The organism is Cryobacterium sp. TMT2-42-4 (genome assembly GCF_004402645.1).
In the GTDB taxonomy this organism is placed as follows: domain Bacteria; phylum Actinomycetota; class Actinomycetes; order Actinomycetales; family Microbacteriaceae; genus Cryobacterium; species Cryobacterium sandaracinum.
The window spans coordinates 284,262-341,323 of the sequence record NZ_SOFT01000011.1 but is presented as its reverse complement, the minus strand read 5'-3'; the positions used below and the strand labels follow the sequence as shown (position 1 = coordinate 341,323).

Annotated in this window: 47 protein-coding genes (2 of these 47 cut by a window edge); 24 read left to right on the top strand and 23 right to left on the bottom strand. The window is 68.5% G+C overall.

Annotated features, from left to right (window positions below):
* A protein-coding gene (locus E3O18_RS16425; protein WP_347232328.1) for an HNH endonuclease family protein crosses the window boundary here: on the bottom strand, positions 1 to 309 show its 5' portion. Its footprint begins 66 nt before the window's first position; the window shows 309 of its 375 coding nt (coding positions 1–309); it begins with the start codon at positions 307 to 309; its stop codon lies beyond the left edge, outside the window.
* A 267-nt stretch (positions 310 to 576) separates the two neighbouring features.
* Between E3O18_RS16425 and E3O18_RS03855 the strand changes: the two genes are divergently transcribed.
* Positions 577 to 939, top strand: coding sequence for a DUF2834 domain-containing protein (locus E3O18_RS03855; protein WP_134396477.1), 363 nt, complete (start codon positions 577 to 579; stop codon positions 937 to 939).
* 131 nt (positions 940 to 1,070) lie between these two features.
* Here the strand turns inward: E3O18_RS03855 and E3O18_RS03850 are convergent, their stop codons facing one another.
* On the bottom strand, positions 1,071 to 1,622 hold the full coding sequence (locus E3O18_RS03850; RefSeq protein ID WP_134396475.1) for a cupin domain-containing protein: 552 nt from the start codon (positions 1,620 to 1,622) through the stop codon (positions 1,071 to 1,073).
* Positions 1,623 to 1,854: 232 nt separating this feature from the next.
* Between E3O18_RS03850 and E3O18_RS03845 the strand changes: the two genes are divergently transcribed.
* Positions 1,855 to 2,946, top strand: coding sequence for a TerC family protein (locus E3O18_RS03845; RefSeq protein WP_134396473.1), 1,092 nt, complete (start codon positions 1,855 to 1,857; stop codon positions 2,944 to 2,946).
* On the top strand, positions 2,943 to 3,299 hold the full coding sequence (locus E3O18_RS03840) for a winged helix-turn-helix domain-containing protein (protein WP_134396471.1): 357 nt from the start codon (positions 2,943 to 2,945) through the stop codon (positions 3,297 to 3,299). Before E3O18_RS03845 ends, E3O18_RS03840 begins: the two co-directional genes overlap by 4 nt.
* 13 nt (positions 3,300 to 3,312) lie before the next feature.
* Here the strand turns inward: E3O18_RS03840 and E3O18_RS03835 are convergent, their stop codons facing one another.
* Positions 3,313 to 4,005 (bottom strand): Pr6Pr family membrane protein, encoded by a 693-nt coding sequence (locus tag E3O18_RS03835; RefSeq protein ID WP_134396469.1) that lies wholly within the window; start codon positions 4,003 to 4,005, stop codon positions 3,313 to 3,315.
* Between the two features lie 168 nt (positions 4,006 to 4,173).
* Between E3O18_RS03835 and E3O18_RS03830 the strand changes: the two genes are divergently transcribed.
* The gene (locus E3O18_RS03830) at positions 4,174 to 5,202 is read left to right on the top strand and encodes a TerC/Alx family metal homeostasis membrane protein (protein ID WP_134396468.1); all 1,029 of its coding nucleotides are present in this window, start codon (positions 4,174 to 4,176) and stop codon (positions 5,200 to 5,202) included.
* A gap of 60 nt (positions 5,203 to 5,262) precedes the next feature.
* On the opposite strand, the gene E3O18_RS03825 is transcribed toward E3O18_RS03830, so the two are convergent.
* The 3 genes from E3O18_RS03825 to E3O18_RS03815 are packed head-to-tail and all read right to left on the bottom strand — an operon-like array spanning position 5,263 to position 7,558.
* Positions 5,263 to 6,078: an amino acid ABC transporter ATP-binding protein gene (locus E3O18_RS03825; protein ID WP_134396466.1), complete on the bottom strand. Its 816-nt coding sequence runs from the start codon at positions 6,076 to 6,078 to the stop codon at positions 5,263 to 5,265.
* Positions 6,065 to 6,733 carry an amino acid ABC transporter permease gene (locus E3O18_RS03820; RefSeq protein ID WP_134396464.1) on the bottom strand — a complete coding sequence of 223 codons (669 nt, stop codon included), beginning with the start codon at positions 6,731 to 6,733 and terminating at the stop codon, positions 6,065 to 6,067. The genes E3O18_RS03825 and E3O18_RS03820 overlap by 14 nt, the downstream gene beginning before the upstream one ends.
* 12 nt (positions 6,734 to 6,745) lie before the next feature.
* A complete protein-coding gene (locus tag E3O18_RS03815) occupies positions 6,746 to 7,558 on the bottom strand; it encodes an amino acid ABC transporter substrate-binding protein (protein ID WP_134396462.1) in 813 nt (270 codons plus the stop codon).
* A 259-nt stretch (positions 7,559 to 7,817) separates the two neighbouring features.
* Here E3O18_RS03815 and E3O18_RS03810 point away from each other — a divergent pair, with 259 nt between their 5' ends.
* Positions 7,818 to 8,828 carry an ADP-ribosylglycohydrolase family protein gene (locus E3O18_RS03810; protein ID WP_134417496.1) on the top strand — a complete coding sequence of 337 codons (1,011 nt, stop codon included), beginning with the start codon at positions 7,818 to 7,820 and terminating at the stop codon, positions 8,826 to 8,828.
* A gap of 32 nt (positions 8,829 to 8,860) precedes the next feature.
* Here E3O18_RS03810 and E3O18_RS03805 read toward each other — a convergent pair whose 3' ends face one another.
* On the bottom strand, positions 8,861 to 11,008 hold the full coding sequence (locus E3O18_RS03805) for a RecQ family ATP-dependent DNA helicase (RefSeq protein ID WP_134396458.1): 2,148 nt from the start codon (positions 11,006 to 11,008) through the stop codon (positions 8,861 to 8,863).
* Between the two features lie 66 nt (positions 11,009 to 11,074).
* Positions 11,075 to 11,554, bottom strand: a complete 480-nt coding sequence (locus tag E3O18_RS03800) for a PPOX class F420-dependent oxidoreductase (protein ID WP_134396456.1) — start codon at positions 11,552 to 11,554, stop codon at positions 11,075 to 11,077.
* 81 nt (positions 11,555 to 11,635) lie between these two features.
* On the opposite strand from E3O18_RS03800, the gene E3O18_RS03795 reads away from it, so the two are divergent.
* A complete protein-coding gene (locus E3O18_RS03795) occupies positions 11,636 to 12,358 on the top strand; it encodes a hypothetical protein (protein WP_134417494.1) in 723 nt (240 codons plus the stop codon).
* A gap of 60 nt (positions 12,359 to 12,418) precedes the next feature.
* On the opposite strand, the gene E3O18_RS03790 is transcribed toward E3O18_RS03795, so the two are convergent.
* From E3O18_RS03790 to E3O18_RS03775, 4 genes are read right to left on the bottom strand one after another with little or no spacing between them, the layout of a single operon-like run.
* Positions 12,419 to 13,210 (bottom strand): DUF6671 family protein, encoded by a 792-nt coding sequence (locus E3O18_RS03790; protein ID WP_134396454.1) that lies wholly within the window; start codon positions 13,208 to 13,210, stop codon positions 12,419 to 12,421.
* A 47-nt stretch (positions 13,211 to 13,257) separates the two neighbouring features.
* Positions 13,258 to 13,575: a DUF190 domain-containing protein gene (locus E3O18_RS03785; protein ID WP_104099654.1), complete on the bottom strand. Its 318-nt coding sequence runs from the start codon at positions 13,573 to 13,575 to the stop codon at positions 13,258 to 13,260.
* The gene (locus tag E3O18_RS03780; RefSeq protein ID WP_134417492.1) at positions 13,572 to 16,055 is read right to left on the bottom strand and encodes a DUF2309 domain-containing protein; all 2,484 of its coding nucleotides are present in this window, start codon (positions 16,053 to 16,055) and stop codon (positions 13,572 to 13,574) included. Before E3O18_RS03780 ends, E3O18_RS03785 begins: the two co-directional genes overlap by 4 nt.
* The gene (locus tag E3O18_RS03775) at positions 16,052 to 17,578 is read right to left on the bottom strand and encodes a proton-conducting transporter membrane subunit (protein ID WP_134417490.1); all 1,527 of its coding nucleotides are present in this window, start codon (positions 17,576 to 17,578) and stop codon (positions 16,052 to 16,054) included. The genes E3O18_RS03780 and E3O18_RS03775 overlap by 4 nt, the downstream gene beginning before the upstream one ends.
* 106 nt (positions 17,579 to 17,684) lie before the next feature.
* Between E3O18_RS03775 and E3O18_RS03770 the strand changes: the two genes are divergently transcribed.
* A complete protein-coding gene (locus tag E3O18_RS03770; protein ID WP_134417488.1) occupies positions 17,685 to 17,993 on the top strand; it encodes a winged helix-turn-helix domain-containing protein in 309 nt (102 codons plus the stop codon).
* A 28-nt stretch (positions 17,994 to 18,021) separates the two neighbouring features.
* On the opposite strand, the gene E3O18_RS03765 is transcribed toward E3O18_RS03770, so the two are convergent.
* Complete coding sequence (locus E3O18_RS03765) at positions 18,022 to 21,210, bottom strand: beta-phosphoglucomutase family hydrolase (protein ID WP_134417486.1); 3,189 nt, start codon at positions 21,208 to 21,210, stop codon at positions 18,022 to 18,024.
* An 86-nt stretch (positions 21,211 to 21,296) separates the two neighbouring features.
* On the opposite strand from E3O18_RS03765, the gene E3O18_RS03760 reads away from it, so the two are divergent.
* Positions 21,297 to 22,571, top strand: a complete 1,275-nt coding sequence (locus tag E3O18_RS03760; RefSeq protein ID WP_134396446.1) for a M18 family aminopeptidase — start codon at positions 21,297 to 21,299, stop codon at positions 22,569 to 22,571.
* 123 nt (positions 22,572 to 22,694) lie between these two features.
* Here the strand turns inward: E3O18_RS03760 and E3O18_RS03755 are convergent, their stop codons facing one another.
* From E3O18_RS03755 to E3O18_RS03745, 3 genes are all read right to left on the bottom strand, one after another.
* On the bottom strand, positions 22,695 to 22,898 hold the full coding sequence (locus tag E3O18_RS03755; protein WP_134396444.1) for a hypothetical protein: 204 nt from the start codon (positions 22,896 to 22,898) through the stop codon (positions 22,695 to 22,697).
* A 71-nt stretch (positions 22,899 to 22,969) separates the two neighbouring features.
* Positions 22,970 to 23,701 carry an SGNH/GDSL hydrolase family protein gene (locus E3O18_RS03750; protein ID WP_134396442.1) on the bottom strand — a complete coding sequence of 244 codons (732 nt, stop codon included), beginning with the start codon at positions 23,699 to 23,701 and terminating at the stop codon, positions 22,970 to 22,972.
* A 9-nt stretch (positions 23,702 to 23,710) separates the two neighbouring features.
* On the bottom strand, positions 23,711 to 24,613 hold the full coding sequence (locus E3O18_RS03745) for an oxygenase MpaB family protein (protein ID WP_134396440.1): 903 nt from the start codon (positions 24,611 to 24,613) through the stop codon (positions 23,711 to 23,713).
* A gap of 75 nt (positions 24,614 to 24,688) precedes the next feature.
* Between E3O18_RS03745 and E3O18_RS03740 the strand changes: the two genes are divergently transcribed.
* Entirely contained in the window at positions 24,689 to 26,152 is a 1,464-nt protein-coding gene (locus E3O18_RS03740; protein WP_134396438.1) for a cryptochrome/photolyase family protein, read from the top strand.
* Positions 26,153 to 26,496: 344 nt separating this feature from the next.
* Here E3O18_RS03740 and E3O18_RS03735 read toward each other — a convergent pair whose 3' ends face one another.
* Positions 26,497 to 26,787 carry a hypothetical protein gene (locus tag E3O18_RS03735; RefSeq protein ID WP_134396437.1) on the bottom strand — a complete coding sequence of 97 codons (291 nt, stop codon included), beginning with the start codon at positions 26,785 to 26,787 and terminating at the stop codon, positions 26,497 to 26,499.
* A gap of 121 nt (positions 26,788 to 26,908) precedes the next feature.
* Between E3O18_RS03735 and E3O18_RS03730 the strand changes: the two genes are divergently transcribed.
* Together E3O18_RS03730 and E3O18_RS03725 are read left to right on the top strand one after the other, a co-directional pair.
* On the top strand, positions 26,909 to 27,931 hold the full coding sequence (locus tag E3O18_RS03730; RefSeq protein ID WP_166784671.1) for a Pvc16 family protein: 1,023 nt from the start codon (positions 26,909 to 26,911) through the stop codon (positions 27,929 to 27,931).
* Positions 27,932 to 28,142: 211 nt separating this feature from the next.
* On the top strand, positions 28,143 to 28,433 hold the full coding sequence (locus E3O18_RS03725) for a hypothetical protein (RefSeq protein ID WP_134396434.1): 291 nt from the start codon (positions 28,143 to 28,145) through the stop codon (positions 28,431 to 28,433).
* Here the strand turns inward: E3O18_RS03725 and E3O18_RS03720 are convergent.
* On the bottom strand, positions 28,405 to 29,268 hold the full coding sequence (locus tag E3O18_RS03720) for a DUF429 domain-containing protein (protein WP_134396432.1): 864 nt from the start codon (positions 29,266 to 29,268) through the stop codon (positions 28,405 to 28,407). The genes E3O18_RS03725 and E3O18_RS03720 overlap by 29 nt on opposite strands.
* Before the next feature lie 107 nt (positions 29,269 to 29,375).
* On the opposite strand from E3O18_RS03720, the gene E3O18_RS03715 reads away from it, so the two are divergent.
* Positions 29,376 to 30,863 (top strand): sugar porter family MFS transporter, encoded by a 1,488-nt coding sequence (locus tag E3O18_RS03715; RefSeq protein WP_134396497.1) that lies wholly within the window; start codon positions 29,376 to 29,378, stop codon positions 30,861 to 30,863.
* Here E3O18_RS03715 and E3O18_RS16830 read toward each other — a convergent pair.
* Together E3O18_RS16830 and E3O18_RS03705 are read right to left on the bottom strand one after the other, a co-directional pair.
* Positions 30,829 to 31,539 carry an RNase H family protein gene (locus E3O18_RS16830; RefSeq protein WP_134396430.1) on the bottom strand — a complete coding sequence of 237 codons (711 nt, stop codon included), beginning with the start codon at positions 31,537 to 31,539 and terminating at the stop codon, positions 30,829 to 30,831. The two genes, E3O18_RS03715 and E3O18_RS16830, sit on opposite strands and share 35 nt — an antisense overlap.
* 331 nt (positions 31,540 to 31,870) lie before the next feature.
* Complete coding sequence (locus E3O18_RS03705; RefSeq protein WP_134396428.1) at positions 31,871 to 33,052, bottom strand: MarP family serine protease; 1,182 nt, start codon at positions 33,050 to 33,052, stop codon at positions 31,871 to 31,873.
* Between the two features lie 162 nt (positions 33,053 to 33,214).
* On the opposite strand from E3O18_RS03705, the gene E3O18_RS03700 reads away from it, so the two are divergent.
* Positions 33,215 to 34,411, top strand: coding sequence for a DUF4192 domain-containing protein (locus tag E3O18_RS03700; protein WP_134396427.1), 1,197 nt, complete (start codon positions 33,215 to 33,217; stop codon positions 34,409 to 34,411).
* Positions 34,412 to 34,479: 68 nt separating this feature from the next.
* Here the strand turns inward: E3O18_RS03700 and E3O18_RS03695 are convergent, their stop codons facing one another.
* Together E3O18_RS03695 and E3O18_RS03690 are read right to left on the bottom strand one after the other, a co-directional pair.
* The gene (locus E3O18_RS03695; RefSeq protein WP_134396425.1) at positions 34,480 to 35,985 is read right to left on the bottom strand and encodes an aspartate aminotransferase family protein; all 1,506 of its coding nucleotides are present in this window, start codon (positions 35,983 to 35,985) and stop codon (positions 34,480 to 34,482) included.
* Positions 35,986 to 35,989: 4 nt separating this feature from the next.
* Positions 35,990 to 36,469 (bottom strand): Lrp/AsnC family transcriptional regulator, encoded by a 480-nt coding sequence (locus E3O18_RS03690; protein WP_134396423.1) that lies wholly within the window; start codon positions 36,467 to 36,469, stop codon positions 35,990 to 35,992.
* Between the two features lie 526 nt (positions 36,470 to 36,995).
* Between E3O18_RS03690 and E3O18_RS03685 the strand changes: the two genes are divergently transcribed.
* The 10 genes from E3O18_RS03685 (at position 36,996) to E3O18_RS03640 (ending at position 55,348) form a co-directional block, all read left to right on the top strand.
* Complete coding sequence (locus E3O18_RS03685) at positions 36,996 to 38,090, top strand: FHA domain-containing protein (protein ID WP_166784874.1); 1,095 nt, start codon at positions 36,996 to 36,998, stop codon at positions 38,088 to 38,090.
* Between the two features lie 37 nt (positions 38,091 to 38,127).
* Positions 38,128 to 38,925 (top strand): protein phosphatase 2C domain-containing protein, encoded by a 798-nt coding sequence (locus tag E3O18_RS03680; RefSeq protein WP_241976683.1) that lies wholly within the window; start codon positions 38,128 to 38,130, stop codon positions 38,923 to 38,925.
* Positions 38,926 to 39,043: 118 nt separating this feature from the next.
* Positions 39,044 to 40,498 carry a serine/threonine-protein kinase gene (locus E3O18_RS03675; protein ID WP_134396417.1) on the top strand — a complete coding sequence of 485 codons (1,455 nt, stop codon included), beginning with the start codon at positions 39,044 to 39,046 and terminating at the stop codon, positions 40,496 to 40,498.
* Positions 40,495 to 46,425 (top strand): Ig-like domain-containing protein, encoded by a 5,931-nt coding sequence (locus E3O18_RS16030; RefSeq protein ID WP_166784673.1) that lies wholly within the window; start codon positions 40,495 to 40,497, stop codon positions 46,423 to 46,425. The genes E3O18_RS03675 and E3O18_RS16030 overlap by 4 nt, the downstream gene beginning before the upstream one ends.
* Before the next feature lie 21 nt (positions 46,426 to 46,446).
* Complete coding sequence (locus E3O18_RS03665) at positions 46,447 to 47,418, top strand: MoxR family ATPase (protein ID WP_134396416.1); 972 nt, start codon at positions 46,447 to 46,449, stop codon at positions 47,416 to 47,418.
* Positions 47,415 to 48,788 carry a DUF58 domain-containing protein gene (locus tag E3O18_RS03660; protein ID WP_241976680.1) on the top strand — a complete coding sequence of 458 codons (1,374 nt, stop codon included), beginning with the start codon at positions 47,415 to 47,417 and terminating at the stop codon, positions 48,786 to 48,788. The genes E3O18_RS03665 and E3O18_RS03660 overlap by 4 nt, the downstream gene beginning before the upstream one ends.
* The gene (locus tag E3O18_RS03655; protein ID WP_241978109.1) at positions 48,785 to 51,181 is read left to right on the top strand and encodes a transglutaminase domain-containing protein; all 2,397 of its coding nucleotides are present in this window, start codon (positions 48,785 to 48,787) and stop codon (positions 51,179 to 51,181) included. Before E3O18_RS03660 ends, E3O18_RS03655 begins: the two co-directional genes overlap by 4 nt.
* Positions 51,178 to 51,882 (top strand): FHA domain-containing protein, encoded by a 705-nt coding sequence (locus tag E3O18_RS03650; RefSeq protein WP_134396414.1) that lies wholly within the window; start codon positions 51,178 to 51,180, stop codon positions 51,880 to 51,882. Before E3O18_RS03655 ends, E3O18_RS03650 begins: the two co-directional genes overlap by 4 nt.
* A gap of 98 nt (positions 51,883 to 51,980) precedes the next feature.
* Positions 51,981 to 52,178 carry a hypothetical protein gene (locus tag E3O18_RS03645; RefSeq protein ID WP_134417482.1) on the top strand — a complete coding sequence of 66 codons (198 nt, stop codon included), beginning with the start codon at positions 51,981 to 51,983 and terminating at the stop codon, positions 52,176 to 52,178.
* Between the two features lie 122 nt (positions 52,179 to 52,300).
* Positions 52,301 to 55,348 (top strand): FtsK/SpoIIIE domain-containing protein, encoded by a 3,048-nt coding sequence (locus E3O18_RS03640; RefSeq protein WP_134417480.1) that lies wholly within the window; start codon positions 52,301 to 52,303, stop codon positions 55,346 to 55,348.
* A gap of 95 nt (positions 55,349 to 55,443) precedes the next feature.
* On the opposite strand, the gene ald is transcribed toward E3O18_RS03640, so the two are convergent.
* Complete coding sequence (gene ald / locus E3O18_RS03635; protein ID WP_134398758.1) at positions 55,444 to 56,559, bottom strand: alanine dehydrogenase; 1,116 nt, start codon at positions 56,557 to 56,559, stop codon at positions 55,444 to 55,446.
* A gap of 345 nt (positions 56,560 to 56,904) precedes the next feature.
* Here ald and E3O18_RS03630 point away from each other — a divergent pair, with 345 nt between their 5' ends.
* On the top strand, positions 56,905 to 57,062 hold the 5' end (the start) of the coding sequence (locus E3O18_RS03630) for a spermidine/putrescine ABC transporter substrate-binding protein (RefSeq protein WP_134396407.1). The gene runs 1,054 nt beyond the window's last position; 158 of the gene's 1,212 nt are visible here — the first part of the coding sequence; its start codon is at positions 56,905 to 56,907; its stop codon lies off the right edge, out of view.

Here is a 57,062-nt window from a genome sequence, read left to right as displayed (position 1 = left end):
GTCCCCGTCGCCCTTCTGCGAGTTGGAGACACCGTCGGAGGCCCGCAGGTTCAGCGGGTCGTTGGCCAGGGCTATCCGCTCCTCCCGGGTCAGTTGCGCGGCGCCGGTTTGCCAGGCGTTCGACAAAGCGACCAGGTGGTCGATCTGCACGAGCATCGAGGTGGTCTCGCCGCGCTCGAACGACACCGATTCGCCCGTGTACGGCGCCAGCAGCTCGCCGCTCAAGACCCGGCAGGACACCTCGGTCACGATCGCGGTCAGGTCACGGGCCAGGATATCGTTGCGGGTGTCGCAGCCGTTGTCGTCCACGTCGCGCCAGGCGGAGCCGAATTCGCCGGGGCCGGGGCCGCGGCCGCGGATCCGACCGAGAAGGGGACGGATGTCTCGCCCGGCGTGACGCCGGGCACGCCGACCACGATCGCCCAGATCAGAGCCAGGAGCGGCAGGACCACCATCAGGGCGGTGACGGGCCGTCGTCTGGAACGCCGGCTGCGGGTTGACGCAGGCGTGCGAGATGCGTGTGGCATGGTGCTCCCAGGGTCGGCTTTCGACCCTACCGGGCGGCAATAATGACGTATGACCAAAAACTGGACCCCGCTCGCCGCCGTCTACCTGGCGCTCAGCCTCGGCGGCCTCGGGGGCACCTGGACCTTCAACCTGCTGGCGATCGTGCAGCTACGCGACTTCGTCGGCGACTGGGTCAACAGCGGTCCGGCGGTGTCGTCACTGACCGTTGACCTGCTGGTGGTGGCGGTGGCCGGCAGCATCCTGATCATCGTCGAGGCCAGGCGGATCGGGATGAAGCGGGGCTGGCTCTACGTGGTGCTCTCGGGTCTGACAGCGTTCGCCTTCACCTTCCCGCTCTTCCTCGCGATGCGGGAACGCACCCTGCAGGCGCAGCGGGTGCGGGCGGCGAACGCCGGAGCCCGGACCCGCTAGGCGCCAGCCAGGCGGACCAGCCCGGCGGTCTCGAACCAATACGACGGAGATTTTGCTCACAACCGACCCCGAACATCCATTTCAGCCCGAAACGCTTAAAATCTCCCTCGCATTCGTTAGGCCGCACTCGGCTAGTTGGTGTCGGCGGACCGCGCCCTCGTCGAGGGGCGCTTCTTCGCCGGCTTGCGTGGTTTCTTCGCGGCGGGCTTGGCGGCCGTCTTCGACGTCGGCTTTGCCGTAGCCTGCGCGGCGGCCGGCTTCACCTGGCGTGATTTCTGCTTCTGCTTCGGCTCCGTGACGGTGCCGTCGAAGTGTTCCGCTGACGCCTGGGCGTCCGCCTTGGTCAGGTGCACGACGGCGTCCTGATGCTCCGGCGGCGCGTAGATCGTGGCGAGCCGCAGCACCTTGCCGCCCGTGTTGAGCACATTGTGCCGAGCGCCGGCCGGCACGACCATGGCCGAGTTCTTCCTGATCTTCGTCTTGGTGCCGTCGATCCAGATCTCGCCCTTGCCCTTCTCCACCCGAAAGTACTGGTCTCGATCCGGGTGCACCTCTTCTCCGATGTCCTCGCCCGGCTCCAGCGCCATCACGACCAGCTGCAGCCCCCGGGCGGTGTAAAGCACTTGGCGGAAATTCGAGTTGCGGATGGCCGCGTCCTCGATGTTGTCGACAAAACCCTTCATGGGATCCTCCATTGTTCCAGTGCACGGTAGTCGCGGCGGCGGAAGTGCTCAACCGCCTCAGTCAACCCCGCGGTTTGCCCCAAAGGGTGAAGTATGCTTCACTTGTTTTCGGAGGGGAGTAATCCCCAGCGTGTGGTCGTCATTACGGTTCCGTCATCGGAGCCCGGCCGCAGGAACCCGATCCGGGTTGGACCAGACCTCCAGTCGCAGCACTGACTGGAAGGCATCATCCATGAACGTTCCCCTCTACGCCTGGCTGGCGGTGTTCGGTGTGATCGCCGTCATGCTGGCTGTCGACCTGTTCGCTCACCGCAAGGCCCATGTGATCGGGGTACGCGAGGCCGCGATCTGGTCCGTGGTCTGGGTGGTGATCGGCATCGCCTTCGGCGTCGTGATCTGGATCACGGCCGGCGCCGAGTTCGGGCAGCAGTACTACGCCGGCTACCTGATCGAGAAGTCGCTCGCGGTCGACAACGTCTTCGTCTGGGCGATTATCTTCGCCGCCTTCGCCGTGCCGCGCCAGTACCAGCACCGGGTGCTGTTCCTCGGTGTGCTTGGCGCGCTCGTGCTGCGCGGTATCTTCATCGCCGCGGGCGCCGTGCTGATCGAGAACTTCTCCTGGATCCTCTACGTCTTCGCCGCGTTTCTGATCTTCACCGGCTACCGCATGATCCGCACCCGCAACGAACACGCGCACCCCGAGAAATCCCAAGTGCTGCGCCTCTTCCGCCGCTTCATCCCGATGACCGAGACGTTCCACGGCCAGCGCTTACTCGTGCGCAAGAACGGCATTCTGCTCGCCACACCGCTGCTGGCGGTTCTCGTGCTCGTCGAGGTGACGGATGTCGTGTTCGCCGTGGACTCCATCCCGGCCATCTTCGCGGTCACCAGTGAACCGTTCATCGTCTTCACCGCCAACGCCTTTGCAATCCTCGGCCTCCGGGCGATGTACTTCCTGCTCGCCGACCTCATGCACCGATTCGTCTACCTGAAGATCGGTCTCTCGCTGGTGCTGATCTGGGTGGGCGTCAAGATGCTGCTGCTCGACGTCTTCTACATCCCGACGACCCTTTCCCTCTCTGTGATCGCGCTGATCATCGCGGTGTCGGTCATGCTCAGCCTCCGGGCCACGCGGGGCCAGGGGCGGCGCGAGTTCGAGGCCGCTCCCGTCGGCTCGTTCCGCGAGGCCACCCCTGAGGAACTCGCCCAGATGGAGCCGGTCTGGCGCCGATCGGCCCGCACGCCCGAGCAGAAGGCACAGAAAGCCGTGCAGAAGGCCGAACAGAAGGCCGAGCAGAAGAAGGTGAACGAGACCCTCCGATGACCGAGATGCTGCCCGAACCGCTGCCCGTTCCGCCGCCTGGACCGACGGATGCCCCCGGCAAGCCGTGGACGTTCCTCACCCACCACGCGCACCTGCTCCTGGCCATCGCGGGGAACCCCGATGCGCGGGTGCAGGAGCTCGCCGACACGGTGGGGGTGTCGTCCCGGGCGGCGCTGAGCATCATGGCGGACCTGGTCAAGGCCGGCTACATCCGGCGCGAACGGGTGGGGCGGCGCAATCACTACAGCATCGAGCGGAACCGGCCGTTCCGGCATCCGTCGACCGCGGCGCACAGCGTCGACGAGATGATCGCCGCGTTCAGCACATTCGCGCCGCCGCCGCGATCGGTCTGACCGCGAGAGCGGATCAGGCCACGGGTTCGGTCGTCAGAACCTGTGGCCGGAGGCGGCTCGCGGCGATTGCGGCCGCGGCGAGACCGGTGATGAAGGTCGCGATGCCGAGCACGTAGAAGATCACGGTCACGTAGCCGCCCGGCTGGGCAGGTTCGAGGAAGGGATAGGTGTAGAAGCCGGTCAGGGTGCCCCGCACCACGGCGTATGCCACCCAAGCCAGCGGGTAGATCAGGGCCACACCGAGGCGCTTCCAGGCCAGGGCCGGGCGCCCCGGCGAGAGGATCCAGTCCAGCGCGATGAAGATCGGCGCCCAGACGTGCAAGACCTCGTTGGGCCAGCCGACACCGATGAAGCCATCGGAGACGACGTTGCGCAGCAGCGCGTTGTAGACGACCCCGGTGACGACCGCGTAGGTGAGTACCGACATTCGCACCCCGGTGAGGAGCTGGGAATCCGTGCCTCGGCGCAGGGCGAGGGAACCTCCCACGAGCAACACGACCACGTTCATCAGGCTCGACTGGATGGTGAAGTAGCCGAAGTACTCGGTCGCCACGAAGGCGTCGTTCCAGAGCTGGTCGGTGATCTGCGTAATGATGCTCGCGAAGAGCAGCAGTCCTATGCCGATCCGCAGCAGACCGGAAAGACGCCGGAAGGTGGAGGGCGATGCTGAGTCGGAGGCCACCGGAGAAATCGCTGTTGAAGTCACTGGAAAAGAATAGTGCTGACGAGCTGGGGATTCAGCAGGGCAGGCCGCTTGCCCGGAAGGGGGTCAGCAGCAGAGGCAGGATACTGTTGACGTTCATGCTTATTTGGTTCCTCTTATGAGTAGGCTTACGCTGAAATTCTCGCTGAGGACACGACAGGAAGGTCACAGTTGCTGGAAGTAACTGCGCTCCGCTGGACGCTCACCATCGCCGTCATTCTGGGTCTGCTCGCGTTGGACCTGGGGTTGGCCATCGCTCGGCCGCACGTCGTTAAGTTTCGGGAGGCCGCACTCTCGTCGGTGCTGTACATCGCGGTCGCGATCCTGTTCGGCCTCGTTTTCGCGGCGCAGGTGGGCTGGGGGTTCGGCGCGGAATACTTCGCCGGGTACATCGTTGAGAAGAGCCTGTCCATCGACAACCTCTTCGTTTTCGTGATCATCATGTCGACCTTCGCGGTCCCGGAGAAATACCAGCAGAAAGTTCTCATCTTCGGGATCCTGCTGGCACTCATTCTGCGGGCGATCTTCATTGCACTGGGTTCCGCCCTGCTTTCGCTGTTCTCCTTCATGTTCCTGATCTTCGGTCTGGTGCTGATCTTCACAGCCGTACAGCTCTTCCGGCACCGTAACGTCGACCCTGACGTGCAAGACAACGTACTGGTTCGGGTGGCCCGTCGGGGCCTGACCGTTACCGACGACTATGTCGACGGTCGAATGTTCACGCGGAGCGCCGGCCGCCGCGCGGTGACACCGCTGTTTATCGTTCTGATTGCGATCGGCAGCACCGATCTTCTGTTCGCACTCGATTCGATCCCGGCGATCTTCGGAATCACCGATGAGGCGTACATCGTCTTCACCGCCAACGCCTTCGCACTGCTCGGGCTCCGGGCGCTCTTCTTCCTCGTCAAGGGGCTCCTCGACCGGCTGGTCTACCTGTCGACCGGCCTGTCCCTCATCCTGGCCTTCATCGGTGTGAAACTCGTTCTGCATTGGGCGCACGGCCTTGATGGCCGAGTGCCGGAGATCAGCACGAATCTCAGCCTGATCGTCATCGGTGTGGTCTTGACCGTGACCACGGTTGCCAGCCTGATCAAGACACGCCAGGATCCCACGGTGCGAGCTCATGCCGGCTCACTCCGGGCAGCGGATCATTCCGAGACTGAACCAGCGGATCAGCCCGACTCCGGGCGCAAGAGTTGACGGGCGGGTGAGGGGCTGAGCCGCTGCCCGGCGAGGTCGGCCCCACGCCTGGAGGTGCACCTAGAAGGGGAACAGCAGCCGGTGCAGGAACTGCCGGGTGCGTTCCTCCTTTGGGTGGCGCAGCATTTGATTCGGGTCGCCGTGCTCGACGATCCGGCCACCGTCGACGAAGGCCACCTCGGTGGCTACCTCGCGCGCGAATTCGAGTTCGTGGGTCACGATCACCATGCTCCAGCCCTCCACCGCCAGTTCCTTGATCAGGCGCAGAACATCGCCCACGAGTTCCGGGTCGAGGGACGACGTGGGCTCGTCGAAGAGCAGCAGCTGCGGGCGCAGGGCAAGCGCGCGCACGATGCCCACACGCTGCTGCTGGCCGCCGGAGAGCTCGAACGGGTAGCTGTCCTTCTTGGCGCTGAGGCCCACGCGGTCGAGCAACGCGAGCGCCTCCGCTTCGACCTCCGCCTTCGGGCGGCGCTGCACCACCACGGGCCCCTCCAGCACGTTCTCCAGTACGGTCTTGTGCGGGAACAGGTTGTAGTGCTGGAAGACCATGGCCGACCGGTCGCGCAGAGCCGCACGCTGATTCTTCCCCGGTATGGCTGCGAAGTCGACCGACAGTTCGTCGTTCACGTCGATCGTTCCGCCGTCGGCCAGTTCCAGGCCGTTCAGGCAGCGCAGGATGGTGGTCTTGCCGGAACCGGAGGGTCCGATCAGGGCGAGCACGTGGCCGCGATTCACCGTCAGGTCGATGGATTGCAACACCTGGTTGGCGCCGAAACTCTTCTGGAGCCCGCGCACGCGGAGCAGGGCGTCGGAGGTCGCCGCGGCATTCGGGGCCGTCGGTTCGGTCGGATCAATCGGATCAGTGGGGGACATAGCGGTCCAATCGCTTCTCGAGAACGCTCTGCACCGAGGACAGGCCCAGGCAGATCACCCAGTAGACCAGGGCGGCCTCGAGGTAGAGCAGCATGAATTCCTGGCTGAAGGCGGCCACCTGCTGTGCTTCGCGGAACAGCTCCGTGACCAGGATCAGCGAGGCAAGGGAGGTGTCCTTGACCAGGCTGATGAAAGTGTTCGACAGGGGCGGGACCGAGACACGGGCGGCCTGCGGCAGGATGATCCGGGTCAGCGCGCGACGGTGCGACATGCCGATCATGTAGGCCGCCTCCCATTGCCCCTTGGGCACCGAGAGGATGGCCGCCCGAATCACTTCGGCGGCGTAGCCGCCGACGTTGAGTGAGAACGCCACCACGGCGCTCGGCCACGGATCGATCAGGATGCCCAGCGACGGCAGGCCGTAGAAGATCACGAACAACTGGACCAACAGTGGGGTACCGCGCACGATCGAGATGTAGACCCGGGCGAAGCCGGACACCCACCGGCGCCGGGAGAGGCGCATCAACGCCAGCCCGAGCGCGAGCGCCAGACCGATCGTGAACGAGGCGAGCGCCAGCGGAATGGTGCCGAGGATCGCCCCCTGCACGATGGGACCGAGCGAGGTCCAGAACAGGTCCCAGGCGGATTGGTTCATGGCTGGACGGGGTTACTGGGAAACGTCGGACCCGAAGTACTTCTCCGAGATCGACGTCAGGGTGCCGGCGGCCGCGAGCTTTTCGAGGGCCGCGTCGACGGCATCCGTCAGCTCCGTGCTGCCCTTGACGAAGGCGAACGAGGTCGCGGACTCCTCGTCGGTGTTCGCGGCGACCTTGAGCCCGGTGGCGCCGGTCTGCTTCTGGTAGTCGAGGAAGGTGAGATTGTCGTTCACGGTCGCGTCGACGCGGCCCTGTTCGACCAGGGCGACCGACTGAGCCCAGCCCTCGACGGCCTGCACACGTGCGCCGCTCTCGGTGGCGAGGGTGTTCCAGTTGCTGGTGAGCGACTGGGCCGTGGTCTTGCCGGCCAGGGTCTCGAAGGAGGTGATCGAGGTGTTGTCGCTCTTGACCACGATCACGCCGGTCGAGAACGTGTAGGGGGTCGAAAAGTTGTACTTGGCAACGCGTTCCGGGGTGGCCGTGACCTGGTTGGCGATGACGTCGAAGCGGCCGGCCTCGAGGCCGGCGAAGATGCCGTCCCACTGGGTTTCCTCGAACTTGGCCTTGACTCCGAGCTCGGCTGCGACGGCCTCGATGATCTCGACGTCGTAACCGGTCAGTGCGCCGGAGCCACCCTCGTGGAAGGTGAACGGGCGGTACGTGCCCTCGGTGCCGATGGTGAGCACGCCCGCGTCTGTGACGGAGGACAGCGAGGTGTCGGCGCCGGTGGTGGCTGAATCGTCGGTGTCGGTGCTCGCGGAGCAGCCGGCCAGCGACACGGTGAGCGCTGTGAGTAATACCGCCGACAGGATCTTGAGCTTCATTTTTTCTGACCTAACCGAGGTTGCAGGTGCGCATTCATCGCCGAAAAGCGACGTCCGAAGACTAACAAGGAGTGCGCCCCGGTAAGTATTCCCGTGACGCGCCGCGTCACACACCGGTTAGGCCCCGGTCAATGGCCTTGCCGGGGATTTTCGGCCGGAATAGGCTACGTTCGCCCCGCACATCCGGCGTTCATTCTCGGATGTGCAGGTACTCCGGTCCTTACCCGACCCGAATCGGCCCGACCCGAAGGAGCCTGCAATGAAGCTGACTGCCGACCAACACGACCGATCAGCAGCGGTGCTGCTGGGCATGGCCTGCGGGGACGCGCTCGGGGCCGGCTACGAGTTCGCCGGGCCGCTACCGAAAACCACCCCGGTCAGCATGCGCGGCGGCGGCGGCTTCCACTGGGCACCCGGCGAGTGGACCGACTACACGGCCATGGCGGTGCCGCTCGCGATGGCCGCGGCGGAGGGCGGGGATCTCAGAGACGACTCGGTCCTCGACATCGTCGTGGCCCATTGGGCGGCCTGGGCGAAATCGGCACCGTACGCGGGTGTGCAGCTGGGGGCGGTGCTCTCGGGCAGCGAGCCGAACGCCGAGTCCGTTCGTCGCGGGGCGAGGGAGCAGCATGACCGCAGCGGGCGCAGCGCCGGCAACGGATCGCTCCTGAGAACCGCGCCGGTGGCGCTGGCGTTCCTCGGCGATCCGGTCGCCCTGGCCGAGGCCGCGCGCCTGGTCAGCGAGCTGACGCACCGTGAAACCGAGGCAGGCGATGCCTGCGTGCTGTTCGGGCTCGCTTTGCGGCACGCCGTGCTCGAGGGCGAACTCGACATTCGGGTGGGCCTGTCCGCCCTGCCGAGCGAGCGCCGCGCGGACTGGTCGGCCCGGTTTGACGATGCCGAGCGTGAACGGTCCGCGGATTTTCCGGGTAACGGCTGGGTCGTGCAGACCCTGCAGGCCGCCTGGTCGGCGATCACGTACGCCCGGGGAACGGATGCCGGCCAGGTGCGTCGCGCCATCGAAGTCGCTGCGCGCGGCGGCGGCGACACCGACGCCGTAGCAGGTCTCGCTGGCGCGCTGACCGCCGCCCGCTGGGGGCTGGGAGCTGTGCCAACAACCTGGCGCCACCTGGTGCAGGGTTGGCCCGGGTTGCGCGGCGTTGACCTGGTGCGCCTGTCCATGCAGTCAGCCCACTGCGGAGCGGTCGGGGGAGTCCAGGCCGACGAGGTCGACTTGCAGCGCACGGTCAAGCTGCGCGCGCTGCGTTGACGTCAGGGCGAAAGCTTCAGTTCTCCGGCAGCTCAGGACTTCAACGCCAACGCGAACGGCAGCACGGCCGCCACCCCCTGGCGACGCAGTAGGCGGCCCGCGACCGTGAGCGTCCAGCGGCTGTCGGCGAGGTCGTCGACGAGCAGGATCGGTCGGCCCTGCACCGTGTCGAGGGCCGCGGCCAGCTTCGGTCCCACCGCGAAACGGTCCCAGACGTTGGAGAGCCGGTAGGCGCTGTTGCCGCCCGCCGTGCCGGTGGGGCCGCCGTTCACGAGGTCGAGCGAGCCGAGCCAGGGCAGGCGGCCGGCCTCGGCGAACGCCTGAGCCACCGATCCGACCAGCAAGGGATGCCGCCGCGAGGGCACGCTCACCACCGCAGCCGGCCGTTCGTCCCAGCCCCACTCCGCCAGCACGCGGATGCAGGCCTGGATCAGGGCCGGGCTCGCCGGGGCATCCGTGGACGGCGCGTCGGAGGACTGGTTGGCGAACAGGTCGCGTAGCGGGCCGCCCCAGCCCAGATCGGTGAGGCGGGCGAGGGCGCGGCCGGGCAGCATCCGTTCGCCGGTCGGGATGTTGCCGCGCACGTTCACGCCCAGGCTCGCCACCCCGGTGGGCCACTGCGCGCGCGGCTCGAGAGCCACGCCGACCCGGTCGAGGGATCGGGCGGCGGCCGAGGCCATCTCGGGCTGCACGTCGCCGGGGAACCAGGCCGTGGTGCAGTTGTCGCAGCGGCCGCAGGCCACCGCGGTGTCGTCGTCGAGCGCGCGCTGCAGGAATTCCATCCGGCAGCCGGTGGTGCGCTCATAGTCCAGCATCGCCTGCTGCTCGCTCACCCGGGCGGCGGCGATGCGTTCGTAGCGTTCCCGGTCGTAGAACCAGGGACGGCCGGTGGACACCCAGCCGCCGGTGACGCGGCGCACGGCGCCGTCGACGTCGAGCACTTTCAGCAGCAGCTCGAGCGGGCTGCGCTTGAGGTCGACACGGGCCTCGAGCGCCGGTGTGGACAGCGGGGCCAATCCATGCTCCGTGAGCGCCCCGATCACGGCTTCCGCCTTGTGCTGGCTGGGCATCGAGGAGGTGGCGAAGTACTGCCAGATGTCTTCGTCCTCGACTCCGGGCAGCAGCAGCACGTCGGCGTTCTCGGTGGCGCGGCCGGCGCGGCCGACCTGCTGGTAGTAGGCCACGGGGGAGGACGGGGCACCCAGGTGCAACACGAAGCCGAGGTCGGGCTTGTCGAACCCCATGCCCAGGGCGCTGGTGGCGACGAGGGCCTTGACCGTGTTGCGCTTGAGCATGCCCTCGGACTCCTCCCGTTCCGCGGTGTCGGTCTGCCCGGTGTAGGCACGCACCGGGTGCCCGGCCTCCCGCAGCAGACGTGCGGTGTCTTCCGCCGCCGAGACGGTGAGGGTGTAGATGATGCCGCTACCGGGCAACTCGTCGATGTGGCTGAGCAGCCAGGCCAGCCGGGTGCGCGAGTCGGGCAGGCGCAGTACGCCGAGGCGCAGGGATGCCCGGGCGAGCGGGCCGCGGATGGTGACCACCTCAGCGCCTGCCACGGTGGTCGGGCCGGTCGAAACCAGCTGTGCCGCGACATCCGTCACCACGCGGCTGTTCGCCGTGGCCGTGGTCGCCAGCACCGGCACCCCGGCGGGCATCTGGGCGATCAGGTCGCGCAGGCGCCGATAGTCGGGCCGGAAATCGTGGCCCCAGTCGGAGATGCAGTGGGCCTCGTCGACGACGAGCAGGCCCACCCGGGCGAGGAGCGCGGGGAGCTGCTCGTCGCGGAACTTCGGGTTGTTGAGCCGCTCCGGCGACACCAGCAGCACATCGACCTCGTCGTCGATCAGCTGCTGCTGCACCTCTGCCCACTCGTGCGGGTTGGAGGAGTTGATCGATACGGCGCGCACCCCGGCCCGGGCTGCCGCGGCCACCTGGTCGCGCATCAGGGCGAGCAGCGGCGACACCAGGATGGTGGGGCCGGCTCCCTGGCGGCGCAGCAGCAGCGTGGCGACGAAGTAGACGGCCGATTTGCCCCACCCGGTGCGCTGTACGACCAGGGCCCGTCGGCGCTGGTCGACGAGGGTCTCGATCGCCTCGAACTGTCCCTCGTGGAAGTCGGCGTCGTCACGGCCGACCAGGTTGCGCAGAATCTCGAGAGCGGCGGCGCGGGTGTCGGTCATCCGTCCAGCTTCGCAGATGCTGGTGACAGTGCGCCGGGCGCCACGACGCCGATCCTGCGAGCGCGGCTACAGTGCGTCGAGCCGGGCGGCGACGTCGGCCGGGAAGCCGCCCGTGCCGATCGGGCTCCACCGGCTGGGGGTGATGCGGATCAGGGACTTGTCCTGAAGCGCCATCGCCGCCCGGTACTCGGCCCAGTCGGAGTGCTCGCCGGAGATGCAGCGGAAGTACTCGACCAGCCCGTCGCCGGCCTCGGGCATGTGCAGCACCTCGGCGTCGCCGTCGACCTGGATCCAGCCTCCGTCCCAGTCGTCCGAGAGCACCAGTACGGAGGCAAGCACGTTTCGCTCCGCGTTGCGGGTTTTCGCCCGGGCGGGATAGGAGGAGATCACGATTCGGCCGGAGGGGTCGACCCCGCCGGTCACGGGCGAGATCTGCGGGCGGCCGTCGGTGCGGGTGGTGGCCAGCAGCATCCGGTGCCTCGGGCGCACGAAAGCGAGCATCGCGGCGAGGTCGACTGTGGTGGTGGTTGCAATGTCTCTGGCCATGATCCAAGGCTACGGCAGAGCGGATACCCGACACGATCGGTCGCATCAGGCTCCGCGGCCACTCCTCGCTATGCTCGCACAGTGAAGGTCGTCCAGGAACTCGAAACACGCATGCACCCCGACTCCGTCGCCGGGTTCCGCCTGGTGCTCGCGGAGGCACGGGTGACCGATTCCATTCTGCTGCCGGTACGGGCGATGGAGCGCATGGTGGCACCCGTGCAGTGGATGCTGCGCCGTGTCGGTGAGCACGGCATCCGTCTGACCCAGGCCGGCTACCTCCCGCCCGCGGTGGTCGTGGAAGCCTCGACCCAGCTCGACTGGGGCTGGCCCGTCACGGCGAGCCGGGAGAGCCACTTCCTGCCTCTGCTGGAGTTGCGCGCACACCTGCGCAGCATGGGCCTGCTCCGAGTGAGCAAGGGGATGCTGCTGCAGACCAGTCGCGGCCGGGCGCTCGTCGAGGCGCCGCGCGATCTGTGGTGGCATCTGGCCAGAACCGCGCACCAAAGCCGCGACCCGGCCGAGTCCGACGCCACCAGGCTGCTGCTCCTACTCATCGCGCGGCGGGGTTTTGACGAGGCCGAACTGTTCAAACAGCTGCTGGCCCTCAGTTTGGAGACCATCGGTTGGGTGCGGGCCGACGGTGCCCCGCTCTCCAGTGACGCGGCGTTCAACCTGGTGCTGCCGAAGTGGCGCTTGCTGCGCCGACTCGGTGTGTTCGATGCCGGCACGAGCAGTTACACGCGCTGGATCGTCACGCCCGGTGGTGCCGCGTTCGCCCGGGCGGCCCTGCAGTCCGAGGTCTGAGGCGCGCCGCGGACCACCATGCATGAGGCCGACGGGGAGCACGAATAACGCCTGACTTCACTACGGGTTGCAATAGTCGCACCATTGCGGGTCGGCGGTGGCCTGGCCACGCGGTATCCGGGTCCTGTGGGTACAGCGTCCGCAGCCGTGGAGGTCCGCGGCGATCAATGCGGTCGCTGATCTACAGTCGGAACAGGGAACGCCGCGTTCGATGTCTACCTGACCGAACCCAGGTGCTTGACACAGGGAGCAGGGTGTAGCGAGGCGACGAGCCATCTGATAACTCAGCCTGCGAATGGTCTCTGCCCGCGCTGGCGATTTGTGCGCTCGGTAGTCCGGCAGAATCGTGACGGAGGACTGGTCCGTCAGAAGCATGTCGACGGTTTCCTCGAGGTCGCTGAGTTGCGTGAAGTTCTTGTAGACAGTCAGGTGATTATCGTTTGTGCTCTGCACGATCACTCCCTGTTCGGGGAATCCCGCGGCTGACGCGAACGCTAGAGCGCTGTCGGCGTTGTCGACGCGTCTGCCTCCGGGCAGCGCGGAGATATTCACGGCGCCCTCGACGAGTTCCAACCCCAGGGTTTTGTCGATGAACAGGAGAATCTCCATGTTTTCAACGAGAGGACCGAATCCGGAGCTGAAGCTGCCTTCGGAGGCAAGTCCAAGAGTGGTGCCGGCGATTTGCATACCCAGCCGCGCTTTGGCGCGGGCTGCCGAGCGGGGGCTGAGGGTGCGTGGGATATCGCCGGCGAAGGTCCCGAACTGGTCAGTGTTCAGGCCCCCCGAAGCGCTGACTGTCGCGCCGAGAATGTCGTGGAATGCCTGTTGAGCGAGGTGCTCCTTGCCGTGCATGGTGGCGAAGGTGATCAGGCGCCCAGCATAGTAGGAGTGGGAGGAAGTCATTGAAAGTAGTCGGGCCTTGAGACGTAGGTCTCGGCGACGAACATGACGCCGCTGGAGGTGTTAAGCAGCTCGCGCACGGCGTTGATGAGTTCGTCGGCCTTGTCGGGGGGCAACACGGTGATGAGCATGGTGAGGGTGTCGTACTCGTTGAAGAGCAGGGATCCAGAGTGTTGTCCGTGGTGTCCGATGCCGGAGACACCGGAGACGGAGGTGTACCCGGTGGCGCCGGCGGAGGAAACCAGCTCGCGGATGGCGGGGGCGTCGCGGGCAGGCACGACGATCTCCAGTCGGGTCATCTTGGTGAGATTGTTCATGGGTGTGGTCCTTCCATCGGGGTGGCAGTGGCGGCGGGAGTAGCGGTTGCGGTCGCTGTGAAGCCGTAGGCGGTATAGCGGTGCCAGAGGGCAGTGGGGTGATCTCGTGCGGTGAGGGTGATCCAGTCATTGTCGAAAAGATCTCGCAGGACTTGGTTGCGCGAGATGATCTCTCCGATGCGGGCCAGCGGTGCTTCGACAACGACAGTGAGGCGCATCGGCTCATGGAACAGCTCCGTGCCCAGACCCACGGATTGCCACGGCAGGCCGCGGCGAAGGTCGCCGCTGTGGCCCGAGATCACGCCGAGTGTGCCGATGGCGTTGTGGATGGTTTTCGTTCCGGCGCCGAGAGTGTCGGGGTTCAGGGCTGTGAAGTAGTACTGGTGGTTGATCCACTGCGCCACGACGAGGGGGGCGGTCATGATCGTCTCCAGGGCGGCCCCGGTGGGATCCAGTTCGGTGCGGTAGGAGTGCAGGAACACCCGCCGGCCCAAATCAACGTTCCTGGTCATGTCGCGGGGTCCGATGATCATGGTGGCGTTTCCCGCCAACCCGAGCTCTGGATACACCTCAGCCCAGTCGTGGGCACGTCCGCGCAGTCGTGCGGGGGAATGCCGGGGGGATGCTCCCGGTAGTTGCCGGGCGCGTTCGGTCACCAATTTGTCCGCCGCGGTGCGCTGAAGCTGCTCGAAGCGGTCTGCCGAACTCGTGTGGCTGTCGGGGATCAGGTGGCGGTCGAGCACGGTGACCATGTCGCTGACGGTGTTGTGTTCGGCGGCCACGAAGAACGTGTCGAAGGGAATCGGCAGCCCGCGGTCGGCGAGCAGCAGTCGCACCTCGGGGTCGTTGAAGATGGCGGCGGCGGCGCGGGCGTTGGCGTGCCCCGGATTTCCGCCGCACGCGCCGCAGTCCAGTGCGGACTGGTAGAGGTTGTTCTCCGATTCGGAGCCGTGACCTGCCAAAACGACCAGCGGGGCGAACTGGGCCAGGCCCATCATCCGCAAGGCCGTTTCGGCCAACGTGGCACGTTCGTCCAGGGTGAACGCGTCCGCGATCGTCACGTCACTGCGCAGGTCCCGGGACGAGAGGGAGAGGGCGCGCACGATCCGTGCGTGGATGCGCGGGGTGAGGGTGCGCAGGATGCTGATGCCGCCGTAGAACCATCCCGCCGTCTCCGCGAACGCGAACGGTGTCGCCGCTGTCGAGTCCGCCGTATGCACGGCATGCCGCAGGGCGTCTCGGAATTTTCCAGCGGCAACGACTCTGTGTGCTTGTTCGTGGTCGACGGGGATCTCGGTGATGTGGTGGCGCGCGCTCAGCAGTGCCGGGAGCGAGTCGATTGCTCCGCGCGCCTGGTAGCGGGCGAACCGGATGGGGACGCCGAAGAAGCCAGCGAAACCGAACGTCTCGACTGAGGAGCTTTCTTCGAGGTGGCGGCGCAACCCCTCGGACCGGGGGTCGATGCACATCACCAACTGCACGTTGCGGCCGTCCCGGGTCTCGACGGTGGAGCGGAGTGCCCCGATCAGGGCGGTGCGGTAGTTCAGTTCGTAGGCTTTCTGCCAGGTGTACCGCTGGTCGGTTATCGGATGCGTGGACAGGACCCGAGCGACCGCGGCGACGTCCTCGCGGCTCGGCCGTGCGGCGGTGAGCGCCTGCGCAACCCGTTCGGCCCGCAACCAGAACGGTGCCGAGGTCAGCGTGGTGTGGTCGGGCTGTGCCGTCTGTGTTGTCTGGTCGGCCGCTGGGGTAATTCCGAGCGCAACCTGGACCGTGAATCGGACGGCCAGGTACGAGGTCAGGTCGATGTCGCCGACCTTCTCGGCCCGCCATTTGATGTGCCCGACCCACCCGGGCAGGTGCCCGAGTGCGGTCCGAAGGGCACGTGGGACGTCGGCCGCCGCGATGCCGAGGCATTGCAGGGCGTGCGCCAGCGCCGCGTCCGGTTCGGGCGAAAGTGTGGTGAGGGTGCGCCGAACCGTGCGGGGGAGGGACGGATCGAGGCAGGCCAGGGTTCGCCAGGCCCGGTAGAACCCGTCGGCATGGTGTGGCATGGGCCACGCCGGGTCCGGGCACAGATAGCCGGCAACCCAGACGGCCAGGTATTCATCGAGCCACGTCAGCTCCGCCACCGCAACCGGTTCGGGGGCAGGTGCGGCTGCGACCAGGCGCATATCGAGTTCGGCAACCCGGACCGCGGACACGGCTGCGGTGCCGATCCGCAAGCGTCGGTCGGCCAGCTGGGGGATGCGTTCGAGGAGTGCTGCGTCGATGTCATCACGGGTGATTCGACCGCGCTGATAGTCAGCCAGGTAGGCGCTCCCGGGGCGGGTGGTTGCCGCTTCCGCGGTTGTTTCGGTCTCGAATGGGTAAGATTCGCGGCCGGCCAGCGGGTTCACGGCGATGAAGGAGTCCAACGGCCAGGCCGGAACGATGTCGTGGGCGGCGGCAGCGACCTGCGCGCGTAGGATCAGACTCACAGGGGTGCTCCAGTTCTGATGGGGTTACGGGGCAGGGATGCGGCAAGTGCGGACGTGTAGACACGATCGCGCAGCCAGACCGCACCGGTGCTGCTTCGAGCCAGCAGCTCGACGGCGATCAGGCCGACCGCGGGCAGAACGAGCAGCCAGCCAGGGGCCCCCTGGACCGGCACCCCGGGTTCCAGTGCTCCCGTGAACAGGTGCAGGAAGGCTACGTAGCCGATTCCGACGGCCGCCGTCACCGTGGTGCCGACCACCGTCGTGCGGATCGAGAAGTGGGTTGCCAGTGCCACGGCCAGGGTGACGCCGGCGGTCAGGGCGACGAACGCCAACAGGCCGATGCTGGAGGGCGACACGGCGGGGGAGAGCACCAGTTTGGCTGCCACGAGTACGGCAACCGTTACGGTCACGGAGATGGCCACCGCGAGGCCCGCCACCAGGCGCGACGGGGCTGTGCGGGTAGGAAGGTCGCGGTCGGTGGCATGCTGACGCACTCCGGTTCCCGCGCCGAGGAAGAGTGTCGATTTGTACAGGGAGTGGGCAACCAGGTGGAAGATCGCAGCCGCGAACAGGCCCAACCCGCAGGCCATGATCATGAACCCCATCTGCGCCATCGTGGAGAATACCAGTCGGCCCTTCACGTCCGGGCGTGCCAGGCGCACCGCCGACGCGAACACCAGGGTGGCCGCGCCCACCACGCAGACGACGATCATCACGGACCGGTGAGGGGCGATCGCCGGCGCGAACCGCAGAAGCAGGATGGCGCCCGCGTTGACCACCCCGGCATGCAACAGAGCAGAGACCGGTGTCGGGGCGCCGAGAGTGAACGGCAACCAGCCCTGGAATGGGATCTGGCTGGATCGGGCCAGGGCGGCGAGGACCAACAGCACCGCGAGGGTGAGCTGGGCCGGCGCGCTCAGGCCGGACGCACCGGCACCGAGCTGATCGAAGGACAGGTCCCCGCCGGCACCAACGAGCAGCACTGCCACCGCGAGGAGGAACGCGGTGTCGGCGGCACCAAAGCGAACCACGGTGCGCCACACACCCTCCCGCGCCTGTGCCAGCGGCCAGTAGGTGGCCAGAAGCAACACAAGTGCGGCGCCGGCGCCGACCCAGGCGCACGCGAACAGGGCCACGGACCCTGCACACACCATCAGCACGGTGAACCCCGTGAGCAGGTTCGCGGTCACCACGAACCAGATTTGACGAGGATCCCCGCGCAGGTAGCGCACGGCGAACCCCTGAATGAGGGAGGACAGCCCCAGAACAAGCATCGACATGATCAGTGCCAGGGTATCGAGTTGCAGGCTTGTCTCCCCGAAGCCCACCTGGATGGAACCCGTCCACAGGGTCGACACGGCAACGGCGACGGCTGCCGTAAAGACGAACCCCAGACTGACGACCGCTGCGGCGATGCGAGCAACCAGTTCACCGCTCCGGCCGAGACGCCCGGCGATCGCTGAGGCGAGCACGGCAACCCACGGTCCCGCCAGGACCATTGCCACCGTAACATTCTCGTTCAAAAATGCTCCTTTTCTCACGATTCATAAAACACGAAAAACATAGCACGTGTTGAGTGTCGGGATTCACGTGTGAGGAAACAATGGTCAGTTGGGTGAGAATAGGAGAATGGCGCAGCGAACGTTATTAACCAATCACGCGCACGTGCTGTTGTGCGTGGTGGAGAACCCGAATGTGCGATTGCGCGACGTCGCGGCCCAGGTGGGCATCACGGAGCGGGCGGCTCAACGCATCGTCACCGAACTCGAAGACGCCGGTTATCTCGAGCGCGAACGGGAGGGACGGCGCAACATCTATCGCCTTAACACGGGGATGCCGCTTCGCCACCCTCTGGATCGTGGTCACCGCATTGGGCAATTGCTGGCCGCCTTCGCCAACCCCGAGGCTGCCCCGAGCGGCGTTGGCCCACAGGGATAGTGGTTTCAGGAGTCCGGGACGACCGACGCTAACCGAGCGGGAAATCGCGGGTCTCGCCGGGCGCAAGCACGGCCTCCCGGCCCTCGACCCGCACCCGGATCGGAGCGGCGCCGCCTGCCTGCAGCTGTAGGCGCACGTTGCCGGGCGTCAGTTTCAGCCGGATCGGCTGTTCCCGGTAGTTGATGGCGAAGGTGACCTCCGCGAGCTCCTTCGGCAGTACGGGATGCAGCCAGAGCATGTTCTCCCGGATCTCCAGCCCGGTGTAGCAGCGCACGACCATGTCGACCGATCCGGCCATCGCGCCGAGGTGGATGCCCTCGTGGGTGGAGCCGCCGAGGATGTCGCCAAGGTCGCTGTCGAGGGCCCGGGTCAGGTAGTCCCACGACCGTTCCCGGTCGCGCCGGGCGTCCAGCCAGGAGTGCACCACGTTGCTGAGCGTGGAGCCGTGCGTGGAGCGTGCCGAGTAGAACTCGACCGTTCGCACAATCGCCTCCGGCGGCAGTTCGTAGCCCATGGTCTCGAGCAGTTCGCGCAGCTCCTCGGCGGAGAGCAGGTAGAGCAGCATGAGCACATCGGCCTGCTTGGAGAGCCGGTAGTTGTTCGTGCTGTCGCCCTCGGCGTTGAGGATCAGGTCGAGGCGGGCGATCGAGGGATACCGGGCCCGGTAGGCGTCCCAGTCGAACTCGGGCAGGCCCTCGTAGCCCTCGAACTGGCTGATCACGCCGTCGGCGTGGAACGGCACCCGCAGCCGCAGGCTGATCCGGACCCACTGGTCGACCTCGTCCGGCCGCAGTCGCAGCCGGTTCCAGAGGGGCCGGCAGTACCGGTTCTGCAACAGAGCCACGGTGTCGACCGCGCGGCGCAGCACCCACGCGGTCATCACGTTCGTGTACGCGTTGTTGCGGAGGCCGTGGCCCGACGCCCCGGGGTACCCGTCGTGGAACTCGTCCGGCCCCATCACCCCGTCAATGTCGTAGCGGTCGTCCACCTCGTCGTAGCGGGCCAGGCTGGCGAAGAAACGAGCCACTTCGAGCAGCATCTCGGCACCCTGCTGAATCAGGAATTCGGTGTTGCCGGTGGACTGGTAATACTCCCAGACGCTGTAGGCCACGGCGAGGCCCACATGCCGCTGGTTTTGCGAATTGTCGGGCATCCACTGCTGGTTCAGCGGGTTGAAGAGGTTCGTCGGGGTCTCCTCACGCCCGTCGATGCCGCTCTGCCAGGGGAACATCGCGCCCTCGCGGCCGATGCCCCGTGCGGCCGCGCGGGCCTCGCCCAGGCGCCGGTACCGGTAGCCGAGCAGGGCGCGGCTCAGGTCGGGGCGGCGCAGGGTGAGAATCGGGTAGACGAACAGCTCGTCCCAGAAGACGTGCCCGCGGTACCCCTCGCCGTGCAGCCCTCGGGCCGGCATGCTCGCGTCGAGGTCGGCGTCGACGGCCGCCACCGTCTGCAGCACGTGGAAGGTGTTCAGGTTGAGTGCGAGCGACTGGTGATCGCTCGCGCGCATGTCCACCGCGAACTCGTCCCAGAGCACCTGCCAGGCCCGTTCGTGCGCCTCCAACAGGTCCGCCGGGTGCGGCAGGCGCCGCATCCAGAGGGCAACCGCCCGCGCCGGCGAGGCGATGGCCCGGTCGCGGGAGGTGCTGACGACGACCGTCTTCTCCACCCTGACCGGATGCCCCGGCTCCAGATCCAGGGTGAATTCGTGCGCCACCCAGCCGGCGTCGTCGGTGAGCAGGTGCCGCGGGGACTCGACCGGCTGCTCGTCCCTCTGCACCCGGGTGCGGGCCGCCAGGGCGATGTGGATGCCGGACTGCGTGGTCTCCATCTCGAGCAGCACGGTCTCGGCGTCGATTTGCGTGCCGGTGTGGGAAATCAGGTGAGCGTTGGTGAGAAGCCGGTCGGCGGCAACATTGCGGTTGAAGACCCGGCCCTCGAGGGCCGAGCGCACGGTCACCGGGCCGGTCCAGTCCTCCGCCTCGAACGTGGTGTCGAGCACGGCCACATGCGGGGCGGCCTGGGACACGAACCGCCGGGAGGTCACCCGGGTGGTGCGCCCCGCTTCGTCGCGCAAACGGATGACCCGGGTCAGCACGCCGCGCCGCAGGTCCAGCTCCTGCAGATAGGTGACCAGCTCGGTGTGGCCGACGTCGAACCAGTCCCCGTCGGCCACCCTGAATCCCAGCGGCAGCCAGTTGGGGGCGTTGACCAGGTGCTCGTCTTCGACGGTGCGCTCGCCGAGGGTCGTCTGCACCCGGTTGTAGACGCCGGCGAGGTAGGTTCCGGGGTAGTGCACGCCGTCGTCGGTGGACTCGGCCGCCGCGCCGCGAGTGCCCCAGTAGCCGTTTCCGAGTGTGCAGAGCGCCTCCCGCAGCCCCTCGGTTGCGGGGTCATAGCCGATGTAGCGCAGCAACCACGGGTCGCTGCCGGTCTCGCCTCCGGCCCAGCCGCGGTTTTTCCCGGTCAGAGCGGGGTCCAGGCCGGCCAGGTCCAGGTCGGCGAGGTCGGTGAGCACCAGATCGGCGCCGGCCGAGCGCAGCCGGTTGTCGCCCGTACGCTCCATGCCGATGACCAGGGCGAATCCGCCGCGCGCCGCGGCCTGCACCCCGGCCTCGGAGTCTTCGACGACCACTGTGCGGTCCGGCGTCACGTGCAGTCGCCGGGCCGCCTCGAGGAACAGGGCCGGGTCGGGTTTGCCGGCCAGGCGCATCCGCACGGCGTCGGTGCCGTCGACCGTGACGTCGAATAGGCCCGTGAGGCGCGCCGCGGTCAGCACGGCGGCGCTGTTGCGGCTCGCTGTCACGAGGGCTACCGGCAGCCCCTGCTCTTTCAACCGGCGCAACAGCGCCAGCGTGCCGGGGAACGCCTGCACCCCGCCGGCGGCGAGCTCGCGGGTGAACAGCTCCTGCTTGCGGCCGGCGAGAGCGTCGATGGTCGCCCGGCCATGCGCCGGTTCGATCCCGCGCGAGGCCAGGAACGCACGGATGCCGTCCTCCCGCGCCCGCCCGTCGACGTACCGCCGGTAGTCGCTCTCGATTTCGAACGAAGGCACCGGCGACTTCGTCAGCCCCGGCAGTGCCTCGTCGAACAGGGCCTTCCACGCCCGGGCGTGCACGGCGGCCGTGTCGGTGACCACGCCGTCGAGGTCAAAGATCACGGCGTCGAAGGCGGCGCGGGCCGGGTGCGGCGGCTGGCTCGGCTGGCTCGGCTGGTTCATGGGCGCTCCTCTGGGCCGTGAATGCCGGGCCGTGACTGCTCGGCCCTGAATGTGGACATAGTACGCAGGGTGGTTGGATATGACCCATGACATCCACACCGGACTACATCGACGATTTCGCCGAGTTCATCACCGCCTCCCCGTCGTCGTACCACGCTGCCGCGGAGGTTGCCCGCCGCCTGGACACCGCCGGCTTCGACCGGGTGAGCGAAACCGAGGAGTGGTCCGGTGCGCCCGGACGGCGCTACCTCGTGCGCGACGGCGCGGTCGTCGCCTGGGTGCAGCCGGACGGGGCCGGCCCGACGACACCGTTTCGCATTCTGGGGGCGCACACCGACTCGCCCGGTTTCAAGCTGAAGCCGAAGCCGACCATCGGCGCCCACGGCTGGCTGCAGGCCGGGGTCGAGGTTTACGGCGGTCCTCTGCTCAACTCCTGGCTCGACCGCGAACTCGAACTCGCCGGCCGGCTCACCACCATCGACGGCACCGAGCACCTCGTGCGCACGGGCCCGTTCTGCCGCATCCCGCAGCTGGCCATCCACCTGGACCGGGACGCCAACACCGGCCTCACTCTCGACCGTCAGCGGCACCTGACCCCGGTGTTCGGGGTGGGGGAAACGAGTCAGGCCGACCTGGTCGGGCACCTGGCGGGCCTGGCCGGGCTGGCGGGAGAGGAGGTCGCCGGCTACGACATCCTCACGGCCGACACGGCCCATCCGGCCCGGTTCGGCCTCGGCTGCGAGCTCTTCGCCGCGGGGCGCATGGACAACCTCTCCTCGGTGCACGCCGGCCTGGTCGCCCTGATCGGAGCCCCGGCACCGGCCGGTCAGATCCTGGTGCTCGCGGCCTTCGATCACGAGGAACTCGGTTCCGAGACCCGAACGGGTGCGAGCGGGCCGCTGCTGGACGACATTCTGACCCGGATCGGGGCAGGACTCGGGGCATCCGTCAGTGATCGCCTGCGCGCCTACGCCGGCTCGTGGTGCGTGTCGGCCGACGCGGGTCACTCGGTGCACCCGAACTACCCGGAGAAGCACGACCCGGCGAACATGGTCGTCGCCGGGGGCGGCCCGCTGCTGAAAATCAACGCCACGCAGCGCTACGCGACAGATGCGGCGGGTGCGGCCCTTTGGGCCCGAATCTGCGCGCAGGCCGGCGTGGAATACCAGGAATTCGTGTCGAACAACACGGTGCCGTGCGGCTCCACCATCGGCCCGCTGACCGCCACGCGGCTCGGCATCCGCACGGTCGACGTGGGCATCCCGCTGCTCTCGATGCATTCCGCCCGCGAATTGTGCCACGTGAGCGACCCGGTGGCCCTGAGCGCTGCGATCGGCGCGTTCTTCGCCTCGGAGCGGTAACGACCGGCGGGCGCCGTCGGCGCGGCTTCACCCTCTGCAGCACTGCAGATGGCCGGGCAGTCGATCGTTCGCCCGGACGTGCTCGTGCTTTCTCTGGCGATAATCCTGCCGGGGGTGAGCCCGTCAGCGCGCGTAAGCCGACTGGCGGACTCCATGCGCGGGATGCCCGGAGCGGGACTCCACGAGGTCCTTGTCATCGGCGAGTTCGCAGTCGCCCTCGTGCACGATCACCGGCCAGACGATGCGCCGGTCGGTTCCGACTTGGGCTGTGCCGCCGATCCCGCACTCCCGGCAGTGGACGGTGAGTACCCAGTCGTTTTGTCTCATGCTTGGAGGTTTCCTCACGGAGAGGAAATCATCAAGGGGGTGTACTTTCGCCCCGCGATATGCGACGCAGTTCAGCGTATGCTGATGCGGCCTAGAAGGTGCTCGGCAATCGCTCGGTAGCCTGCGTCGTTGGGGTGGAAACGATCGCTCGTGCCGCCGAAGACATCCCGTCCGGCGGGGCCGCGATTGGCCTCGATCGGATAGAGGTCGTAGAGACTGACGAAGGCGCCGCCTTCTCGGGCGCACTCGTGGTCGATGATGTCGTTGTACGCGTCGGTCTCATCCGCGGTTCCCCAGGTGCCAACGCAGACGAGGGGGACGCCCGGAGACTCGGTGTGCACGCGGTTCAGGAGTGCCCGATAGCTGAGCGCGAACTTGTCGGGCGCGGTCTGGTCGAGCACGTCGTTGGTGCCCAGTTCGACCACGGCCAGGTCGAGGTTCTCCGGCACATCGACCAGCCTGGATACCGTGCGGGTGGTGGCACCGGCCCGATTCTTGTGGAATTCCTGAACCGGGCCGTCCTCTGCGAGCGCATCGACCATCAGTGGACGGAAGCCCAGGTCCTGCAGTTGCGCGTTGAGGCCGTAGCTGATCGAATCGCCCACGAACAGCACGCGCAGGGGGCGACCTTCGGGGCGGGTCACCTGCACGTCCCCGTCGGTCTCCGAAAGGTCGGGGTTGACGGCTGCGAAGATTCCCAGTGAGGTCAGAACGAGGGCAGCCAGCCCGATCACCAGCAGTCGGAAGGGGAAGCGGCGAGAGCGAGTCGCGCCCGTGCGCGAGCGGTCTGGGCGCGGAGGCATCCGATCAGTTTAGGCGGGGTTCTCGGCGGAGAGACGCGCGATACGGGCCCGGGCGGCATCCTCTGAGGTCGACGACCGGCCGAGCAGCAGGCGCACCAGGCGGAGAACGGCGCCGGTGCCCCAGACCGCCGGGAGCAGGGAGCGCCGCAGGCCGAGCAGCTCGCGGTATTCGCGGGGGATCGAGGCGACGGCGCCGGCGAACATGACCCGGTAGAAGGGCATCATGGCGGGCCGGAGCGGGGGATTGCGAATGAAGCGCACAGCCTCGGCCACGCGCTCGTCGCTCTTGAGGATGCCGGCATCCTTGAACGCATCCAGCTGTGCCTGCAGTTCGGACGCGGAGCGCGGCGGATTGTGCACGCCGACGAGTTCTCCGGCCTTGGCCCATTCGCGCACGTAGCCGTCGGCCCCGCCAGGGATGGGGTCACCCCAGATCGTGTGCGAGGCCAGGAAGGCGTCGGTGAAAACGATGTGCACCCAGGCGAGCAGTTCGGGGTCCCCGGCGGCATAGGGGCGCTCGATGCCCTGGGCGTCGCGGTAGGTGCCGGTGACCCGGTCGTGGAAGCGCCCCACGCGGGACGACTCGTGCTCGGCCAGGGTCGTGTCGGCGAAGGTCACGGTGACGAGCCACTGAATGGTGCCGGAGAGCCGCCCGAGCGGGTCTTCCCGATAGCGCGACCAATCGTGTACGCCGGCCATCGCGCCGGGATGAAGGGTCTGCATCAGCAGGGCACGGATGCCGGCGACCATCGTTGCCATCCCACCGTGCACGGCCCAGGAGGCGGAGCCCGGACCGAAGAAGCCGATATCGTCGCCCTCTTCGATTTTTTCGACCCACTGCGGGCGACCTGACCCGTTCCCCGAAAAGGTCACCAGAAGGTGCGACCGCCAACTGTCCACGAACCTGCCCATGGACCGAGGCTAACCCGTCGCGGCTGAGCATCGGCCTCGAACCTCGCGTGCGGCACGGCATCTAGACTCGAAGCCATGGCAGTGCCTCGCTTTCTCTTCGCCGACCAGCTCGGCCCCCATTTCGATGACGGCGGACCGATCCTGATGGTGGAGTCGGTCGGCGTTCTCGGTCGGCGCCCCTACCACCGAGCCAAAGCGCACCTCATTCTCACCGCCCTCAGGCACCGGGCCAGGGAGCTCGGTGATCGAGTCGAGTACCTGCGCGCCGAGCACTACCGGGATGTGCTGGCCGGCCGTGACCTCGAGGTGGTCAACCCCACCTCGTGGGGTTCCCGCGCGTTGGTTCACGAGCTCGGCGCGCGGGTGCTGCCCAGCCGCGGCTTCGTGACCAGTGAGGCCGACTTCGCCGTCTGGGTCGCGGGGAGACCGCCATCCCGGCTGATCATGGACCAGTTCTATCGCCATGCCCGCACGGAAACCGGGCTGCTCATGCGCGGGCCCGATCCCGAGGGCGGCCGGTTCAACTTCGACCACGACAACCGTCAGCCGCCGCCGAAGGGAGCGGTGGGCCTGGGGCTGCCGGACCCCTTCCATCCGGTGGAGGACGACATCGACGAGCAGGTGCGCGCCGACCTCGACCGGTGGCAGGCCGAGGGGCGCATTCGGCTGATCGGCGAGGACGGACCCCGCCGGTTCGCCGCCACCCGGGCGGAAGCACTCATGGCGCTCGCCGATTTCGTCGAGACGCGTTTGAGCGACTTCGGCCCCTTCGAGGATGCCTCGCTGCTCGGGGACGAGACGATGGCCCATGCCAGGCTGAGCGTTCCCCTTAATTTGGGGCTGCTACATCCGCGGGAGGTGATCGACGCCGTCGTCGCCGCGTACGAGGCCGGGGGAGCCCCGCTGCAGAGCGTGGAGGCCGTGGTGCGCCAAATCATGGGCTGGCGGGACTGGGTCTGGCACCTGTACTGGCACCTGGGTGAGGACTACGTGCGGCGCAGCAACCACCTCGAGGCGCAGGTGGCCCTGCCGCGGGAGTTCCTCGAGCTCGACGGCAGTTCCGTGCGGGCGAAGTGCCTCAGCCACGTGCTCGACGAAGTGCGCCGCACGGGCTATGCGCACCACATTCAGCGGCTGATGGTGCTCGGCAACTGGGCGCTGCAGCGCGGTTACCAACCGGCCGAGCTCACCGAATGGTTCACGAACGCCTTCGTCGACGGCGCCCCGTGGGTGATGCCCGCCAATGTGGTCGGGATGTCCCAGCACGCCGACGGCGGGATCGTCGCCACGAAGCCGTACGCCTCCGGGGGCGCCTACATCTCGAAGATGAGCGACTTCTGCGGCGCGTGCACGTTCAACCCGAAGAAACGGTTGGGCGAGGACGCATGCCCGTTCACCGCCGGGTACTGGGCCTTCCTCGACCGGGTGGAGCCACGCATCCGAGGCAATCACCGTATGGCGCAGCCGCTCGCCGGACTGCGCCGCCTGGTCGACCGGGAAGAGGTCGTCGAGCAGGAGCGTGCACGCACCGAGTGGTGAGCGTCGCCCGTGGGGCGCCTCGTGAGTCCGACGCGGCCCTTCTGGGCCATGAACCGTTTTCCCAGACCACCGAACCACGCCCAAGAAACGACACACCCCACAAAACGACCCGAAGGACACCCCACCAGGCAACCGGCTCTCTACCGTGCGCCGGCCTCCATAAGGTGCGCCGCGACGCGTGCAGGGGTCTCGCCGCGGAGGGCACGCGGGAGGGAGACCTCGGGAGCGCGTCATCGGGACGCGGTCGTCGCACCGAGGTTCGCTGCGGCTTGATCCGCATCGGGAAGGGGGGAGGAGTGCAGCGGCGGGTGAGGGTCTACCTGGGCCGGTTGCCGCGCACGCGGCTACCTGACCTCGGTCGGCCAATCGGTCACACCGGCGAGGGCAGCCTGCACTGACAGTGCCGAAGCCCGGGCCTGCGCGGCCCCGTGGGGGTTGAAGACATCGATCGCGAGCGGCGGGCCCTCGCCGAACTTGGGAATCTCCACTTCGACGCGACCGCCGCCGACGAGCGGCACGAACGGATGTGCCGTCCCGGCATCCCGCACGGTCGACCCGGCCGCCTCCGCGATCAGCCGCAGTGCGTCGGGCTTGGTGACGTGGGCCTGGGCCACGATCGTTGCCGAGTAGTCCATGGAACTCCTTCACTGCGGCGGATACCGCGAGGAACACATCTATCGAAGCAGGCTACGGCATTCACGGGACCGGCACCGGGCCGGTTCCGCCGTGGCGCAGCCGAACTCCTCGACCTGGTTGGTGAGCCGGAGTACCGTGGCTCTGGCTGCTCACTTTCGCATCCAGAAGCTCTCAGAAGCCGGGGTCCCCATGTCGTCGCTCACCAACTACGGCCAGGCCATCGCCTCGACGACCGTCGCGCTCCAACGACTGCTGTCTTCCCCGCCGATCGGGTTGCAGGTCACGGCCTACGCGCTCGGCGCACCCCGCACCGGTGTCGCCGGCCCCTCCATCAACCTGTTCCTCTACTACGACAGCCTGATCAGTTATCGGGAGGAGACCCAGCGGGGACCCAGCCGAGTGATTTCGGAGCTGCACTACCTGGTGAGTGCTTTTCCCGGCGACGACGTCGACACGGATGCCGGCAGCCACCGTGCCTTCGGTGCAGCGCGCGCCGCCATCGAACGCCATCCCGTGCTGAACGTCCCGATCGGCTCGGCAGACAACCTGCAGGTCTGGCTCTCACCCTCGCCGCTGACCAACGAGGTGCTGACCTCCCTCTGGCTGGCATCCAACGCGCCGCTGCGACTGTCCTTCGGCGTGATGGCCTCCTTCACCCTGGACGCAGCCGAGCGCACGGCAGTGGTCGGCACCGTCCGTGATGTCGTGAAGCTGGCCGGGGCAGGTGCGCTCGCCGTGTTCACGGGAGCGGATGCCGTGGCGAAGGCCGAGGCCGCGGCATCCGTCGCGAACGAACTGGGCAAGTCTCTTGTGACGGTACCCCTGAACGAGGTCGTGGGAGCCAGCGCCGCCGCCACTGAGGACAACCTCGGCCGCATCTTCGACCAGGCCGAACACCGCGGCGCCGTGCTGATGATCGCCGCGTCCGACCGTCTGTTCGGGGTGCGGCCGGAGGTGCTCGATGTCGACGACCCCTACTCCGGGTTGGAGATCGGATCCATCCTCGACCTGCTCGGCCAGGCACCGAGCGTCGTGATCATTGAGTTGACTCATCCAGCCGGGGACGAGCTGGCGGACCGGACACCGGTCGAGGTGCGCTTTCCGGAGCCGGAGCCGGATTCCGCGTCGGCCACCGGGGACTGAGCGCGTCGGGGCCGAACTCCGGGTCAGACCTCCCGACCAGGAGGTGAGTGTCAGGAACGCGGGCGGTGCCAGAAGTGGGGCGCGCCAGATCATGGTGGGCCTCGACTCTGTCGGGACGTCGGGCGTGCCTTGACCTGAGGACACCTGCGACCAATGGACAGCTGCGATCAGTGTGGACACCTGTTCGTGCGTACCCGCCTACGCTGACTGGATGCCGTCTTTCCGTATCACCCTGATCATCGGTGCTCTCCATTCGGGCATCGCCCCGGACTCCGTCCTGCCGCACCTGACGGCTGCCGCCGCGGAGCTGACGACCGTGGAGGCATCCGATCTCGCCGTGGTGGCCGGTTCTCCGCGCGCGATCGTGCGGTTCACGGCGGATGATGCCGCGATGGCCCTCCTGGTCGGCGACCGAGTGCTCGCCACGGCTCGCACCCGCGTGGAGCCGGTGTCGTGGCAGGTGACCGAGCGGGTCAGGACGCGCTGGTACCCGGTGCGGTGACGAGCCGCGCCCCCTCGTCGCCGCGGCGCTGCTCCGGCCGGGCCGGCGCGATGATGGTCGGTCGGTGACCGAGCTCCGACACGGTGTCCGAGGCGCCGAGAACCTGGCAGCGCTCCGTGCCCCGGTGCCACCAGAGCGAGGCCGTCCAGGCGCAGAGCAGGGCGTCGATCAGGTCTTCGCGGTGTTTGTAGGCTCGGTCGACCAACGGTGAATGCTCCGTTACCAGGGCGTCCGAGACGGGATGGGAGCCCAGGTCGAGCGGCGGCGACGCTCGGGTGAGCCCCCAGATCCGCTGGATGAGGTCATCGCAGACCATGGCCCGCTTCGTCCGGCGTTCGTCCGGCGGAAGGGAGGTGCCCATGCGCTTGTAGCGGGGTCGCTTGTCGAGGTAACCGAACTCCGCCGCGCCCACGAGCGTCGTGTAGGGGTAGCACTCGAAGAAGCTGGGGGTGGCCTTATCCACCGGCGCGAGGCCGTCGGTGTAGGTCCAGCCGGAGGCTTCCAATCGGCGTCGGATCGTCACCCCGCCTGCCCAGGGGCGGCCGAGGTTCGAGGCGTTCGCGGAGACATGCCAGCGGCCGTAGCGACTGCCGGTTTCCCGCTCGCACAGGCGCATGCCGGTGGGGTTGTTCACCACCAGGGGCGCGTCGACCGCCAGCACGGCGCCGGGTTCCCACAGGGAGTCGATCCAGCGCATCACGGCATCCGTGCCGCGGGCCCAACCGGCGTCGAGCACCCGGCCGGTCTCGTCGATGCACGCCAGGCCGGATTCATTGGCCGGTTTCGACGTGCTGCCTTCGGCCCAGGCCAGGTCAACTCCGAGGAATCGAGTCATGGGTCATGGATAGCACAGGGAGCTGACGGGCGCAGGTTCCGCCGAGGTTCGGCACCCTGTCGTTGGGGCGTAGGCTTTTTGGATTGTTCAACAATGAGACAGAGGCCTTGACGATGACCGAGACTGAGAAACCATCCACGAACGGAAAGGTCATCGCGCTGGCGGTGGCGGGAGCCTTCGGCGGGTTCCTTTTCGGGTTCGACGCGTCCGTGATCAACGGCGCGGTGAATGCCATTCAAGACGAGTACGCGCTCACGGCGACCCTCACCGGATTCGCGGTCGCGAGCGCGCTACTGGGTGCCGCAGCCGGGGCCTACCTGGGCGGCCGGGTCGGCGATCGCTACGGTCGAATCCCGGTGATGCTTCTGGGCTCGATCATGTTCTTCGTCAGTTCGGTCGGTTCCGCCTTCGCCTTCAGCATCTACGACCTCGTGCTCTGGCGCATCGTCGGCGGTCTCGGCATCGGGCTCGCATCCGTGGTGGCCCCGGCGTACATCGCCGAGATCTCACCGCGAGCCATTCGGGGACGCCTCGGATCGCTCCAGCAACTCGCCATCACGATCGGTATTTTCTCCGCTCTACTGTCCGACGCCGTGTTCGCCAACACCGCGGGAGGCGCGGGTGAGCCCTCCCTGTTCGGGATCGACGCCTGGCGCTTGATGTTCCTGGCCTGCGCGCTGCCCGCCGCCGTGTACTTCGTGATCGCGAAGATCCTTCCGGAGTCCCCCCGGTTCCTGGTGCTGAAAGACCGTGAGACGGAGGCCCGCGCGGTCTTCCAGAAGGTGTGGCCCAACGGCGATGTGGACCGCGAGATCCGCGACATCCGTGCCTCGATCAAGGCCGACACTCTGGGTCAGCGTTCCGGGTCACTGCGCGGCACGGCCTTCGGCCTGCGCCCGATCGTCTGGATCGGCATCCTCTTGTCGATGTTCCAGCAGTTCGTCGGCATCAACGTGATCTTCTTCTACTCGACCACCCTGTGGAAGGCGGTCGGCTTCGAGGAGTCGAGCTCGCTCACCATCTCGGTGTTCACCGGCCTGACCAACATCGCGGTTACCTTCATCGCCATCGCCCTGATCGACCGGATCGGACGTCGGCCGATCCTGATGACCGGTTCCATCGGTATGACGCTGTCGCTGGCTACGATGGCGATCGCCTTCAGCCAGGCGGTCACCGTGAACGGCGAGATCAGCCTGCCCGGTGCGTGGGGTGGGATCGCCCTGGTCGCGGCCAACGTGTTCGTGGTCTTCTTCGGTGCGTCCTGGGGCCCGGTGGTCTGGGTGCTGCTCGGCGAGATGTTCCCTAACACCATCCGGGTGAAGGCGCTCGGCATCGCCGCAGCGGCCCAGTGGATCGCGAACTTCCTGATCGCCGTCACGTTCCCGCCGCTGGCGGCAGTCTCGCTGCCCATGACCTACGGCCTGTACACGCTGTTCGCGGCGCTGTCATTCGTGTTCGTGCTGACCAAGATTCCGGAGACCAACGGCATGTCCCTCGACGAGGCGAACACCCTTCTGCCGCCGAAGAACGCGGCGAAGAACGTGGCGAAGCAGACCGAGGTCAGATCAGGCCGTGAAGAAGTTCTTCGACGCTGACGCCGAGCCTGGCGGCACGTTCGGTCAGACGCGCGTGCTCGTCGGCGGAGAGTTCCAGTGACACGGTGTGGGAGGCATCCAGCTCGTCGAACGCGAACAGCTTCGGATGCGACGGGCCGGCCGGCAGCTTCAGGGTGGCGGTAGGCGAAGCGACGGTCCGTGCTTTCGTGGCCGAGGTCAGCGCGGAGCGCCGAACGGGTGCGGCATCGCCCTCCCGCACCCAGCCGGGGCCGGCTTTGATCGGCGCGTTCCGCTGGTACGCCTCCGACACGGCTCGGGCCCTGCTGTCCGCGGCCTCGTTGAGCGGGTGGTTAGCGTGGCCCTTGACCCATTCGAACCGGTAGCGGCGTCCGGCCAGAGCTTCGTCGAGCTCCTGGAGCAGGTCCAGGTTCATCACGGGCTTGCCGTCCGCCTTGCGCCAGCCCTTGGCCTTCCAACCGCGCATCCACTTGGTGATGGAGTTGATCACATACTGGCTGTCGCACAGCACGAGCAGGTCGTCGTCGAGGTGGGCGGTTGCCCGGAACAGTTCGAGCACGGCCTTCAGTTCGCCCTGATTGTTCGTGGCGTGCTTCCAGCCGCCGGCGGCCCAGCAGGAATCGTTGACGAACCAGGCCCATCCGGCGGGGCCGGGATTGCCCAGGGCCGAACCGTCGGCGGCGGCGATGATCGTCATACGGTGGGACCTTTCCTGTGGTCCCGCTGGTTCAGGACCTGTCTAGTCTGCCATCGCGGACCAGATGGGTGAGTGCTCATGGCCGCCGGCGCTGAGAGTTCGCGGACGGGGGTTTGCGACTGGCTCTTCCGCCCACCCCGAACGAATCCGACGGAGATTCTGCCGGAAACCACGGGTCACCCCACTCCGAAAGAGCAGTCTTACGCGAGAACCTCCGTCGAATTGGTTCGGTACCCGGTGCGGCGTTCCGCTTTGGAGCACCAGAGTCCACCGGGCACAGTCAGTTTTGACCGTAGGCAGCGACACAGTCAGTCGACGCGGACTCACTCAGTTAGCCGCTGATGCAGGTGCCGGACGAGACCGGGGAGCCGAGCGTGGCGGCCTGCTCTGCGACCGGGTCGACTTCCTCCATGGCGAGGGCGTAGCCGAGGTTCTCGGTGGTGGTCGACTTCGCGAAGATGACGCCCGTCACGATGCCGGCCTCGCTGAGCAGGGGGCCGCCCGATTCGCCGTGGTCGACGTCGGCAGCCAGCGTGTAGATCTGCCGGGAGGACGGGTCCTGCCCGTAGATGTCGGCGACCAGGGCTGGGGCCACGGCGACGACCTCGGCCGGCGCCGATTCGAATGGCCCGCCGAAGGGATAGCCGCTGCTCACCGCGAGGCTGCCCGGCGGAAGATTGTCGCCAAGGGAGAGCGGGGGAGCCTCGAGCCCCGGCACTGCGATCACGGCGAGGTCCACGATCGGGTCGAAGTAGACGATCTGACCAGAACGGGACCTGCCGTCGGGCGTGACGACGACGGGCTCCTCCACCCCGGCGACGACGTGAGCGTTGGTGAGAACCCGATCCGGAGCGATCACGAAACCGCTGCCGGACTGGTTCTGTCCGCACGCATAGGCGGTGCCGTTGATCTTCATCACCGACGCGCTCGCCGCGCGCAGGGCGTCACTGTCGGTGCCTACGCTCGGCACGACCGGGGCCTCGCCGTTGAAGGCCTCCACGACACGCGGGATGCCCTCGGTTACAACGATGGAGCGCAGTTGGGCCAGGAAGCTCTTCACCTGATCGGGGGTCAGGGAGTCGATCGAGCGGATCACGCTCGACGAGCTCACCGCCGACGACACCACCGGGACCCCGAGGGCACCGATGCTGAAGGCGATCATCGAGACCACGAGGGCCGACACCGCGACAGCTGCGCCGGCGCCGAGCACGCGGTCGACGACCCGGAGCTTGTTGCGAGTGCCCTGGGGAGTCAGGATCCTGCCGATGGAGCGTCCGAGCGAGAGGCCGCCGATCAGCAAAACAGCTGCGGCCGCGAGGGTCGCGGCCGTGCGCCACTCCGCGGCGGGAACCCAGGTGCCCACGAGCGGCACCAGAAAGTAGGCCGCGACGGCACCCGCTGCGAGTCCGGCGATTCCGGCGATGCTGCCGATGAGGCCGCTGCGGTATCCGGAAATCAGGTAGCCGAACAACACGACCAGCAGCAACACATCCAGAAAGGTTGAAAATGCCATCCGTGCACCTCGTTCTGTTGTCGGTGTCGTGCGCTTGCCCACCGGCCGCATCCGTCTGTTCCAGAGTACGTGGCCAGTCCTCCCCAGAATGTGAATCCGCCGAGTCGTGCACCGACCCGACCCGGATCGGGAGGTGGAGGCGGTTCTGGAGAGGGTGGACCCATGAACAGGACAATCGTCAAGACCAGGGAAGCACATGACTTCCTCGCGCTCGTGCCGCAGCTCGCCGGGTTCTTGCCCGAGAAGAGCCTGGTGCTCGTCGCCTTCCGCGGCAACCGCACCTGCGGGGCGATGCGGTTCAACCTGCCCGACCCTGCGGCACCGGAGAAGGTGCTCAAGCGCATCGCCACCACGCTCGTGGGAACGCTCTGCAAGATCCCGGACGTCGACGCGCTGGTGCCCGTCGTCTACAGCGACGAGAACATCGTGGCTGTGGCCGGCCTGCCGCAGGAACGCTTCGTCGAGGTGCTGTGCGCTCGCGCCCGGCTCTCCGGGTTCCTGCTTCGCGACGCCCTGTGCGTGGCCGCCGACGGGTGGGGCTCGTACTTCGACCCGGACTGCCCGGCCGGCGGGCATCCGCTCCGCGCGATCGCCGCCTCCGAGGTGCACCGGGCCATCCCCGAAGAGGTTCGCCGCGACCTCGCGACGCTGCAGAGTCGCGCGGACCTGCCGGCGGTCGACCCGTCGATGAGAGAGCGGCTCGGCCGCCGGCTGGCGCGCTATCAACGCCTCGGTGGCCAGGCCGGCACGGTGCCGGAACTGCTTGAGTTGGCCGGCGACATCCTCGACCCGGTGGTGGCCGCGGAGGCGGCGCTCGATTGTGACCCGCAGAACCTGGCGCTTGACGACGCGGCCGCGTTGCTGTTCCTGATGCAGGGGCCGGCCTGCCGGGACCAGATGATGCTGCAATTCGCCTTCGGAGAGACGGTCGGCCGCAACACGCACTGCCTCAACCTGCGGTATGCCATCCTGCAGCGATCCACGGGGCGGAGCCTGGACGACATCATCGCTGAGGAGCAGTCCGACGGACTCGACAGCCCGCACTCCCGGGTCACGAGCGACCTTATGCTCGGGCTCGGCCGGGAGCGCCCCGACCCCGAACGCATCGAGCCGGCGATCCGACTGCTGAAGGTGCTGGTCGCTCTGGCGCCGCGCACGGCCAGACCGGCGCCGCTGTGCATGCTGGCCTGGCTGTCGTGGGCGATGGGGCGCGGGTCGGTCGCCGGAATCTTCGTCGACCAGGCACTCGCCATTGACCGGCACTACGGCATGGCTGAGCTGCTCCACACCGTTTTCGGTTCGGGGCATTTACCAGACTGGGCGTTCGCGGTCCCTCCGGACGAAACCGAAAACGCCTGAGCCGAATGCCACAATCGGACTTCCGGCGGCAGGTGACCGGCTTCAGGCATCCGGTTGGCCGGTAGCGGCTACAGGTACTTGGGCGCCTCCGACAGCACGCCGTACAGGATGTCGCCGATCTCACTGAATTCGGCCGGGCCGATCGTCAGCGGGGGAGCGAGCTGCACGACGGGGTCGCCGCGGTCGTCGGCACGGCAGTACAGCCCGGCCTCGAACAGCGCCTTGGAGAGGTAGCCGCGCAGCAGGCGCTCAGACTCGGCGTCGTTGAAGGTCTCCTTGGTGACCTTGTCCTTCACCAGCTCGATTCCGAAGAAGTAGCCCTCGCCGCGCACGTCGCCGACGATCGGCAGGGCGAGCAGCTTCTCCAGCTCGGCCCGGAAAAGCGGCGAGTTCTCACGCACGTTCTCGTTGAGCTTTTCCTCCTCGAAGATATCGAGGTTGGCCATGGCCACGGCCGCGGAAACCGGGTGGCCACCGAATGTGTAACCGTGATAAAAGGTCGTGTCACCGTGCTTGAAGGGCTCGTAGATGCGGTCGCTGATAATGGTGGCGCCGATCGGGGAGTAGCCGCTGGTCATGCCCTTCGCGCAGGTGATCATGTCCGGCTCGATCCCGAAGGTCGTGGACGCGAACATGTTGCCGATGCGTCCGAAAGCGGTGATGACCTCGTCGGCCACCAGCAGCACGTCGTACTGGTCGCAGATCTCGCGCACCCGCTTGAAGTAGCCGGGAGGCGGCGGGAAGCAGCCGCCAGAGTTCTGCACGGGTTCCAGGAACACCGCGGCCACGGTCTCCGGGCCCTCGAACTGAATCATCTCTTCGATGCGGTTGGCGGCCCACAGGCCGAACTTCTCCACGTCGTCGCCGAACCCGGAACCCAGCTCGTCGGCGCGATAGAAGTTGGTGTTCGGGACGCGGAATCCGCCGGGGGTGACCGGTTCGAACATTTCCTTCATGGCCGGGATGCCCGTAATGGCCAAGGCGCCCTGCGGGGTGCCGTGGTAGGCCACGTTGCGGGAGATGACCTTGTGCTTGGTGGGGCGGCCCTGCAGCTTCCAGTAGTACTTGGCCAGCTTGAAGGCGGTCTCCACGGCCTCGCCGCCTCCGGTCGAGTAGAAGACCCGGTTGAGGTCGCCGGGCGCGTTTGCGGCCAGACGATCGGCTAGCTCGATGGCGCTCGGGTGGGCGTAGGACCAGATTGGGAAGAACGCGAGTTCCTCGGCCTGCTTCGCCGCCACCTGGGCGAGCCGCTTGCGGCCGTGGCCGGCGTTGACGGTGAACAGCCCGCTCAGGCCGTCGATGTACTTCTTGCCATTCGAGTCCCAGATGTGGTGGCCGACACCCTTGGTGATGATCGGCACGCCGTGGCCGGATTCGAGCACGGACTGGCGCGAGAAGTGCATCCAGAGGTGGTCTTTCGCCTTCTGCTGCAGGGTGGCGTTCTCTGCATCCGTGTAGACGCGGGGGGTGGCCGACGCCTCGGCTGTGGTGTCGCCGGTGCTGTCGGTGGCAACTTCGGCGGCGACTGCGGTGTCGGACGCGGCGGAGTCGGTGGTGGCTGATGTGATTGTCATTTTCTTACCGTGTTCCCCAGTTGTAGAACTGCTTGTGGAGTTTGAGATAAACGAAGGTCTCGGTGGAGCTGACGCCCTCGAGACCACGGATCTGTGAATTAAGTAGGTCGATCAGCTCGTCGTCGTCCTCGCAGACAACTTCGACCAGCAGGTCGAAGGATCCGGCCGTCAGGACGACGTAGTCGACGGCCGGAATGGCGGACAGTCGGTCCGCGAGCAGTCGAGTGTCCCCGGTCGCGCGGATGCCGATCATGGCCTGGCGGAAGAAGCCCAGCTGCATCGGGTCGGTGACGGCGACGACCTGCATGACGCCGGCATCCGTCAATTTCTGCACGCGCTGTCGCACTGCGGCCTCACTCAGGCCCACCGCCTTGCCGATTTCGGCATACGAGCGTCGGCCGTCGTTCTGGAGCTGCTCGATGATCTTCTTCGAGACCTCATCCAGTGGGGCCGGCCTGCCCGCATTGCGCCCGTTTACGCTCATCCAGCGAGTATGCCAGCGGGAGTGACCTCAGGCAAGCGATTCCGCAGCAATTCACGCCAAACACAACGGAATCCTTGGAAGATTGCCTGGTTCAGGCTCGTTTCCCGCCGCTGGGATGGTCGCTGATGGGGAGGTTCCGAGGGCCATCGAACCACTCGGGAGTCCCGTGAGCGCTCGCGACCTTCGCAATGTCGTCAACGGCGGGCACCGTCGAATTCGTTCGGGACGGAGTTGATCCTCGGCTCGGCTCGGCTCGGCTCGGATCGACGTGGTGGCCGGAACGGACGTTCATCCCGCGCCGCGGTTCTCTGCTCGATTGCGGCGGCGGCGGGAGCAGTCGCCTGGTCGCGGAGATGCCGCACGGCGGATTCACGCACTCCGGCTACGGTAAAGACGTGTCGATGTACGTGCTCGAGGACTACACGCGAATCACGCGCGCCCTGTCACTTATTGACCACCGACCTGAACGGCCACTGAATCGGCGTCCGAATATTGATCGTCAACGTAACGGAAAGGCACCATTCCCGTGGGGCGCGTCGGATACGAAACCGGTCTCGGCACCGAAGCCGCCTGGACCTTCGTCGTGGGGCGCGGCTTCATCGCCGCACTGCCCGCCGGCACCCCGTCGGGCATCACCCTGACCCTGGCCGCGCTCGTGACGGCACCCCACGTCGAAGCCGAAGAGCTCGTCGCCCTGTTGCCGCTCGGTGGCGAGCACGCCGTCGAGCATTTTGCGGTGATCATTCAGCGCGCTCCCACGGACGAGGACGGCATCCCGGTCTCCGTGGTCGTTCGCGGCGAGGTCGCGGTCGACGTGTACTCGGTCGGTGGGTCGCGCCGGTTCTCGGACGTCAGCATCCGCCCCTGGCTGCTGGCCGACTTCCGGGCCGTGACCGGTTTCACGGTGGGTTCCACCGGGCGACCCGTAGCCTCCTCGCGCGCCCTCGACTCCGGCCGGCCATTCGGGCTCGGATCCGTGTTCGCGAACACGCTGTTCTGGTCGCTGGCAGAGCACAGCCAGGCCGAGGCAGCGCAGGCCGACGTAGCGCAGGCCGACGCTGCGCTGACTGACGCCGGGCTGACCGACGACTCATCTGCCGACGATGCCACGATCGTGCGCTCCGGCGCCCCGGGCCGCGCGGCGGGCGCCGACACCGTTCTCGCCGGCCCGGCCGGGACCGACACCCTGATCACCGACGTGCGGGCGCCCGGGCAGCCCGCGTCCGGGCCTGCGGCCGGCGCACGGGCCCGGGCCGCCGAGGCTCGCTTCGCGTTCCGGCTGCCGAACGGGGAGGAGATCCCGCTGGACCTTCCCTGCCGGCTCGGACGCCGACCGCGAGCGCCGCGCATCAGTGGCGACGCGCCGGTGCGGCTGATCGAGGTTGCCTCGCCCACCTCCGCCGTCTCCGGCACCCACGTGGAAATACGACAGGAGGGCGGCTCTGTCGTCGTCACCGACCTCGGTTCCACGAACGGCACCGTGGTGGCTCCGCCACGCGGGCGCAGGCAACGGCTTCATTCCGGCCAGTCGCTCGCAGTGCTGCCCGGTACGACGGTGCACTTAGGGGACGGTAATATCATCGAGATCCTCCCCGCAGCCGGCAACACGCCCGGTCAGTAATCGCACGGCAATTTCGGAAGGCACAACCGTGACCCAGATTGGTCAAGGCTCAACCGGTTCCATCGTCGTACTTCCGTCGGTGCAGAAGACCGTGACGCTGGCCTGGGCGGCGATCACCGACACCGGGCACCGCCGCCAGATCAACGAAGACAGCCTCGTCGCCGAAATTCCCGTCTTCGCGGTTGCCGACGGCATGGGCGGTCACTCCGCCGGCGACGTCGCCAGCGCCGCCGTCGTGACCCGACTGGCCGAGCTCGCCGGAACGGACCACGTCGAAGCGGAGGCGATCAACGAAGCGCTCAGCCGTTCCGTCGTCGACATGGCCTCGGGCGAGGGTGTTACCGACCTCGGCACCGGAACGACCGTGACGGGGGCCGCGCTGGCCGTCGTCTCCGGCGAGCCGCAGTGGATCGTGTTCAACATCGGCGACTCCCGGGTGTACCAGCTCACCTCCGGCGTGCTGGAGCAGGTCACCACCGACCACTCCGTGGTCCAGGAGCTTGTGGACGCGGGCCGGATCACCAGGGACGAAGCGGATGTGCACCCGCACGGCAACATCGTCACCCGCGCCGTGGGCTTCCACGAACCGCCCGTGCCCGACTATCGCATCCGCCCCCTGCAGGCCGGAATGCGGCTCCTGATCTGCTCCGACGGCCTGACCAAGGAGCTGACGGCGTACGGCATCCGTCATTTCTTGATCTCCAACCCGCGGGCGGATGACGCGGCCAGGGCTCTCCTGGAAGCCGCGCTCGACAACGGCGGCCGCGACAACGTCACGGTGATCGTGCTCGACGTGGTCGCCGTCGACGATGTCGTACCCCCAGAGTTGGGGTAGTTTTCTAGCGTCCGTCCGGCAGCGAGACACCTAAAATTAGGGGACGCCTGTCGAGTCACCCGGTCGATTTGCGCCTACTCACGCACGACCCGCACTAATGTTGACACCGGGAGGCGACATGGCACGGCGCTTACCCTCCACGCCGCCGAACCTACCGGGATTCTCCTATCTCCGTCCGCTCGGATCCGGCGGTTTCGCCGACGTGTTCCTCTACGAGCAGAACATGCCCAGGCGCCAGGTCGCCGTCAAGGTACTGCTGTCCGAGATCGTCAACGATCACGTGCGCCAGCTGTTCCAGGCCGAGGCCAACCTGATGGCCCAGCTCAGCTCGCATCCGTCGATTCTCACGGTTTTCCAGGCGAGCGTCTCCGCGGACGGTCGACCGTATCTCGTCATGGAGTACTGCTCCTCGACCCTCAGCCAGCGCTACCGTAATGAACCGCTCTCCGTGCCGGATACCCTGCGGATCGGTGTGAAGATAGCGAGCGCCGTCGAGACCGCGCACCGGTCCGGGGTGCTCCACCGGGACCTGAAGCCGTCCAACATCCTGGTCACCGCGTATGGGCACCCGGTGCTGTCGGACTTCGGGATCGCCGCAACCCTCGGCGAGGCCGAGAGGAGCGACGCCATCGGGCTCTCCATTCCGTGGTCGGCCCCTGAGGTGCTGCTCGGCGAGATCTCCGGGTCGGTCGCCTCGGAGGTGTGGTCGCTCGGCGCCACCCTCTACTCGCTCCTGGCCGGTAGGTCCCCGTTCGAGGTGGCCGGTACCGAGAACGGTTCGGCCCAGATGATGGCCCGCATCAACAAGGCCCGCGTGCCGCCGCTCGACCGCGCCGACGTGCCGGCCCGGCTCGGCGCCATCCTGAATCGCTCGATGTCGCGGCGGCCGGAACTGCGGCAGCCGAGCGTGCTGGAACTCATCCGAGAGCTTCAATCGGTGGAGGCCGAACTCGGTCTCGCGCAGACGCCTCTCGAGGTGGAGCAGGACAGCTGGGCCGTCGCTGCCCTCGCCGACCAGGAGGACCGGACCCGGATCACGGGCATCAACTCAGTCGACGCCTACGCCGGCCGCCGCCGCCGGAAGGCGTCGCCAACCGGCCTCGGCGCGCGCTCGGCGACCTCGGCACTGCTGAGTACCGGGCAGCTGACCACCGGCCCGCAGGGGGACACTGTGACCACCCGGCCCAAGAAGCGGAGGCGCACGCTCACGGTATGGGGACTCGTGTCAGCGGCGGTGATCATCGTGGGACTGGCGACCACGGCGGCGACCGTGCTGGTGACCCAGGCCGGCACCGACATCCCTCTGGTCAGTGATGTGGATGGCGCGCTCCGCTCCGGAACCATCGTGTTCAGCTGGGCCGACCCCGGGGTCCGGGACGGCGACACGTTCGTGGTGACCCTGCGCAGCGGTCAGAGCAGCATCCAGCGGGGAACGGAATTCCGGGTCGACCCACAGGGACAATCTCGGGTCTGTGCGACCGTCACGGTCAACCGGGACGGCAAGCTCGGTGCTCCGAGCGGGGAAAAATGCGTCGATACCGGCCTTCCGGGCGCGTCCGGCGGCGCCGGGTGATCCGTCGCTGGCTCACCCGCCACCGCTCGCTCTTCGCCACCGCGCTCAGCGGCACCGTGGTCGTGGCCGTCATTGCCACCGTGGCCATCGTCTCCGGTGGGTACACCGCGCAGCGCCTCGACCTCGGAGACGCGGCCGTCTGGGTGAGTAACGAGGCCCGCCAGGTCGTCGGGCGAGCCAATACGGCCGTCTTCGAACTGAACACGGTGATCAGCGCCGGAAGCACCAGCCTCGACGTGGTGCAACGGGGCGCCACCGTACTGGTGCTGGACCGTGGCAACAGCGCCCTCGACATCCTCGACCCCGCGACCGCGGAGGTGGCCGACAGCGTCGCCCTGCCGCCGGACGCTGCCTCGGTCTTCCTGGCCGGCGACCGGGCGGTGGTCACCGCGAACGGCGACGTCTGGAGCGTGGCCGCGAGCCAGCTCTCCGAGTTCGACAGCACCACTGAGCCGACGCTGGCCTTCGGTGCCGGCTCCGTGGTCAGCGTCGACGAGGCCGGCGTGCTGTTCGCCTTCACGCCGGCGACGGGGGAACTCTCCCAGGTCGACCTGCTCACCGCGGACACCATTACCAGCACGGTCACGCTCACGGCCGGCGAAACGGATGACAGCTACCAGCTGACCAGCGTCGACGGCCGGTGGGCGCTGCTCAACGCGTCGAGCCGGCGACTGTTCCAGGCGGAGGGGGTTGAAGACCTCTCCGGGAGCATCCGTTCCGGGGATGAGCCGGTCCTGTCGGAGCCGAGCGTGACGGGCGACCGCGTTCTCATCGCCCACCGTGAGGGGCTCATTGCGGTGCCCCGTGCCGGCGGCCGCCTGACCCCGCTCGTCACCGGCCGGAGCGGAGACGCCGCCGCGCCCGTCGAGGACGCCTCCTGCGCCCATGCCGCCTGGTCGGACGGCACCGTCTGGCGCGACTGCGCGGCGGACGGCGCGGACGGCGCGGAAGGCGGCACCGGAAGCGACGGCGCCACCGCCACCCTGTCCGGCTTCGCCGGGGACGCCCGGCTGGCCTTCCGGCGGAACGGAACCGGACTCGTGCTGAACGACGCCCGCAACGGCACGACCTGGGCAGTGCAGCGGGACAACGAACTGATCGACAACTGGGCCGAACTGATCGACACCGACCCCGATCAGCAGCAGGTCGAGCAGGCGGCTGACGACACCCCGCCGGAGTTCGAGAAGTCCCAGGTGCCACCCGTCGCTGTCGACGACGCTTTCGGCGGCCGGCCGGGACGCACCGTCACCCTGCCCGTGCTGCTCAACGACTTCGACCCCAACGGCGACGTGCTTGTGATCTCGGCGCTCACCCCCGTGCCCGAGTCGGCCGGGCGGCTCGAGCTCGTGGCGGACACTCAGCAGGTGCAGCTGACCCTCACGCCGGAGGCATCCGGATCACTGAGCTTCGACTACACCATCGACGACGGGCGCGGCGGGAGCGCCTCGGCCACGGTCACGGTCGCGGTGCGCTCCCCCGAGGAGAACGCCGCACCCGTGCAGGCCCGCACGACGAACACCACGGTGCGCGCCAGTGGGCGGGTGACCACGGCGGTGCTCGGCGACTGGGTCGACCCGGACGGCGACCCGTTCTATCTGGCGGCGGCGACCGCTCCCGCACCGGACCAGGTCAGCTTCACGCCGGCCGGGTCCGTCGTCTACACGGATGCCGGCGCGGGCGGGGGCGCGAAAACGGTGGGCCTCACCGTCTCCGACGGCCGTGCCGGCGGGGCCGGCGCGCTCTCGGTGATGGTGCGGCCGAGCGGCTCGGTGCCCATCGTCGCCGAGGCGTTCGTGGTGCTTGCGACCGCCGGCAGCGAGGTGACCGTGTTGCCGCTGGAGCATGTGCGCGGCGGATCGGCGCCGCTGCGTCTGAGCAGCGTGCCGGCCAAACCCGAGGTGAACATCACCGCGGACTTCGACGCCGGCACCTTCCGGTTGCAGAGCAGCGTGGTGGGGGTGCACGAGATCGAGTACGCGGTGACGGATGGCGAACTCACCGCCACCGGACGCATCCGCGTGAACGTGACGGCCGCGCCCGACGCCAGCAGCGCCCCCGTCACCGTGCCGCACACCGCCTTCATCCGTGGCCAGCAGGCCACCCTCGTGGACGTGCTCGCCACGGACTCCGATCCGGCCGGTGGGGTGCTTTTAGTGACGGGCATCACGGATGTCCCCGCCGACAGCGGGCTTCGAATCGAGATCCTCGACCAGCGCATCCTGCGCGTGACCCTGACCAAACCCCTCGAGGGCGGAACGGCCGTGTTCGGCTACCGGGTCAGCAACGGCCTCGCCGACGCCGCGGGCACGGTGACCGTGATCGAGATCCCGCCGCCGGCCCAGAAGCAGGCCCCGATCGCCGTGCCGGACTCGATCTCCGTGCGCGTCGGCGACGCCATCGACATCCCCGTGCTCGCGAACGACGAGCATCCCGAGGGTGACACCCTCACCCTGGCGCCGGAGCTCGCGACCGAACTGCCCGCCGGCGGCGGTCTGCTCTTCGTCTCGGGCCGGGTGCTGCGGTTCCTGGCGCCGGACACGGCCGGCAACGTCACCGCCGTCTACCGAGTGAACGCCCCGGACGGCCAGTTCGCGAACGCCGAGGTCAGCATCGCGGTGCGGGAAGCCGATCCCACCTCGAACAGCGCCCCCGTGCCGAAAACCGTGACGGCCCGCGTGCTCGCCGGGGACACGGTGAGCATCCCGATCCCGCTGTCCGGCATCGACCCCGACGGCGACTCCGTGCAACTGGTCGGCCAGGAGACCAGTCCGGAGAAGGGGTCGGTCACGGTCACAGGCGTGGACTCGCTCGACTACACGGCCGGGGAGTACTCGGCCGGCACGGACACGTTCAGTTACTCGGTGGTCGACGCGCTCGGGGCCCGGGCCGTCGGCACCGTGCGGGTGGGGATCAGCCCGCGCCTCGACGGCGCCCGCAACCCGGTCGCCGCTCCGGACGAGGTCGTGGTGCGCCCCGGCAGCACGGTTGCCGTGCGGGTGCTCGGCAACGACTCCGACCCCGACGGCGGCACCCTGAGCATCACCGGCGTGGAGGCGAGCGGCCAGGCCGACCCCGGCACCGCCGTCGTCGACGGCGACACCGTGGCCGTGACCTCACCCGTGACACCGGGTCGCTACGGCTTCATCTATGAAATCCAGAACGTGCGGGGCGGAACGAGTTCCACCTTCCTCACGGTCGTGGTCCGCGAGGACGCCCCGCGCTCGCGTCCGGATGCACGCGACACCCACGTGCCGCTGTCCGACGTGCTCGAGGCCCGGACCGTCGACGTCGACGTGCTGGCCAACGTCTTCTTCGCGGAAGGGCCGGCCGCCGCATTGGCTCTGACGGTGCCCGAGCGTTTCTCGGGAATCGCCGAGGTGACGCCGGCCCGGCGCATCCGGGTCACAGTGGGCCCGACCAGCCAGATCATCCCGTTCGCGGTGGCCCACCCGGAGGACGCGAGCATCGTGTCCTACGCGTTCATCTGGGTTCCCGGGACCGACGACGCCCTACCCCAGGTGCGCCGCGGTGCCCCACCGCTGACCGTGCAGAGCGAGGCGCTGCTCTCCATCGACATCAACGACTACGTCGTCGCGGTCGGCGGAAAAAAGGTGCGCCTCACCGACCGCAGCCTCGTGCGGGCGACGCATTCGGATGGGGCCGACCTGGCCCGGAACGACACCGGCCTCGCGTTCACGAGCACTGACAAATACTTCGGGCCGGCGTCCATTTCGTTCGAGGTCACCGACGGTTCGGGGCCTGAAGACCCGGATGGGCGTACGGCGACCATCGTGCTGCCCATCGAGGTCACGCCCCGCGAGAACCAGCCGCCCGGCTTCAGTGGAGCGGTGCTCGAGTTCGAGCCCGATCAGGAGAAGGTCATCGACCTGCCCCGACTCACCAGTTACCCGTACCCGAACGACCAGCCTGAGCTGGCGTACACCGTGCTCGACCCGCTCCCGACCGGTTTCAGCTACGCGCTCGACGGTCAGACGCTCACCCTGCGCGCCACGGAATCCACCCCGAAGGGCGCGCGGAGCACGATCACGATCGGCGTGCGCGACGGCGTTCAGGAGGGCCGAGCCGGCCGGATCGACCTGCGCGTGGTCGCGTCAACGCGACCCGTCGCCATCCCCGTGACGGATGCCGCGGTCGCTCCCCGCGGTCGCACGACCGTCGTCGACGTGCTCGCGAACGACGGCGCCACCAATCCGTTCCCGTCCGTGCCGCTGCGCGTGCTCGCGGTGCGCGGCCTGGACGGCGGCGCCGTTCCGGCCGGGGTGAGCATCACGCCCAGCACGGACCGAAGTCGGCTGTCGGTCCGGGTGGCCTCGGACGCCGCGCCGACCGACCTGACCCTGCAGTACCAGGTGGCCGACGCGACGAACGACCCTGCCCGCTACGCCTGGGGCACCGTGCGCATCTCGGTGCAGGACAAACCCGATCCGGTGTCCAGCCTGCGCGTCACCGGCTTCTTCGATCGGGGCCTGTCCCTCTCGTTCAACGCCGGGGCCTTCAACAACTCGGCGATCACGGGGTATCAGATTTCTCTCCTCGACGCCGCGTCGGGGGCCGTGCTGTCCACCTCACTCTGCTCAGCGACGTCCTGCCAGGTCGCAACGCCCGGCAACGGCCAGGGCAATGCTCTGCGAGTGTCGGTCGCCGCGCAGAATGGGATCGGGCTGTCCGAGGCGACCGTGCTGTCCGATCGGGTCTGGTCCGACTCGGTGCCGACCGCGCCGACCGGCCTGGTTGCGGAGCCGCTCGACGGCGGGCTGCGCCTGCGCTGGAACATCGTTGCCCCGGTGGGCGGCGGGACGGCGATTCGCGGCTACGTGGTGACCCGGAACGGCGCCGTCCAGGAGGAGGTCAGCGCTTCCGGATCGAGTTGCGCGGCGGGAACCTGCTCCGTCGACGTGATGGGCCTCGTCAACGGCGTGAACACCCCCTTCACGGTCAGCGCCCGCAACGACGCCTACCCGGCTCTGGCCGGTTGGAACAGCGCGGCCGGGAGCGCGACGCCGTTCGGCCCGGCCCGCGCCGGCGCGATCACGGCCAGCGCGGCCGACTCCGCCGGAGCGGTGACCGTGACGTGGGACGGGTTCGACGGCCGCGGCGCCCTCATCGGCGGCTACTTCGTGCAGCGGCTGCGCGAAGATCAGGTTCCCACGGGTGCGCAGGCGTGCACGGTGTCCGCGTCGGGGGAGCTTCGGCCACCGACAGAGGGCGGCATCGTCGCCCAGCAGAGGACGCTCGGCGGCGACGCGACCAGCACCGTGTTCGACAGCCTCCTCGCGGACAACGGCCGCTACTACTTCGCCGTCTGGGGGTACAACAAGGCCGGCTGCGCCCCGACGGCGGTGGCGAGCGTACTCGTGCGCCCGGCGCCCGGACCGGTCACCGATGTGCAGAGCACCATGGCGGCGCGGGGCGATGCCTGGGATCTGCGCGTCGACGGGATCAACCCGAGTTCGGGCATCCGGGACTACCGGCTGCGCGCGGTCGACGGCTCCGGCGGGGTCGTTCCGAGATCCGAGGTCGTCTTCGGCGGGGCCGGCTGGCCGCGCGAGCTTCTGGGTCTCCCGTTCGGTGAGATCGTGCGTTATCAGGTTTCGGCCTGTACCGACTGGGGCTCGTGCGGGCCGTGGTCGGGCACGCTGACCGCGCTCGAGGCCTCCGTCAGCTTCACCGTGACCGGGCTTGCCTACGACCCGGCCACCGGAGTCATCAGCTGGACCAACGGGCCTCAGAACAACGGCCTTCCCGCCGCCTACAGCTGCTCGGTGCCCGGCGACGCCACGGTGACCCCGCGGGATGCCGACTCCCCGAACACCTGCAGGTTCGGCACCGACGCGCCGCCCCCGCCGGCCGGCGCCGTGCTTCTGGCGGTGACCGTGAATAATCAGACCTATACCTATGCGCCGTGAACCAACGAAAGTGATCACCCCATGACGATGACCGCGGAGCAGGCGACCCAGTTCGCCGACGTTTTCGACCGACTGGTGATCGGGGTCGAGCAGGTGCTGCTGGGCAAGCACCACGTCATCCGGATGTCGTTCACCGCGCTTCTCAGCGGCGGACACCTGCTGCTCGAAGATGTGCCCGGTACCGGCAAGACCTCGCTGGCGCGCGCCATCGCACAGAGCGTGCGCGGTACCAGCAACCGGGTGCAGTTCACCCCCGACCTGCTGCCGGGTGACATCACCGGGGTGAGCATTTACGACCAGCGCAGCGGGGCGTTCGAATTCCACCGCGGGCCGGTCTTCGCCAACATCGTGCTGGCCGACGAGATCAACCGGGCCAGCCCGAAGACCCAGGCCGCGTTGCTCGAGGTGATGGAGGAGGGTCAGATCACCGCCGACGGCGTCACCCACCCGGTGGCGGCCCCGTTCATGGTGATCGCCACCCAGAACCCGATCGAGCAGGCCGGCACATACCGGCTACCCGAGGCGCAGTTGGACCGATTCATCATGAAGGCCTCCATCGGCTACCCGGACCACGCCTCGACCATTCGCATCCTCGAAGGTGCCGGGCAGCGCGCGCACGAGGCGACCGTGCCCCCGGTGGTGTCCGCGGCGACCGTCGTCGAACTCGCCGCCCTGGCCCGCACCGTCTACGTCGACGCCACCATCAACGACTACGTGGCGCGACTGATCGACGGCACCCGCACGAGCTCCGAGGTGCGGCTGGGCGTCAGCGTGCGCGGGGCGCTCGCGCTGATCCGCACCGCGAAGACGCTCGCCGCCGCGAACGGCCGCCACTACGTGGTGCCCGACGACATCAAGGAGCTGGCTGACGCCGTGCTCGCGCACCGGCTCGTGCTCGACCCCGAGTCCGAATTCGACGGCGTCACCGCCTCCAGTGTGATCGCCCGGGTACTGATCGAGACTCCGCCGCCCAGCGACAGGCAGGCTGCGTGACGCAGATCGCGCCGGGTCCGGGCGCAGGCACAGCTACCGTGCCTGCGCTGCTCGTGCCCGCGCCGTCCGCTGCTCTGCCGGTCAAAGTCTCCGGTGACGGTCGGCTGGCCGACTTCGTCGCGGCGGGAGTCCGGTTCGGGCGGGAATGCGGCGCTCGTGTCGCCGGCACCCTGCGTGCCGTCTTGTCCGTGGTCACCCCGCTCGGCTGGGCCGTCCTGGCGGTCGTGGGGGTCTCGTTCCTGTTCGGCTATGCGCTGGGCTGGACCGAGCTGATCGTGGTCGGCTGGACCGGGCTCGTGCTCCTGGTGGCGGCATCCTGTTTCCTGATCGGTCGGAACGCGTTCGAGATCCACCTGCACCTGACCGTGGATCGGGTGGTCGTGGGGGAGCGGGTGCCCGGCCAGGTGAGCGTGCGGAACCCGACCCGCCGGAGGCTGCCGGGCGTGGGCGTCGAGGTGCCGGTCGGCTCCGGGCTGGCCGAATTCTCGATGCCGAGCCTCGCCCGCGGCGAGGACTTCTCGGACGTCTTCATCGTGCCGACCCGCAGACGCGGCGTGATCCCGATCGGTCCGGTGCGGACGGCGCGCGCCGACCCGATCGGGCTGCTGCGCCGGGAGATCGTCTGGGCCGAACAGGTCTCGCTGTTCGTGCACCCGCGTACGGTCTCGATCCCGAGCATGAGCACGGGCTTCATCCGTGACCTTGAGGGCAATCCCACCCGCGACCTGACCAACAGCGACGTCTCGTTCCACGCGCTGCGCGAATACGTGCCTGGCGATGAGCGGCGCACCATCCACTGGAAGAGCACCGCGAAGACCGGCCGCTATATGGTGCGCCAGTTCGAGGAATCCCGCCGCAGCCACCTCATGGTCGCTCTCAGCCTGGCGGAGTCCGACTATGCCGGCGAGGACGAATTCGAGATGGCCGTCAGCGTCGCCGGCAGCCTGGGGGTGCGGGCCATCCGCGACGCGCGCACGGTCTCCGTTGTCGCCAGTGCGGTGCCGCCGGACTCCAGCCGACAACGGATGCCGGGACTCCGTCCGCTGAGCACCCTCACCCGCACCCGGCTGCTCGACGATCTGAGCGGCGTGGAGCGCTCCCTGGCCGCCCTGCCGGTCGGCGAGCTGGCCAGGGCCGCAGCGGACACCGTGGCCGGCATCTCGGTGGCCTTCCTGGTGTGCGGGTCGGCCACCACCCTCACCCAGGTGCGCACGGCCGCCAGCCGTTTCCCGGCCGGTGTCGACGTGGTCGCCGTGATCTGCGCCCCGGAGACCGTCCCCAGCCTCCGCCGCGTGGCCGAGCTGAGTGTGCTCACCATCGGCTACCTCGACGACCTCCAGCACAGTCTCGCCCGAACGAAGGCGGCATGAGCGCACGGGGGGTGAGGAGGGGCGGCGCGCGCCGAGACGGGATGGCGGTCCGCAGCATCCGCCTGGACTGGCGCTTCATCGTCGGCAACACCGTCGGGCTGCTCCTGGCGACCCTGATCGCGAGCGCCTCGCTCTGGCCGGTTTATCAGAGCCGCGAGTTCATCGTGTTGGTCGGCGTCACCTTCGGGCTGGGTACCGTCGTCGCCATACTGGGGGCGCTGTTCCGCTGGGGCACCTGGCTGGTGGCGCTTTCCACCGTGGGGGTCTACCTTCTCGCCGGGGTGCCACTGGCCGTTCCCGGTCGGGCGGTGCGCGGCATCCTGCCCACCCCGGACGGCCTGCTCGACCTGCTCGCCGCGACCGCGCTGAGCTGGAAACAGCTCGTCACCATCGTGCTTCCGGTCGGTTCCTATCAGGCGCTGCTCGTGCCAGCCTTCATCCTGGTGCTACTCAGCACCGTGATCGGGCTGTCGGTCGCCCTCCGCGCCCCGGTCGGCGAGCTCGGCACACTGGCCCCCGCCACCCTGTTCGTCAGCGGCATCGTGCTGGGGCCGACGGTCGCGACCATGCCGATCGGAACCGGTCTCGGCCTCTTCGTCGTGCTCCTGCTCTGGCTGCTCTGGTTTCGCTGGATGCGCCGCCGTTCCGGCGTGCGGCTCGCCCTGCAGCAATCCCGCCGCAGCACGGCGTCGTCGTCCGACCGGCGGCTCGCGGCGGCCCGCGGGCTGGTCAGCGCCGCCGTGATCGTGGCGGTGGCGATCGCCGCCGGAACCGGGGCCGCGGTCGTGCTGCCGGTCGACGTGCCGCGCGACGTGCTGCGCGCTCGGGTGCAGCAGCCGTTCGACCCTCGGGCCTACCCGAGCCCGCTGAGCGAGTTCCGCGGTTACCTGCAGGCCGGGCGGGCGGATGCGGTGCTCCTCGAGGTGACCGGCCTCCCGAGCGGCGGCCGCCTCCGCCTGGCCACCCTGGACAGCTACGACGGGATCGTCTACTCGGTCGGCAGCGACCAGGTCAGCAGCGCGTCCGGCTCCTTCACCCGGTTGCCGGACCGTCTCGACCAGTCCCTGGTCGACGGCGACCCGGCCACCCTCATGGTGACCGTCGAGGGCTACACCGGCGTCTGGGTGCCCGGCGCCGGCCAGCTCGAACGCATCACGTTCACCGGCCCCACCCGGATCCTGCGCTCCGACTCCTTCTACTACAACGACAACAGCGGCACGGCCGCGGTGCTCACCGGGCTGGTCCGGGGCGATAATTACCGGAGCGTGGGCGTCATCCCGCGGTCACCGGACAGCCTGGCCGACCTGCGCCCCGGCAGCGCCGTGCTGCCTGCGCCCGCCGTTCTGCCGGACGAGGTCGATCAGGCGCTCGCCCGCTACGTGCAAGCCGGCGACCCGCCCGGTGTGCAGCTGCAGGCCATGCTCGACGGCCTGAAAACGGATGGTTACATCAGCCACGGTATCCTCCCGGACGAACCGGCGAGCCGGTCCGGGCACGGCGCCGACCGCATCAGCGAGCTGTTCACCGACCAGCCCATGCTCGGCGACGCCGAGCAGTACGCCGTGGCCGCGGCCCTGATGGCGCGCCGGCTCGGCTTCCCGGCCCGGGTCGTCATCGGCTTCGTGCCGCAGGCGGCCGCCGAGGCCGAGGCGGTCCCCGTCGTCGGTTCCGACATCTCGGCGTGGATTGAGGTTTCCTCCACCGAGGGCTGGGCCACGATCGATCCGAATCCGGCCGTGCGGGACATCCCGGCTCGGGCCCCCGATGACCCGTCGGTGGTTTCCCGGCCACAGTCGGTTGTGCCCCCGGCCCTCCCCGACCCGGTGGAACTGCGCGAGCCAGCCCCGCCGGAGAGCACCAGCAACGACCCGCCGGAACCGCCCAACCCGCTGCTGGTCTTCCTGCTCGCCGCGGCGACCGTCGCCGCCTGGACACTCCTCGGTCTCGGCGTGCTGATCTCACCCCTCCTGCTGATCGCCCTGGCCAAGGCACGCAGGCGTTACCTGCGCCGCACCCGGTCCACACCGCTCGACCGGATTCGGGGCGGCTGGCGAGAATTCGCCGACGCCGCCGTGGACCACGGCATCGATGTTCCGGTGGGGGCGACCCGCACGGAACTGGCCGCGCTGGTGCCGGGAGCGGAACCTCTGACTCTGGCGGTCGCCGTTGACCGTGCCGTGTTCTCCCCGGAACGGCCGGGCAATGCCGCCGCCGAGGACGTGTGGACCGCGGTCACCGACCTGCGCCGCTCGCTCAACGCGGGGAGCAGGCGCACCGACCGGCTTCGGGCCCTCGTGTCGTTGCGTTCGCTGGGTCGGTACGCTGGAGGGGCATCCGTTCACCGAACAGCCCCGCGCGGGAGCGGCCCTGCACCGGGAGGAGCCCACCCATGAACTGTCTGATCTGCGGTGCGCAGCTTCCCGTCGGCGCCATGTTCTGCGGCGAATGCGGCAGCTCGAGCACAGCCACCCCGCTAACCCGGAAGCGACCGGACCCTCGGCCCAGCGACACAACGGTCATCCTGCCGCTCCGTCGGCGCTCCGTGATCTCGGTGCCGGTCGTGTCGGTGCCGGTCGTGTCGGTGCCGGTCGTGGTGCCGGTCGTGTCCGCCCCGGTCGAGTTCCCGGTTGTCTCGGCTCCGGTTGACGTCCCGGCTGATATTCCAGTCGTCGCCGTTCCGGTGGAGGCTTCCGCCCCCGTGCCGCTCCAGGCTCCGGAACCCGCCGCCGTGCCGCTCCAGGCTCCGGAACCCGCCGCCGCCCCATCCGCGTCCCTGTTCGTGCTCCAGTTCAGCACGGGGGAGACGATCTCGGCCCTCGGCACCGGCCTGATCGGACGCCGGCCGCTGCCCCAGCCGACCGAACGCGTCGACATCCTGGTGCAGATCAACGACCTCGGCCGTTCGGTGTCGAAGAGCCACCTCGAGTTCGGCCAGCACGACGGCGAGTTCTGGGTCAGTGACCGGTTCTCGGGCAATGGCACCATCATCCGTCGCCCGGATGCGGTGGCGGTGCGCTGCGAACCCGGCCGGCGCTACCTGGTGCCGCGTGGTTCCCGGATCGAGATCGCGGACCAGTTCTTCATCCTCAACTAGTCCCTCACCAACTGACCCTTCCCGGCCAGATCAGTGCGCCCAATGACCGTGGGCGCTGAAGGTCCGCGGATTGGGGTGTTCCAAGGCGGTTATGCCCGGTGCCGGTGCCGGTGCCGGTGCCGCACCGAGCCGCCGCCGCTGCGGACGCAGTCGACCCGAACGAATTCGACCCCAACGAATTCGACCCCAACGAATTCGACCCCAACGAATTCGACGGAGATTTCGCCCAAACAACGGAAATACTCCGCAGAAGCAGTTCAGACGAAATTATCCGTCGAATTGGTTCGACGCTGTGAGCGACGCAACCGATCGATCCGGACTCACTGCGCCGGCTCCTCCCCAACCCTACCGGCCGTCATCCCGGTACGGATGCCGGCGCGTGCGGTTGTGCCTGCCCCCGGAGTGATGGGCTGACGCGGTGATCCGAGCCGATGTCCCGCTGACCCTCCCCACCCGTCCGGCCGACCTGCCGCCGCCTGGCTTCCCGCTGATCGCGAGCGTGGCGCCGCTGGCCGCGGCCGGGGCGATCTGGCTGATCACGGGCTCGGCCCTCGTGCTGATCTTCGCGGTACTCGGCCCGGTCATCGCCGTGGCCGGCATGCTCGACGCGCGGCGCACGGGCCGCCGCGTCCGGCGCACCAACGCCCTCGACCAGGAGCGGGCACTGGCGACACTGCGGGCCGAGGTGGCCCTGCGCCACGAGGAGCTGCTTCGCGCGCACTGGCGGCGCACGCCCTCGGCCAACAGCATCGTCGCCGCCCCGCACGCCGCCATCCGTTGGACCGATTCGGGAGCAGACGTGAGCCTGGGCTCCGGTGCGGTGCCCAGCGGGCTACGCCTCGACGGTGGTGCCGCTCCCGACGAGCATCGCGACGTGCGCGACTGGGCGGCCACGCTCACCGAGGCACCGATCGATGCCGATGCCGGCGGTGGTATCGGCATCGTCGGACCGCTGTCGCTCGGGCAGGCGCTGGCCCGCGGCCTGTTGGTGCAGCTGGCCTGCTCCCTGGCCCCAGACCAGGTCGGACTCACCGTGCCTGATCGCGGTTGGGAATGGACGGTCGCCCTCCCGCACGACACCGGGCCGTCCTGCGCCCGCCGCCTCGTGATCTGCCAGGCGCCGTCGGGCGGGGCGGCGTCGGGCGGGACGCCGTCGGGCGGGGCACCGTCGGGCGGGGCACCCTGGGGGCCACCCCCGGTGTCGGGGTTGGTCGTCGCCCTGGCCGGCACTCTCGCCGAATTGCCGTGGGGCTGCGACACCATCGTGCGGGTGCAGGGTCCCGGCCGGGCCGAGGTGCTGCGCTCCAGCGTGCACGCCTGGGGGAGTGGCTTCCGGCCCGAGCTGATCACCGTCGAACAGGCGATCGTGGTCGCCCGCGTGCTACGAGCCCGGGCCGCGGCGGCTGGACTGGTCCAGAATGCGCGGCGAGTCCCCGCATCCGTTGCCCTTGGCGAGCTCTCCGGCTTCCAGCCCGGGTATCGGGCACCGCATGGGCAGACCCAATCGCGGAACCTCCGCTGCGTCATCGGGGTGGGAGAAGCGGGGGAGGTGTCGCTCGACCTGGTCGGGGCAGGGCCGCACGCAGTCGTCGGCGGCACGACCGGCAGCGGCAAGAGCGAACTGCTGGTGACCTGGGTGGCGGCGATGGCTGCGGTGGCCGGCCCCGACGAAGTGACGTTCCTGCTGGTTGATTTCAAGGGTGGGGCCGCGTTCGGCCCGCTCTGCGCCCTTCCCCACTGCGTGGGTCTGATCACCGACCTGGACGTGCACCAGGCCGCCCGGGCGCTGACCAGCCTGGCCGCCGAGCTGCGGTATCGCGAACGCGTACTCGGGCGTGCCGGCGCGCGTGACATCGTGGACCTGCGGATGCAGGATGCCGGCGGGGTGCTTCCGCGGCTCGTGATCGTGGTTGACGAATTCGCGACCATGCTCACCGCATTCCCCGACCTGCACGCTCTGTTCGTCGACATAGCCGCGCGGGGCCGGTCGCTGGGCGTGCACCTGATCCTCTGCACCCAGCGGCCCACCGGTGTGGTGCGTGACGCCCTGCTCGCCAACTGCACGCTTCGGGTGTCGCTGCGGGTGAACAACCGCGCCGACAGCGTGGCGGTGCTGGGCACGGATGCCGCAGCGGCCCTCGGCGCGGACCAAGCCGGCCGCTGCCTGATCGCCGCGGACGCCTCGGGGCCCGTGCTCTGCCAGGTGGCGACGACCTCGCCGCGCGAGATCCGCTCCCTCGCAGCGGCGGACGCCGAGGCGCCGAACCCTCGGCGCCCCTGGCTCGACCTGCTACCTCAGACGGTGAGCCGCGAGGACCTCCTCGCCCTCGTCGCGGGCGGAACGGCGGTCGACAAGAGCGCGTTCGGCGGCGCCGCGGTGGCGGCCGGGCACGACCGTGCTGCTTCCGACGCTCGTGCCGCGCCCGGTGGTCTGCTGGGCTTGCTCGACGAGCCGGAACTGCAGCGTTACCGGGTGGCCCGCTACGAGCCGATCGCCGAGGGCAGCCTGCTCGTGCTCGGCGGTCCCCGCTCGGGTAAGTCAACGGCGCTGGCGTCGGTCGCGGCGGGGTTTGCGACCGTTGGCGATGCCGTGCTGCTCGGGGCGGACGTCGAGGCGGTGTGGGACTGCCTCGTCAAGGCGCGCCGATGCCTCGACGCCGGCGGGAGTCCGGCTGCCCGGCTGCTGCTACTCGACGACTTCGATAGCGTGCACGCCCGCTGGGACCAGGAGCACCGTTCGGCGGCCCTCGAACTGCTCGCCGGGCTGATCCGCGACGGCGCGGAGGGCGGCCTGCGGATCGTCATCGCCGCGCAAAGGCTCACCGGCTCGCTGCAGTCCCTGCCTGCCCTGTGCCAGAGACGGTTGGTGTTGCGCCTGTCCGATGTCGCCGAGCACGTCGCGGCCGGAGGAGTGGCTGCCCTGTTCGACGACCGCCTTCCGCCCGGCGGCGGGAGCTGGCAGGACCATCGCATCCAGCTCCTCGCGCCGGAGCAGAGCGGTGCAATCCCGGATGTCGCGGCGCAACGGGACATCGAGCCACTCGCGGATGCCGCCGCGCTCCTGGGGCGGCCCGGGCAGACCCTTCTCGTCGTGTCGGGCTCGCCGTCCCGCTCGGCCGCAGTGCTGGGAACGGTTCCCGGGGCGCGGGTCGTCGACCTCGCCGCGGTGTCCCACGACGAGTTGGCGGAGGCCGCGCAGGCAGGCCCGCCGCTCCGGCTGAGCGGGTCACAATCAGGCACCGCCTTCGTCGGCGACGTGGACGCGTGGCAGGCGCAGTGGTCCCTGCTGGGTGCCCTGCGCCCGCACGCGGACCTGGTCTTCGACGGCTGCAGCCTGGCCGACTACCGGGCCATCAGCCGACGCCGGGACCTGCCTCCGCCGTTGGCACCCAACCAAGGTCGGGTGTGGGTATTGCGCCCGGACGGCGCCGTGCACCGGGCCACGCTGCGGGCCCCCGTCGTGTAGCCGCCGGTCGTGTAGCCGCCGGCCGCGAAGCCCCGCAGCACGGTCCCGCAGCACGGTCCCGCAGCACAGTTCCGCGGTGTCGGCCCCGCCGTGGATCAGGCCAGCGCGTCCACCAGACCGCGGAGCGGCAGCGAGTGCGCACTCGCGACCGGGCCGCTGGTGATGAGGCCGCCGACCGTGGATAGGCCGAGGGCGAGCGCGGCATCCGTGCGGAGCGCGTCCTTCCAGCCTCGGTTCGCGATCAGCCGAACATAGGGAAGCGTGGCGTTGGTGAGCGCATAGGTGGAGGTGCTCGGCACGGCCCCGGGCATGTTCGCCACGCAGTAGAACAGGGACTGATGCACGGTGAACGTCGGATCGGCGTGCGTCGTCGGGTGGGAGTCGGCGAAGCATCCGCCCTGATCCACAGCGATGTCCACGAGCACGCTGCCCGGCTTCATCCGGGACACGAGCTCGTTGCTGACCAGCTTGGGGGCCCGCGCCCCGGGGATCAGGACCGATCCGATCACCAGGTCGGACAACACCAACGCCCGGTCGATCTCGTAGCTGTTCGAGGCGATGGTCTGCACCCGCCCGTAGTACAGCGCGTCGATTTCGCGCAGGCGGAACAGGTTGGTGTCGAGTACGGTCACCTGGGCGCCGAGCCCGAGGGCGACCTGCATGGCTGCCGTGCCGGCCACGCCGCCGCCGAGCACGGTGACCCGAGCCGGATGCGTTCCGGGCACTCCGGGCACGAGCAGGCCCGGTCCGCCGTTGGGCTTGAGCATCGCGTTGGCGCCGACGATGGGTGCCAGGCGGCCCGCGACCTCGCTCATCGGCGCGAGCAGCGGCAGCGCCCGCGTCGGCAGCTGCACCGTCTCGTAGGCGATCGAGGTGACACCGCCCTCCAGCAGCGCACGGGTCAGGGCGGGTTCCGCGGCCAGGTGCAGGTAGGTGAACAGCAGCAGATCGGGGCGAAAATAACCGTACTCGCTCGCCACGGGCTCCTTCACCTTGAGCAGCAGGTCGGCGGCTGCCCAGGTTGACGCGGCATCCGGCATGATCGTCGCGCCCGCCGCCGCATAGCTCTCGTCGCTGAGCCCGGAGCCGAGCCCGGCCCCCGTTTCGATCAACACGTCGTGCCCGTGCGCCACGAGGTCGTGTACGCCGGCCGGGGTGATCGCAACCCGGAACTCGTTGTTCTTGATTTCTGCCGGAACTGCGACCTTCATGGCGCTCCCTTGTCTAACGAATTCGACGGAGATGTTGATGCACAGCCCGTTTTAGAGGCCAAAAACGGCCCTTATGGTGAAAATCTCCGTCGAAGTGGTTCAAACCCACAGCGGTGGACCTCCGGGCGGTGGACCACTCTGTCCTGAGCGAAATCCTACCGCCGCCGAACAGCTCATTTCGAATGAGAGTGTCGCCATAGAGTGCTGATTTCGTGCGTGATCGCACTAAAAATTAACGATTTGGTCACTCTTGGGTGCGCTGGGGGCGCTCCTGTGCAAGTATCTAGCAACTCGCAATGAAAGCTGTGAGAGCTCATCCGCTGAGAAGTGCAAGGAGACCCGACCATGAAGCCCAGGCCGTTGCCCGCAGATCCCATGATCGCTCAGCTGGTCCGTCAGGCCCGGGCGACCACGATGGGGCGCCGCGCTCTGCTCGCCGGAGCCGGTGGCGGGGCCGCAGCCCTGGCGCTCGCCGCATGCTCGACCGGAGGGGCCACGAAGCC

Excerpts from the sequence above, each read along its gene's own strand:
- E3O18_RS03810 (WP_134417496.1), top strand. The coding sequence starts at position 7,818 with ATGAAGCTGACTGCCGACCAACACGACCGATCAGCAGCGGTGCTGCTG.
- E3O18_RS03800 (WP_134396456.1), bottom strand. The coding sequence starts at position 11,554 with ATGGCCAGAGACATTGCAACCACCACCACAGTCGACCTCGCCGCGATG.
- E3O18_RS03735 (WP_134396437.1), bottom strand. The coding sequence starts at position 26,787 with ATGGACTACTCGGCAACGATCGTGGCCCAGGCCCACGTCACCAAGCCC.
- E3O18_RS03720 (WP_134396432.1), bottom strand. The coding sequence starts at position 29,268 with ATGACTCGATTCCTCGGAGTTGACCTGGCCTGGGCCGAAGGCAGCACG.
- E3O18_RS03805 (WP_134396458.1), bottom strand. The coding sequence starts at position 11,008 with ATGACCGACACCCGCGCCGCCGCTCTCGAGATTCTGCGCAACCTGGTC.
- E3O18_RS03705 (WP_134396428.1), bottom strand. The coding sequence starts at position 33,052 with ATGGCATTTTCAACCTTTCTGGATGTGTTGCTGCTGGTCGTGTTGTTC.
- E3O18_RS03740 (WP_134396438.1), top strand. The coding sequence starts at position 24,689 with ATGGCAGTGCCTCGCTTTCTCTTCGCCGACCAGCTCGGCCCCCATTTC.
- E3O18_RS03770 (WP_134417488.1), top strand. The coding sequence starts at position 17,685 with ATGGCGCAGCGAACGTTATTAACCAATCACGCGCACGTGCTGTTGTGC.
- E3O18_RS03815 (WP_134396462.1), bottom strand. The coding sequence starts at position 7,558 with ATGAAGCTCAAGATCCTGTCGGCGGTATTACTCACAGCGCTCACCGTG.
- E3O18_RS03840 (WP_134396471.1), top strand. The coding sequence starts at position 2,943 with ATGACCGAGATGCTGCCCGAACCGCTGCCCGTTCCGCCGCCTGGACCG.
- E3O18_RS03690 (WP_134396423.1), bottom strand. The coding sequence starts at position 36,469 with ATGAGCGTAAACGGGCGCAATGCGGGCAGGCCGGCCCCACTGGATGAG.
- E3O18_RS03845 (WP_134396473.1), top strand. The coding sequence starts at position 1,855 with ATGAACGTTCCCCTCTACGCCTGGCTGGCGGTGTTCGGTGTGATCGCC.
- E3O18_RS03675 (WP_134396417.1), top strand. The coding sequence starts at position 39,044 with ATGGCACGGCGCTTACCCTCCACGCCGCCGAACCTACCGGGATTCTCC.
- E3O18_RS03650 (WP_134396414.1), top strand. The coding sequence starts at position 51,178 with ATGAACTGTCTGATCTGCGGTGCGCAGCTTCCCGTCGGCGCCATGTTC.
- E3O18_RS03750 (WP_134396442.1), bottom strand. The coding sequence starts at position 23,701 with ATGCCTCCGCGCCCAGACCGCTCGCGCACGGGCGCGACTCGCTCTCGC.
- ald (WP_134398758.1), bottom strand. The coding sequence starts at position 56,559 with ATGAAGGTCGCAGTTCCGGCAGAAATCAAGAACAACGAGTTCCGGGTT.
- E3O18_RS03820 (WP_134396464.1), bottom strand. The coding sequence starts at position 6,733 with ATGAACCAATCCGCCTGGGACCTGTTCTGGACCTCGCTCGGTCCCATC.
- E3O18_RS03745 (WP_134396440.1), bottom strand. The coding sequence starts at position 24,613 with ATGGGCAGGTTCGTGGACAGTTGGCGGTCGCACCTTCTGGTGACCTTT.
- E3O18_RS03760 (WP_134396446.1), top strand. The coding sequence starts at position 21,297 with ATGACATCCACACCGGACTACATCGACGATTTCGCCGAGTTCATCACC.
- E3O18_RS03700 (WP_134396427.1), top strand. The coding sequence starts at position 33,215 with ATGAACAGGACAATCGTCAAGACCAGGGAAGCACATGACTTCCTCGCG.
- E3O18_RS03665 (WP_134396416.1), top strand. The coding sequence starts at position 46,447 with ATGACGATGACCGCGGAGCAGGCGACCCAGTTCGCCGACGTTTTCGAC.
- E3O18_RS03785 (WP_104099654.1), bottom strand. The coding sequence starts at position 13,575 with ATGAACAATCTCACCAAGATGACCCGACTGGAGATCGTCGTGCCTGCC.
- E3O18_RS03790 (WP_134396454.1), bottom strand. The coding sequence starts at position 13,210 with ATGCACGGCAAGGAGCACCTCGCTCAACAGGCATTCCACGACATTCTC.
- E3O18_RS03855 (WP_134396477.1), top strand. The coding sequence starts at position 577 with ATGACCAAAAACTGGACCCCGCTCGCCGCCGTCTACCTGGCGCTCAGC.
- E3O18_RS03850 (WP_134396475.1), bottom strand. The coding sequence starts at position 1,622 with ATGAAGGGTTTTGTCGACAACATCGAGGACGCGGCCATCCGCAACTCG.
- E3O18_RS03755 (WP_134396444.1), bottom strand. The coding sequence starts at position 22,898 with ATGAGACAAAACGACTGGGTACTCACCGTCCACTGCCGGGAGTGCGGG.
- E3O18_RS03825 (WP_134396466.1), bottom strand. The coding sequence starts at position 6,078 with ATGTCCCCCACTGATCCGATTGATCCGACCGAACCGACGGCCCCGAAT.
- E3O18_RS16830 (WP_134396430.1), bottom strand. The coding sequence starts at position 31,539 with ATGACGATCATCGCCGCCGCCGACGGTTCGGCCCTGGGCAATCCCGGC.
- E3O18_RS03725 (WP_134396434.1), top strand. The coding sequence starts at position 28,143 with ATGCCGTCTTTCCGTATCACCCTGATCATCGGTGCTCTCCATTCGGGC.
- E3O18_RS03655 (WP_241978109.1), top strand. The coding sequence starts at position 48,785 with ATGAGCGCACGGGGGGTGAGGAGGGGCGGCGCGCGCCGAGACGGGATG.
- E3O18_RS03765 (WP_134417486.1), bottom strand. The coding sequence starts at position 21,210 with ATGAACCAGCCGAGCCAGCCGAGCCAGCCGCCGCACCCGGCCCGCGCC.
- E3O18_RS03695 (WP_134396425.1), bottom strand. The coding sequence starts at position 35,985 with ATGACAATCACATCAGCCACCACCGACTCCGCCGCGTCCGACACCGCA.